This is a genomic window from Thermus hydrothermalis (assembly GCF_022760925.1).
Lineage (GTDB): Bacteria > Deinococcota > Deinococci > Deinococcales > Thermaceae > Thermus > Thermus hydrothermalis.
In genome coordinates this window covers 1-53,747 of the sequence record NZ_JAKTNT010000015.1, presented here as the reverse complement: position 1 = coordinate 53,747, position 53,747 = coordinate 1, and the positions used below count along the sequence as shown (strand labels likewise).

At 67.5% G+C, this 53,747-nt stretch carries 60 protein-coding genes, 1 other RNA gene and 1 riboswitch (1 of these 62 running past the window's edge); of the genes, 29 read left to right on the top strand and 32 right to left on the bottom strand.

What is annotated here, in order from left to right:
• The 4 genes from rbfA to glmM form a co-directional block, all read right to left on the bottom strand.
• A protein-coding gene (gene rbfA, locus L0C60_RS09900; RefSeq protein WP_243092709.1) for a 30S ribosome-binding factor RbfA crosses the window boundary here: on the bottom strand, positions 1-90 show its beginning. Its footprint begins 195 nt before the window's first position; 90 of the gene's 285 nt are visible here — the first part of the coding sequence; its start codon is at positions 88-90; its stop codon lies off the left edge, out of view.
• Positions 91-139: 49 nt separating this feature from the next.
• The gene (locus L0C60_RS12995) at positions 140-502 is read right to left on the bottom strand and encodes a hypothetical protein (protein ID WP_479729388.1); all 363 of its coding nucleotides are present in this window, start codon (positions 500-502) and stop codon (positions 140-142) included.
• Between the two features lie 58 nt (positions 503-560).
• Positions 561-674 (bottom strand): AAA family ATPase, encoded by a 114-nt coding sequence (locus tag L0C60_RS12920; RefSeq protein WP_243092708.1) that lies wholly within the window; start codon positions 672-674, stop codon positions 561-563.
• A 114-nt stretch (positions 675-788) separates the two neighbouring features.
• Entirely contained in the window at positions 789-2,090 is a 1,302-nt protein-coding gene (glmM, locus tag L0C60_RS09890; protein WP_243092707.1) for a phosphoglucosamine mutase, read from the bottom strand.
• A gap of 72 nt (positions 2,091-2,162) precedes the next feature.
• Between glmM and L0C60_RS09885 the strand changes: the two genes are divergently transcribed.
• Both L0C60_RS09885 and L0C60_RS09880 read left to right on the top strand, forming a co-directional pair.
• Positions 2,163-2,795 (top strand): AzlC family ABC transporter permease, encoded by a 633-nt coding sequence (locus L0C60_RS09885; protein WP_341474662.1) that lies wholly within the window; start codon positions 2,163-2,165, stop codon positions 2,793-2,795.
• Positions 2,792-3,052 (top strand): AzlD domain-containing protein, encoded by a 261-nt coding sequence (locus L0C60_RS09880; protein WP_234505542.1) that lies wholly within the window; start codon positions 2,792-2,794, stop codon positions 3,050-3,052. Before L0C60_RS09885 ends, L0C60_RS09880 begins: the two co-directional genes overlap by 4 nt.
• Here the strand turns inward: L0C60_RS09880 and polA are convergent.
• Genes polA through aroE form a run of 3 tightly spaced genes read right to left on the bottom strand, consistent with a single transcriptional unit; the run spans position 3,049 to position 6,905 of the window.
• A complete protein-coding gene (polA, locus tag L0C60_RS09875) occupies positions 3,049-5,541 on the bottom strand; it encodes a DNA polymerase I (RefSeq protein WP_234505539.1) in 2,493 nt (830 codons plus the stop codon). The two genes, L0C60_RS09880 and polA, sit on opposite strands and share 4 nt — an antisense overlap.
• Before the next feature lie 3 nt (positions 5,542-5,544).
• The gene (locus L0C60_RS09870) at positions 5,545-6,114 is read right to left on the bottom strand and encodes an IMPACT family protein (RefSeq protein ID WP_234505536.1); all 570 of its coding nucleotides are present in this window, start codon (positions 6,112-6,114) and stop codon (positions 5,545-5,547) included.
• A complete protein-coding gene (gene aroE / locus L0C60_RS09865; protein WP_234505533.1) occupies positions 6,105-6,905 on the bottom strand; it encodes a shikimate dehydrogenase in 801 nt (266 codons plus the stop codon). The genes L0C60_RS09870 and aroE overlap by 10 nt, the downstream gene beginning before the upstream one ends.
• 43 nt (positions 6,906-6,948) lie before the next feature.
• Between aroE and L0C60_RS09860 the strand changes: the two genes are divergently transcribed.
• From L0C60_RS09860 to L0C60_RS09800, 13 genes are all read left to right on the top strand, one after another.
• Positions 6,949-8,217 carry an NfeD family protein gene (locus L0C60_RS09860; protein WP_234505530.1) on the top strand — a complete coding sequence of 423 codons (1,269 nt, stop codon included), beginning with the start codon at positions 6,949-6,951 and terminating at the stop codon, positions 8,215-8,217.
• A 1-nt stretch (position 8,218) separates the two neighbouring features.
• Positions 8,219-9,196 (top strand): flotillin-like protein FloA, encoded by a 978-nt coding sequence (floA, locus tag L0C60_RS09855; protein ID WP_243092705.1) that lies wholly within the window; start codon positions 8,219-8,221, stop codon positions 9,194-9,196.
• A complete protein-coding gene (locus L0C60_RS09850; protein ID WP_071676323.1) occupies positions 9,193-9,582 on the top strand; it encodes a hypothetical protein in 390 nt (129 codons plus the stop codon). The genes floA and L0C60_RS09850 overlap by 4 nt, the downstream gene beginning before the upstream one ends.
• Positions 9,546-10,541, top strand: a complete 996-nt coding sequence (locus L0C60_RS09845; RefSeq protein ID WP_071676324.1) for a PhoH family protein — start codon at positions 9,546-9,548, stop codon at positions 10,539-10,541. The genes L0C60_RS09850 and L0C60_RS09845 overlap by 37 nt, the downstream gene beginning before the upstream one ends.
• Complete coding sequence (gene ybeY / locus L0C60_RS09840; RefSeq protein ID WP_071676325.1) at positions 10,519-10,938, top strand: rRNA maturation RNase YbeY; 420 nt, start codon at positions 10,519-10,521, stop codon at positions 10,936-10,938. The genes L0C60_RS09845 and ybeY overlap by 23 nt, the downstream gene beginning before the upstream one ends.
• A complete protein-coding gene (locus tag L0C60_RS09835; protein ID WP_243092704.1) occupies positions 10,893-11,291 on the top strand; it encodes a diacylglycerol kinase family protein in 399 nt (132 codons plus the stop codon). Before ybeY ends, L0C60_RS09835 begins: the two co-directional genes overlap by 46 nt.
• 4 nt (positions 11,292-11,295) lie before the next feature.
• Positions 11,296-11,658 (top strand): hypothetical protein, encoded by a 363-nt coding sequence (locus L0C60_RS09830; RefSeq protein ID WP_071676327.1) that lies wholly within the window; start codon positions 11,296-11,298, stop codon positions 11,656-11,658.
• 63 nt (positions 11,659-11,721) lie between these two features.
• A complete protein-coding gene (locus tag L0C60_RS09825) occupies positions 11,722-12,192 on the top strand; it encodes a GreA/GreB family elongation factor (RefSeq protein WP_071676328.1) in 471 nt (156 codons plus the stop codon).
• Entirely contained in the window at positions 12,189-13,664 is a 1,476-nt protein-coding gene (gene lysS, locus L0C60_RS09820; protein ID WP_243092703.1) for a lysine--tRNA ligase, read from the top strand. Before L0C60_RS09825 ends, lysS begins: the two co-directional genes overlap by 4 nt.
• Before the next feature lies 1 nt (position 13,665).
• Positions 13,666-14,532, top strand: a complete 867-nt coding sequence (locus L0C60_RS09815) for a cation diffusion facilitator family transporter (RefSeq protein WP_234505508.1) — start codon at positions 13,666-13,668, stop codon at positions 14,530-14,532.
• Positions 14,533-14,586: 54 nt separating this feature from the next.
• Positions 14,587-16,242, top strand: a complete 1,656-nt coding sequence (locus tag L0C60_RS09810; protein WP_234505505.1) for an acyl-CoA mutase large subunit family protein — start codon at positions 14,587-14,589, stop codon at positions 16,240-16,242.
• A 10-nt stretch (positions 16,243-16,252) separates the two neighbouring features.
• The gene (locus L0C60_RS09805; protein ID WP_234505502.1) at positions 16,253-16,681 is read left to right on the top strand and encodes a cobalamin B12-binding domain-containing protein; all 429 of its coding nucleotides are present in this window, start codon (positions 16,253-16,255) and stop codon (positions 16,679-16,681) included.
• Positions 16,678-17,166, top strand: coding sequence for a PaaI family thioesterase (locus L0C60_RS09800; protein WP_234505499.1), 489 nt, complete (start codon positions 16,678-16,680; stop codon positions 17,164-17,166). The genes L0C60_RS09805 and L0C60_RS09800 overlap by 4 nt, the downstream gene beginning before the upstream one ends.
• Here L0C60_RS09800 and L0C60_RS09795 read toward each other — a convergent pair.
• The 7 genes from L0C60_RS09795 to ssrA all read right to left on the bottom strand — a co-directional run bounded on the left by L0C60_RS09795 (position 17,087) and on the right by ssrA (position 24,074).
• Positions 17,087-17,464: a hypothetical protein gene (locus tag L0C60_RS09795; RefSeq protein ID WP_234505497.1), complete on the bottom strand. Its 378-nt coding sequence runs from the start codon at positions 17,462-17,464 to the stop codon at positions 17,087-17,089. The genes L0C60_RS09800 and L0C60_RS09795 overlap by 80 nt on opposite strands.
• 48 nt (positions 17,465-17,512) lie before the next feature.
• Positions 17,513-18,430, bottom strand: coding sequence for an MBL fold metallo-hydrolase (locus L0C60_RS09790; protein ID WP_234505494.1), 918 nt, complete (start codon positions 18,428-18,430; stop codon positions 17,513-17,515).
• A gap of 22 nt (positions 18,431-18,452) precedes the next feature.
• Positions 18,453-20,594, bottom strand: coding sequence for a VWA domain-containing protein (locus L0C60_RS09785; RefSeq protein ID WP_234505491.1), 2,142 nt, complete (start codon positions 20,592-20,594; stop codon positions 18,453-18,455).
• A gap of 1 nt (position 20,595) precedes the next feature.
• Positions 20,596-21,795 carry a bifunctional 3,4-dihydroxy-2-butanone-4-phosphate synthase/GTP cyclohydrolase II gene (locus tag L0C60_RS09780; protein ID WP_234505488.1) on the bottom strand — a complete coding sequence of 400 codons (1,200 nt, stop codon included), beginning with the start codon at positions 21,793-21,795 and terminating at the stop codon, positions 20,596-20,598.
• Positions 21,779-22,378 carry a riboflavin synthase gene (locus tag L0C60_RS09775; RefSeq protein ID WP_234505486.1) on the bottom strand — a complete coding sequence of 200 codons (600 nt, stop codon included), beginning with the start codon at positions 22,376-22,378 and terminating at the stop codon, positions 21,779-21,781. Before L0C60_RS09775 ends, L0C60_RS09780 begins: the two co-directional genes overlap by 17 nt.
• Positions 22,379-23,512: a bifunctional diaminohydroxyphosphoribosylaminopyrimidine deaminase/5-amino-6-(5-phosphoribosylamino)uracil reductase RibD gene (gene ribD, locus L0C60_RS09770; RefSeq protein WP_243092702.1), complete on the bottom strand. Its 1,134-nt coding sequence runs from the start codon at positions 23,510-23,512 to the stop codon at positions 22,379-22,381. It abuts the gene before it with no gap.
• 3 nt (positions 23,513-23,515) lie between these two features.
• Positions 23,516-23,635: riboswitch (FMN riboswitch) on the bottom strand.
• A 92-nt stretch (positions 23,636-23,727) separates the two neighbouring features.
• Positions 23,728-24,074, bottom strand: a transfer-messenger RNA (tmRNA) gene (gene ssrA / locus L0C60_RS09765).
• A gap of 134 nt (positions 24,075-24,208) precedes the next feature.
• Here ssrA and rimP point away from each other — a divergent pair.
• The 7 genes from rimP (at position 24,209) to L0C60_RS09730 (ending at position 31,286) form a co-directional block, all read left to right on the top strand.
• Complete coding sequence (gene rimP, locus L0C60_RS09760) at positions 24,209-24,658, top strand: ribosome maturation factor RimP (RefSeq protein ID WP_234505481.1); 450 nt, start codon at positions 24,209-24,211, stop codon at positions 24,656-24,658.
• An 8-nt stretch (positions 24,659-24,666) separates the two neighbouring features.
• Positions 24,667-25,830, top strand: a complete 1,164-nt coding sequence (gene nusA / locus L0C60_RS09755) for a transcription termination factor NusA (protein ID WP_234505478.1) — start codon at positions 24,667-24,669, stop codon at positions 25,828-25,830.
• On the top strand, positions 25,830-26,105 hold the full coding sequence (locus L0C60_RS09750) for a YlxR family protein (protein ID WP_234505476.1): 276 nt from the start codon (positions 25,830-25,832) through the stop codon (positions 26,103-26,105). Before nusA ends, L0C60_RS09750 begins: the two co-directional genes overlap by 1 nt.
• Positions 26,074-27,789: a translation initiation factor IF-2 gene (infB, locus tag L0C60_RS09745; RefSeq protein WP_234505473.1), complete on the top strand. Its 1,716-nt coding sequence runs from the start codon at positions 26,074-26,076 to the stop codon at positions 27,787-27,789. Before L0C60_RS09750 ends, infB begins: the two co-directional genes overlap by 32 nt.
• A gap of 5 nt (positions 27,790-27,794) precedes the next feature.
• Positions 27,795-28,082 (top strand): hypothetical protein, encoded by a 288-nt coding sequence (locus L0C60_RS09740; protein ID WP_234505471.1) that lies wholly within the window; start codon positions 27,795-27,797, stop codon positions 28,080-28,082.
• 108 nt (positions 28,083-28,190) lie between these two features.
• Complete coding sequence (secD, locus tag L0C60_RS09735) at positions 28,191-30,398, top strand: protein translocase subunit SecD (RefSeq protein ID WP_234505468.1); 2,208 nt, start codon at positions 28,191-28,193, stop codon at positions 30,396-30,398.
• A 132-nt stretch (positions 30,399-30,530) separates the two neighbouring features.
• On the top strand, positions 30,531-31,286 hold the full coding sequence (locus tag L0C60_RS09730; RefSeq protein ID WP_234505466.1) for a 3-hydroxybutyrate dehydrogenase: 756 nt from the start codon (positions 30,531-30,533) through the stop codon (positions 31,284-31,286).
• Here L0C60_RS09730 and sdaAA read toward each other — a convergent pair.
• Positions 31,283-32,140 carry an L-serine ammonia-lyase, iron-sulfur-dependent, subunit alpha gene (gene sdaAA / locus L0C60_RS09725; RefSeq protein WP_234505463.1) on the bottom strand — a complete coding sequence of 286 codons (858 nt, stop codon included), beginning with the start codon at positions 32,138-32,140 and terminating at the stop codon, positions 31,283-31,285. The two genes, L0C60_RS09730 and sdaAA, sit on opposite strands and share 4 nt — an antisense overlap.
• A gap of 25 nt (positions 32,141-32,165) precedes the next feature.
• On the opposite strand from sdaAA, the gene L0C60_RS09720 reads away from it, so the two are divergent.
• A complete protein-coding gene (locus L0C60_RS09720) occupies positions 32,166-32,744 on the top strand; it encodes a response regulator transcription factor (protein WP_234505460.1) in 579 nt (192 codons plus the stop codon).
• 38 nt (positions 32,745-32,782) lie between these two features.
• On the opposite strand, the gene rplS is transcribed toward L0C60_RS09720, so the two are convergent.
• Genes rplS through L0C60_RS09690 form a run of 6 tightly spaced genes read right to left on the bottom strand, consistent with a single transcriptional unit; the run spans position 32,783 to position 37,757 of the window.
• Positions 32,783-33,211: a 50S ribosomal protein L19 gene (rplS, locus tag L0C60_RS09715; protein WP_234505457.1), complete on the bottom strand. Its 429-nt coding sequence runs from the start codon at positions 33,209-33,211 to the stop codon at positions 32,783-32,785.
• Positions 33,212-33,267: 56 nt separating this feature from the next.
• A complete protein-coding gene (gene trmD / locus L0C60_RS09710) occupies positions 33,268-33,987 on the bottom strand; it encodes a tRNA (guanosine(37)-N1)-methyltransferase TrmD (RefSeq protein WP_234505454.1) in 720 nt (239 codons plus the stop codon).
• A gap of 6 nt (positions 33,988-33,993) precedes the next feature.
• Positions 33,994-34,611, bottom strand: coding sequence for a TetR/AcrR family transcriptional regulator (locus L0C60_RS09705; protein ID WP_234505451.1), 618 nt, complete (start codon positions 34,609-34,611; stop codon positions 33,994-33,996).
• A 25-nt stretch (positions 34,612-34,636) separates the two neighbouring features.
• Positions 34,637-35,131: a type 1 glutamine amidotransferase family protein gene (locus L0C60_RS09700; RefSeq protein WP_234505449.1), complete on the bottom strand. Its 495-nt coding sequence runs from the start codon at positions 35,129-35,131 to the stop codon at positions 34,637-34,639.
• A gap of 9 nt (positions 35,132-35,140) precedes the next feature.
• The gene (locus L0C60_RS09695; RefSeq protein WP_234505446.1) at positions 35,141-36,850 is read right to left on the bottom strand and encodes an FAD-dependent oxidoreductase; all 1,710 of its coding nucleotides are present in this window, start codon (positions 36,848-36,850) and stop codon (positions 35,141-35,143) included.
• Between the two features lie 52 nt (positions 36,851-36,902).
• Complete coding sequence (locus tag L0C60_RS09690; protein ID WP_234505443.1) at positions 36,903-37,757, bottom strand: NAD(P)H-dependent flavin oxidoreductase; 855 nt, start codon at positions 37,755-37,757, stop codon at positions 36,903-36,905.
• Between the two features lie 36 nt (positions 37,758-37,793).
• Here L0C60_RS09690 and L0C60_RS09685 point away from each other — a divergent pair, with 36 nt between their 5' ends.
• Positions 37,794-38,966: an MFS transporter gene (locus L0C60_RS09685; RefSeq protein WP_234505440.1), complete on the top strand. Its 1,173-nt coding sequence runs from the start codon at positions 37,794-37,796 to the stop codon at positions 38,964-38,966.
• On the opposite strand, the gene L0C60_RS09680 is transcribed toward L0C60_RS09685, so the two are convergent.
• The 9 genes from L0C60_RS09680 to sdhC all read right to left on the bottom strand — a co-directional run bounded on the left by L0C60_RS09680 (position 38,928) and on the right by sdhC (position 47,635).
• Entirely contained in the window at positions 38,928-40,358 is a 1,431-nt protein-coding gene (locus tag L0C60_RS09680; protein ID WP_234505437.1) for a glycosyltransferase family 2 protein, read from the bottom strand. The genes L0C60_RS09685 and L0C60_RS09680 overlap by 39 nt on opposite strands.
• Positions 40,358-41,491: a HEAT repeat domain-containing protein gene (locus L0C60_RS09675; RefSeq protein WP_234505433.1), complete on the bottom strand. Its 1,134-nt coding sequence runs from the start codon at positions 41,489-41,491 to the stop codon at positions 40,358-40,360. Before L0C60_RS09675 ends, L0C60_RS09680 begins: the two co-directional genes overlap by 1 nt.
• Positions 41,475-41,837, bottom strand: a complete 363-nt coding sequence (locus L0C60_RS09670) for a response regulator transcription factor (RefSeq protein WP_234505430.1) — start codon at positions 41,835-41,837, stop codon at positions 41,475-41,477. Before L0C60_RS09670 ends, L0C60_RS09675 begins: the two co-directional genes overlap by 17 nt.
• Positions 41,838-41,847: 10 nt before the next feature.
• A complete protein-coding gene (locus L0C60_RS09665; protein WP_234505427.1) occupies positions 41,848-44,019 on the bottom strand; it encodes a sensor histidine kinase in 2,172 nt (723 codons plus the stop codon).
• A gap of 42 nt (positions 44,020-44,061) precedes the next feature.
• The gene (locus tag L0C60_RS09660; protein ID WP_234505424.1) at positions 44,062-44,379 is read right to left on the bottom strand and encodes a cupin domain-containing protein; all 318 of its coding nucleotides are present in this window, start codon (positions 44,377-44,379) and stop codon (positions 44,062-44,064) included.
• A 62-nt stretch (positions 44,380-44,441) separates the two neighbouring features.
• The gene (locus L0C60_RS09655) at positions 44,442-45,140 is read right to left on the bottom strand and encodes a succinate dehydrogenase iron-sulfur subunit (RefSeq protein WP_234505423.1); all 699 of its coding nucleotides are present in this window, start codon (positions 45,138-45,140) and stop codon (positions 44,442-44,444) included.
• 9 nt (positions 45,141-45,149) lie between these two features.
• A complete protein-coding gene (sdhA, locus tag L0C60_RS09650; protein ID WP_234505421.1) occupies positions 45,150-46,883 on the bottom strand; it encodes a succinate dehydrogenase flavoprotein subunit in 1,734 nt (577 codons plus the stop codon).
• Between the two features lies 1 nt (position 46,884).
• On the bottom strand, positions 46,885-47,280 hold the full coding sequence (locus L0C60_RS09645) for a succinate dehydrogenase hydrophobic membrane anchor subunit (RefSeq protein WP_234505418.1): 396 nt from the start codon (positions 47,278-47,280) through the stop codon (positions 46,885-46,887).
• Positions 47,270-47,635, bottom strand: coding sequence for a succinate dehydrogenase, cytochrome b556 subunit (sdhC, locus tag L0C60_RS09640; RefSeq protein WP_234505416.1), 366 nt, complete (start codon positions 47,633-47,635; stop codon positions 47,270-47,272). The genes L0C60_RS09645 and sdhC overlap by 11 nt, the downstream gene beginning before the upstream one ends.
• A gap of 282 nt (positions 47,636-47,917) precedes the next feature.
• Here sdhC and speD point away from each other — a divergent pair, with 282 nt between their 5' ends.
• From speD to L0C60_RS09620, 4 genes are all read left to right on the top strand, one after another.
• Complete coding sequence (gene speD / locus L0C60_RS09635) at positions 47,918-48,352, top strand: adenosylmethionine decarboxylase (protein WP_234505414.1); 435 nt, start codon at positions 47,918-47,920, stop codon at positions 48,350-48,352.
• An 87-nt stretch (positions 48,353-48,439) separates the two neighbouring features.
• Positions 48,440-49,585 carry an NEW3 domain-containing protein gene (locus L0C60_RS09630; RefSeq protein ID WP_234505412.1) on the top strand — a complete coding sequence of 382 codons (1,146 nt, stop codon included), beginning with the start codon at positions 48,440-48,442 and terminating at the stop codon, positions 49,583-49,585.
• A 1-nt stretch (position 49,586) separates the two neighbouring features.
• Positions 49,587-50,510, top strand: a complete 924-nt coding sequence (locus L0C60_RS09625; protein ID WP_234505409.1) for an ABC transporter ATP-binding protein — start codon at positions 49,587-49,589, stop codon at positions 50,508-50,510.
• Positions 50,500-51,456, top strand: coding sequence for an ABC transporter permease (locus tag L0C60_RS09620; RefSeq protein WP_234505406.1), 957 nt, complete (start codon positions 50,500-50,502; stop codon positions 51,454-51,456). The genes L0C60_RS09625 and L0C60_RS09620 overlap by 11 nt, the downstream gene beginning before the upstream one ends.
• A 2-nt stretch (positions 51,457-51,458) precedes the next feature.
• Here the strand turns inward: L0C60_RS09620 and L0C60_RS09615 are convergent, their stop codons facing one another.
• Positions 51,459-51,836 (bottom strand): cupin domain-containing protein, encoded by a 378-nt coding sequence (locus tag L0C60_RS09615; RefSeq protein WP_234505403.1) that lies wholly within the window; start codon positions 51,834-51,836, stop codon positions 51,459-51,461.
• A complete protein-coding gene (locus L0C60_RS09610) occupies positions 51,824-52,450 on the bottom strand; it encodes a phosphoribosyltransferase (protein ID WP_234505400.1) in 627 nt (208 codons plus the stop codon). The genes L0C60_RS09615 and L0C60_RS09610 overlap by 13 nt, the downstream gene beginning before the upstream one ends.
• A gap of 89 nt (positions 52,451-52,539) precedes the next feature.
• Between L0C60_RS09610 and L0C60_RS09605 the strand changes: the two genes are divergently transcribed.
• Positions 52,540-53,747, top strand: a 1,208-nt coding sequence (locus L0C60_RS09605) for an AMP-binding protein (protein ID WP_243092701.1), incomplete at its 3' end; no start/stop codon positions are given.

The window sequence follows — 53,747 nt, the reverse complement described above, 5'->3', positions numbered from 1 at the left end:
GAGGAGGAAGAGCCGGGGGTCCTCGAGGCCCTGGAGGGCCTCGGCCAGGGCCCGCTTCAGGCGCTCCTCCAAATGGGCCCGGCCGTACATGGCCTTAGCTTATCCCAAGCCTTGGGGAAGGGTATCCCCATCCGCACCCCTATCCACCCCGCCAAAGGGTTTCCATCAAGGCCTTGAGGGGCGTGGCCCAAACCCCCTCCCACGGGGGAAGGCCTCTTTCCCGGGGTAGACCACCTAGGCCGCCTGGGGGGGACAGGCTCCGCTTCCCCTCCACCGCCACCCACCTCCCCCTCGGGCAAGACGCGCAGGAGGTTTTCCAGGACAAAGCCCTCGCAACTCGCCCCCACCACGGGGTGGGCCAGCAGGGCCTCGAGGTCGGGGATGTGGAGAAGGGCGCGCACCAGACCGCTATCGGGTAGATCTTGGGCGACCTCACCAGGCGCTTGCCCACGTTGGCCTGCAAAGGCGGAAGGCGCCGGAGCAGGTAAAGGTCTACCAGCACGTCCAAGTAGGGGTTGACCGTGCGCCCATCCAGGCCCAGGTTTAGCCCTCCAGATCGCTTAGCCGGGCCGGTCCGCCTCGGACTCCAATTCCAGATAGAGGGCCTTCCGCTCCTCCCCCACCGCCAAGGCCAAGGTGGTCTTGCCCACCTGCCGGGGTCCTGTGAGGACCACCACCGGGACCTCTTCCAGGCGGGCATGGAGGAGGGGTCGGAGGCGGCAGGGTACCCTATCCTTGCTAATTGGGCATTGCGACGCTAAAAACGCAAGGATAACCCTTGGGGCTCCTCACCCCTGGTCCAAAGCCCTCACCAGGGCGGCGAGCTCCTCGGCCAAGCCCTCCGCCCCCTCCTCCGCCTCCACCATGACCCGCACCAAGGGCTCGGTGCCCGAGGGGCGCACGTTCACCCGGCCCCTCCCTTGGAGCCTGGCCTCGGCCTCGGCCACCGCCTCCTTGAGCCTGGGATGGGCCACCACCTTGGCCTTATCCGCCACCTTCACGTTGAGCAGGACCTGCGGGTAGAGGGGAAGGGCCTCGTACCAGTCGGCCAGGTCCCCGCCCATGCGCTTTAGGGCCCCTAACACCATGAGGGCGGTGAAAAGCCCGTCCCCCGTGGTGTGGTGGCGGCGGAAGATCACGTGCCCCGAGGGCTCCCCCCCAAGGTAAAGGCCCTTTTCCTTGAGCATCTCCAGCACGTACCGGTCCCCCACCTGCGCCCGGTGGAAGGCGATGCCCCTTTCCTTGAGGGCCACCTCGAGGCCCATGTTGCTCATCACAGTCCCCACCACCCCTTTCTCCCCAAAGGCCAAGGCGGCCAGGTAGAGGACGTGGTCCCCGTGGAAGAGGCGGCCCCTCCGGTCCACGAAAAGGGCCCGGTCCCCGTCCCCGTCAAAGGCGATGCCCAGGTCCAGGCCCAGCTCCACCACGAAGCGGCTTAGGGCCTCCGGGTGGGTGGAGCCGCACCCCTTGTTGATGTTGCGCCCATCGGGGGTGTTGAAGAAGGCCATGACCTCAGCCCCCGCCCTCTGGAAGAGCTTCGGCCCCACCCGGTAGGTGGCCCCGTGGGCCAGGTCCAGGCCCACCTTGAGGCCCGAAAGGTCCGGGGCATGTTCCAAGAGGAAGTCCAGGTACATCCTTTCCGCTTCCCGGAAGTCCCCCACCGTGCCGATGCCCCGGGTGGGGTGGGCCTCCTCCAGTAGCGCCTCTATGGCCTCCTCCGCCTCGTCGGGAAGCTTCTCCCCAGCGGGGCCAAAGAACTTGATGCCGTTGTCCTGGTAGGGGTTGTGGCTCGCCGAGATCATGGCCCCGGCGGTGGCCCCAAGCCGCCTCGTGAGGTGGGCCACCCCCGGGGTGGGGAGCACCCCCAGGTGCTCCACCCGCACCCCTTGGGAAAGGAGGCCTGCCGCCAAGGCGGCCTCCAGGAGGTCCGAGGACTCCCGGGTGTCCTTGGCGAGGAGGACCACCGGCCTCGCCGCTTCCTTCCGGAAGTACGCCCCCGCCGCCTGGCCTAGCCTCAGGACGAACTCCGGGGTAAGGGGGTGCTTGCCCGCCTCCCCCCGCACCCCATCCGTACCGAAGTAGCGCCTCATCCGGCCCACTATACCCCACCCCCTTTATAAAATCCCCCCATGGCCGCCCTCCCGCCGTCCACACCAAGCCCTTTGCGCCAGGGGCTTCTCGCCGCCTGGCCCGTGGCCTTGGGGTACTTCCCCGTGGCCGTGGCCTTCGGCATGGCCGGAGCGAGCGCGGGGCTTGCCCCCTGGGCCGTAGCGCTCCTTTCCCTCTTTGTCTTCGCCGGGGCGAGCCAGTTCGCCTTCCTCGGCCTCCTGGCGGAAGGAGCCTCCCCCTGGCTCGCCGTAGGGGTGGCCCTTCTCCTAAACCTGCGCCACGCCTTCTACGGGCCAGCCCTTAGACCTTACCTGGCAGGCCATCCCGTCCTGGCCTTTTTCCTTACCGACGAGGTCTTCGCCGTGGCCCTAAAGTCCCTTCCCGGCCTTCCCGAACCCGCCCGCACGGGGTTTTTCCTAGGCCTCGGCCTCGGGGCCTATTTGGCCTGGAACCTGGGCACCCTCCTGGGCGTCTTCGGCGCCGCCGGGCTAAAAGGGCTCCCGGGGGCGGAGGAAGGCCTTTCCTTTGCCCTCCCCGCCCTTTTCCTGCTCCTCGCCCTGCCCCATTTGCGGAACCCCGTGGCCCTGGGCGCCGGGCTTTTGGCCTTCGCCCTCCACCTCCTGGGCCAGACCGCCTGGGGGCTCGTCTTGGCGGGCGTCTTGGGCTTCTTGTGGAGGCGGCCTTGATCCCCATCCTGGTTCTGGCCTTGGGCACCCTTCTCCTCCGCTATCTCCCCTGGCGGGGGGAAAGGGGCCCTTCCCCGGGCCAGGCGGGGCCCGCCTTGGCGGTGGCCCTCTTCCTGGTATCCGCCTTCGGGCCGCCCCCCTCTTGGCTTTGGGCCAAGACCCTGGCCGCCCTTCTTGTGGTTTCCTTGGCCTTTCGGCTTTCCCGCCGCCTAGGGCTGAGCGTCCTCCTCGGGATGGCGGCCTACGCCCTCTTCTAGCCCTTGGCGGAAAGCCAGTCCTCCCCGATGCCCACCTCCACCTCCAGGGGCACGGCCAGGGGCCAGACCCCCTCCATGACCTCCTTGGCCAGGGCCGCCGCCGCCTCCGCCCGCTCCTTGGGCGCCTCCAGGAGGAGCTCGTCGTGCACCTGGAGGAGCATCCGCGCCCCCACCTCGGGAAGCCTGGGGAAAAGCCTCACCATGGCGAGCTTCATCAGGTCGGCGGCGGTGCCCTGCACGGGCATGTTAAAGGCCATGCGCTCCGCCGCCTCCCGCACGCTCTTTACCCGGGCGTTGAGGTCGGGCACGTAGCGCCTGCGGCCGAAGAGGGTTTCCACATACCCCCTCTGCCGCCCCTCCTCCAGGGTCCTTTCAATCCAGGCCTTCACCTTGGGGTAGCTCTGGAAATAGCGGTCAATGAAGGCCACCGCCTCCTCGTAGGGGATGCTGAGCTCTTGGGAAAGCCGATGGGCGGACATGCCGTAAAGGACGCCGAAGTTGATGGTCTTGGCCGCCCGGCGCATGAGGGGGTCTATGGCCTCCGCCGGCAGGCCGAACATCCAGCTCGCCGTCTGGGTGTGGATGTCCCGGCCCTCCTGGAAGACCTGGATGAGGTTCTCGTCCCCCGAGAGGTGGGCCAGGACCCTGAGCTCAATCTGGCTATAGTCCAGGGCCACGAGCAGGTACCCCTCCTCGGCCACGAAGGCCCGGCGGATCCTTTGGCCCAAGGGGGTGCGCACGGGGATGTTCTGCAGGTTGGGGTCGGAGCTGGAAAGGCGGCCCGTGGCCGTGGCCGTCTGGTTGAAGCGGGTGTGGAGCCGCCCCGTCTTGGGGTGGACCAGGGCGGGAAGGGGGTCAATGTAGGTGCCCTTGAGCTTGGCCAGTTCCCGGTACTGAAGGATCTTTTCCACGATGGGGTGGGCCTCCCGCAGGGCCTCGAGGACGGCGGCGCTCGTGGAGCGCTTCCCAGTCTTCTCCGTCTTGCCGATGGGGGGAAGGCCGAGCTCGTCAAAGAGCACCCTTTCCAGCTGGTCGCGGGAATTGAGGTTGAAGGGGTGGCCCGCCAGGCGGAAGACCTCCTCCTCCAGGCGGCGCATCTCCTCCGCCACCTCCAGGGAAAGGGCCTTGAGGTAGGCCACGTCCAGCCTCACCCCCGTGGCCTCCATGTGGGCGAGGACCCGGGAGAGGGGCTTTTCCACCTCCTCGTAAAGCCAAAGGAGCTTCTCTTCCCCTCTCAAGCGCCCAAGGAGGTTCTCGTAGAGCCTTTCGGAAAGCACCGCCCGCTCCCCCGCCTCCTCCGTCCACTCCCCCCCATACCGCCGGGCCACGCCCTCGGGGGTGGTGTTGGAGGGGTCCAGGAGGTAAGCGAGGAGCATGGGGTCGTCCGTGGGGGGAAGGTCCAGGCCCTCCCTTAGGGCCAAGACGGCGAGGTCCTTGGCAAGAAGCCCCCGCACCTCCTTCAGGCCCCTTAGGGCCCCATAGGGCTCCTCCGCCCGGTAAACCCGGCCCTTGGCGCTCGCCGCCAAGGCAAGAAGCTCCGCCCACATGGGCTCGGGCCGGGAAAGGCGGTAGCCCAAAAAGGCCCCTTCCGGCGGCGGCCATGGGGCCTCCTCCGCCGGAAGGGGGCTTTCCAGGAGGCCGAACTCGTGGAGGAGGCTTCCAAACTCAAGCCGCTCCAAGAAGGCCTTAAGCCCTTCCCTATCGGGCTCCCGCCGCTTTTTAAAGTCCACCTTCAAGGGGAGGTCCGTGCGCACCCGGGAAAGCTCCTGGGAGAGCCTGAGGTCGTCCAGGTGGGCGAGGATCTTCTCCCTTACGGAAGGAGGCTTCACATGGTCCAGGTTCTTGAGGAGGTTTTCCAGGCTCCCCCACTCCTTGAGGAGCTTCAGGGCGGTCTTCTCCCCGATTCCCTTCACCCCGGGGATGTTGTCGGAGGGGTCGCCGGCCAGGGCGCGGAAGTCCACCCACTGCTCCGGCTTCAGACCGTACCGCTCCCAAAGCCACCCCGGGGTGATGAGGTGCCCTTCCGGGTGGAGGACGGCGATGCGGTCCGAAAGGAGCTGGAAGAGGTCCCGGTCGGCGGTGAGGATGCGCACCTCGTACCCTTCCCGCTCCGCTTGCTTGGCCAAGGTGGCGAGGACATCGTCCGCTTCAAAGCCCGGGACCTCGAGGCGCTCCAGCCCCAAGAGGTCCACCAGCTCCTTTATGAGGGCGAGCTGCCGGGGAAAGTCCTCCGGGGTGGGGGCCCGGCCCGCCTTGTAGGCCTCGTAGGCCTCGTGGCGGAAAGAGGGGGCCTTGGCGTCAAAGACCACGATGACCACGTCCCCGTCCTCCTTCAGGGCCTTGAGGAGGCTTTTGGCGAAGCCGTAGACCCCTTGCACCGGCTCGCCCCGGCTCGTGGTGAGCCCTTTGAGGGCGAAAAAGTTGCGGTAGGCCAGGTGGTGGCCGTCCACCAGGAGCACCCGGCCCTTGGGCTCAAAGAGGGGAAGCATCCCTCACATTCTACGGGCCTTCCCCCGGGTGGCCTCCCGTAGCGCCGCCTCCAGGGAAGGGAGGGCCTCCTGGGGAAGCCGGAGGCGCAGGAGAACCCCCTCCTGGCCGTGGCTTTCCCCCACCACCTGGTCCCGCACCAAGGGGTAGACCCGGCCTAGCTCGGCGAAGGGGACGAGGAAGGTGGCCTCCGCCCACTCCACCCAGGGCACCTTTTTCCCCCACCTGAGCGCCTCCGCCGCCACCCCCCCGTACGCCCGCACGAGCCCCCCGGCCCCAAGCTTGACGCCGCCAAAGTAGCGCACCACCAAGACCGCCACCCCGTCCAGGCCCTGGGCCTCAATGGCGTGGAGGATGGGCTTGCCCGCCGTTCCCGTAGGCTCCCCATCGTCCGAGAAGCGGTAAAGGTGGCCGATCTTGTAGGCGAAGCAGTTGTGGGTGGCCGCCTCCTCCCGGTTTCGTTCCAAAAAAGCCCGGGCCTCCCCTTCCGAGGCCACGGGCGCCGCCTTGGCGATGAAGCGGCTTTTCTGGATGGTTTCCTCGTGGAAGACGGGCTCGGCCAGGGTCAGGCGCATGGCTCCCCTAAGGCCTTTAAGGCCGCCTCCTCCATGCCCTTGGGGTCGGGGAGGAGGCCCGTCCAGATGCGGAAGGCCAAGGCCCCCTGCCAGGCCAGCATGGGAAGCCCGGTCTGCACCCTTAACCCCTGGGCCTTCGCCTCCTTGAGGAAGCGGGTCCAAAGGGGCCTGTAGACCAGGTCCACCGCCGCCCCCTCCTCGGGGAGGAGCGCTTCGGGAAGGGGGGTGGCCTCGGGATCCTCCAGGCCCACCCGGGTGGCGTTCACGAGAAGCCGGGCCCTCCTGGCCCACGAGAGGGGCACGGCCTTCAGGCCGAACTCCGCCGCCAAGGCCTCCGCCCGCTCGGGGGTGCGGTTCCAAACCCAGACCTCGAGGCCCGCCTCCCTAAGCGCCCAAGCCACGGCCCGCCCCGCCCCCCCCGCCCCCAGGACCAGGGCGGGGCCCTCGAGGGGTATCCCCCCCGCCTCCAAAGCGGCCAAGAACCCGGGGGCGTCCGTGTTGAAGCCAAGAAGCCTCCCCTCCACCTGGAGCACGGTGTTCACCGCCCCAATGGCCTTGGCCTCCGGGGAAACCCAGTCCAAGTGGGCCAAGGCCGCCTCCTTCAGGGGAATGGTGAGGTTCACCCCCCGAAAACCCCGCCGCACCGCGGAAAGCCTATCGGGCAAGGCCTCCGAAGGGGTCTCCCAGGCCTCGTAGCTCCCCCTAAGGCCCAGGCTTTCCAGGGCGTAGCGGTGCATGGCCGGGGAGAGGGAGTGGGCCACGGGGTGGCCCAGGACGGCAAGGCGCAACATCCCCTTCAGCATAGCCCACACTCCTTCCCGGGGGCCGTATAGAATGAGGGCGGTGAAAAGGCTCCTAGCCCTAGCCTTCCTCCTCTCCCTGGCATGGGGGAAGACCTACCTCATCCCCATCCAAGGGGAGATTGACCCGGCCCTGGCGGTCTTCGTGGAAGAGGCCCTCTCCCGGGCGGAACGGGAAGGGGCAAGCGGCGTGGCCTTCCTCATAGACACGCCGGGGGGCCGGGTGGACGCCGCCATCCGCATCACCGACCGCATCCTGCAAACCCCCCTCCCCACCCTGGCCGTGGTGCAAAACGCCTTCTCCGCCGGGGCCCTCATCGCCCTCGCCTGCCGCCAGGTGGCCATGCTCCCAGGCTCGGAGATCGGGGCCGCCCTGCCCCTGGTGGCCCCGCCCCTCGGCCAGCCCCAGGCGGCGGACCAGAAGGTCATCTCCGCCCTCAAGGGCAAGTTCCGCGCCGTGGCCGAGGCCCGGGGGCGGCCCACGGAGCTCGCCGAGGCCATGGTGGACCCCAACGTGGAGGTCCCCGGGCTTTCCGCCAAGGGAGAACCCCTAACCCTCTCCGCCGACAAGGCGGTGGAGCTCAAGGTGGCGGACTTCAAGGCGGCAAGCCTCCCAGAAGCCCTCAGGCAGGCGGGCCTCAGCCCGGAAACGGAGCGCCTGGAGCCGGGGCCTAGGGTCCAGGTGGCCCGCTTCCTCACGAGCTCCGCCGTGGCCGGCCTCCTCCTCGCCCTTGGGCTTCTCCTTCTCCTCATAGAGCTCTTCACCCCGGGCTTTGGCGTCATGGGGGCCTTGGGCCTCGCCTTCTTGGCCCTTTACTTCGCCGGGGGGTGGCTTGCGGGGCTTTCCGGGGCCTTTGAGCTCCTCCTCTTCTTCCTGGGGGTGGTGCTCCTTTTGGCGGAAGCCTTCCTCTTCCCCGGCTTTGGCCTGGCCGGGGCCTTGGGCGTGGGGTCCATTCTGGCCTCCGTCTACTTCACCTTCGGGGAGAACGCCCTTTTGGTCCTGGCCATCGCCGTGATCGCCTTGGGGCTTGGCCTCCTGGTGGTCTTCCGCTACCTGCCCAGGACGCGGCCCGCCCGGGCCTTGGTGTTGGAAAGCGCCATCGCCGCCCACGCCACGGAGGAAGCGGTGGAGGTGGGCTCGGTGGGGGTAGCCCTCACCGACCTCCGCCCCGGGGGCGTGGGGCGGTTTGGCGCCAAGCGCGTGGACGTGGTGGCCCACCGGGGCTTCATCCCCAAGGGCACGGCCATACGGGTGGTGGAGGTGCGGGGTCCCACGGTGCTGGTGGAACCTTTGGAGGAATAGTATGGAAGGACTCGGCGTACTCTTTCTGGCCTTTTTGGTCCTCGTCCTCGTCTTCCTCTTCTTTAGCTTCATCCCGGTAGGCCTTTGGATCTCCGCCTGGGCGGCGGGGGTACGGGTGCCCCTCCTGACCCTGGTGGCCATGCGCCTTAGGCGCGTGCCCCCGGCCAAGATCATCTACCCCCTCATCAAGGCCACCAAGGCGGGGCTGGACGTGCGGCTGGACCGCCTCGAGGCCCACTACCTGGCGGGAGGCAACGTGGACCGGGTGGTGGACGCCCTCATCGCCGCCGACAAGGCGGGCATCAAGCTCACCTTTGATCGGGCGGCGGCCATAGACCTGGCGGGGCGGGACGTCCTGGAGGCGGTCCGGGTTTCCGTGAACCCTAAGGTGATCCAGACCCCCATGGTGGCCGCCGTGGCCAAGGACGGGATCCAGCTTCTGGCCACCGCCCGGGTCACGGTGCGGGCCAACATTGACCGCCTGGTGGGCGGGGCCGGGGAGGAAACCATCATCGCCCGGGTGGGGGAAGGCATCGTGACCACCATCGGCAGCGCCAACTCCCACAAGGAGGTCCTGGAAAACCCCGACCGCATCTCCAAGACCGTCCTGGAAAAGGGCCTGGACGCCGGCACCGCCTTTGAGATCCTCTCCGTGGACATCGCCGACGTGGACGTGGGCAAGAACATCGGGGCGCAGCTTCAGATTGACCAGGCGGAGGCGGACAAGAAGATCGCCCAGGCCAAGGCAGAGGAGCGCCGGGCCATGGCCGTGGCGGCGGAGCAGGAGAACCGGGCCCTGGTGGAGGCCATGCGGGCCAAGCTGGTGGAGGCCCAGGCCCAGGTGCCCCTAGCCCTGGCGGAAGCCTTGCGCCAAGGGAACCTAGGGGTCATGGACTACTACCGCCTCAAGAACATTGAGGCGGACACGGACATGCGGGAATCCATCAGCCGCGCCGCCAAACCCGAGGGTGAGGAATGAGCCTGGACGACCTTTTGGGCCTCCTCTTTCTCCTCTTCTTCATCGTCCTCCCCGCCCTGCAGGGGTTGCGGAGAAGCCCCCAGGCCCCGCCGGTCTTCCCCGAGGACCTGCCCCTGCCCGAGCCCCCTAGGCCCAAGGCCAGGCCCAAACCCAGGCCGAAGCCCAAGCCCGCCCTGCCCCCAAGCCCCCCACCCTCCCGGGAAGGGGAAAGCCTGGAAAGGACCATAACACCGGGACGGGAGCGCTTGGAGGTTCGCTTCCGGGAGGATATAGCGGAGGAAGTGCGGGAAAAGCCCGCCAAGAAACGCCTTCTCGCCACGGACCGGGAAAGCTTGCTCAAAGGGGTGATATGGCACGAAATCCTGAAGAAGCCCAAAGGCTTGTGATCCCCCTAAAACCCGAGGAAACCCTGGCCTTCCTGGGCCATGCGGACAAGAACCTAAAGAAGCTTAGGGCCCTTTTCCGCGAGGCCTTCGGGGAGCGGCTTCGGCTTGTGGTGCGCGGGGAGCAGGTGGAGCTTTCCGGCGACCCCGAGGCGGTGGCGGTGGCCGAGCGGTCCATTAGGGACCTCCTCGCCCTCCTTAGGCAAGGGGCCGAGCTGGACGAGCCCACCCTGGAGCAGGCGGTGGCCCTGGCGCAAGGGGGGGAGGGGCTTTACCAGGCCACCACCCCGGAAACGGAGCTCGGCCTTCCCGGGCGGCTTCGCCCCAAGACCCCGGGCCAGAAGCGGTACGTGGAAGCCATCGCCCAGCACGACATCACCTTCGGCATCGGCCCCGCCGGCACGGGGAAGACCTACTTGGCCGTGGCCATGGCGGTAAGCCACCTCCGCGCCCGCAAGGTGAAGCGCATCGTCCTCACCCGGCCGGCGGTGGAGGCGGGGGAGAAGCTGGGCTTTTTGCCCGGGGACATCCAAGCCAAGGTGGACCCCTACCTCCGGCCCCTTTACGACGCCCTCTTTGACATGATTGACGCCGAGCGCTTTGAACAGTACCTGCAGTCGGGCATCATTGAGGTGGCCCCCCTGGCCTTCATGCGGGGACGGACCTTAAACGACGCCTTCATCATCCTGGACGAGGCGCAAAACACCACCCCCGAGCAGATGAAGATGTTCCTCACCCGCATGGGCTTCTCCTCCAAGATGGTCATCACGGGGGACGTGACCCAGATTGACCTGCCCAAGCACCAGAAGTCGGGCCTCATTGAGGCCACCCGCATCCTCAAGGGGATTGAGGGCATCGCCTTTATCTACTTCAAAGAGTCCGACGTGGTGCGCCACCCCCTGGTGGCCCGCATCATCAAGGCCTACGAGGAAGCCGAGCGTGGTGGCGATCGTAGCCAATAAGCGCCCTCCCAAAGGCCTTAGGCCCCGGCTTCGCCGGGCGCTGGCGGCCCTCATGACCGAGCTCGGCGTGGGGGACAAGGGGGTGACGGTGATCCTCAGCGGGGACCGCCGCCTTAGGGCCCTGAAGCGGGCCTGGTGGGGGGAGGACGAGGCCACGGACGTCCTCTCCTTCCCCCACTACGAGCCCGGGGACCCCTTTGTCCCCCCCCACCTGGGGGACATCTGGATCAGCCTGGACACCGCCAGGCGCCAGGCGGAAGCCCGGGGCGCTTCCCTGGAGGAGGAGGTCTTGGTCTTGGCGGCCCACGGGCTATGGCACCTTTTGGGCCACGACCACCAGAAGGAGGAGGATTGGGAAGGGTTCCGCCGCGTCCAAGAGAGGATCCTCGCCCTCTAAAGGGGGTGGCGCGCTCCTTCGGCTACGCCTGGGAGGGCGTGGTCTACGCCTGGCGGGTGCAGCGGAACTTTCGCATAGAGGTCCTTTTGGGCCTTCTGGCGGTGGGCCTCTCCCTTTGGCTTGGGGTGAACCTGGTGCCCGTCCTCCTCCTAACCGCCCTGGTCCTCTCCTTGGAGCTCGTGAACACGGCCCTCGAGGCCCTCACCGACCTGGCAAGCCCCGTCTACCACCCCCTGGCCAAGCGGGCGAAGGACACGGCGGCGGCGGCGGTCCTCCTGGCGAGCCTCTTTGCCTTCCTCGCGGGGCTATGGCTTTTCCTACCCCCCCTTCTCGCCCGCCTTGGGCTAAGCTAAGGCCATGGACCACGAAGAGCGGGAGATGATCCTGGAGCTCTTTCCAGGAACCTCCCCTGAACTCCTCCCCTTGGGGGAGATCCTCTACTACCGGGATGCGGAAGGCCGGGTGGTGATCCTGGAGAAGGGCCCCCCGGAGCTCCGGCTGGAACTGGAACCCCTCCCCGGCACCGCCCATGGCCCCCAGGTGTGCGAAGCCTGCCGCCGCCACCTCTCGGGAAGCGCCCTCGGCTTTTTCCGCCACCCGGTGGGGGGCAAGGACACCCACCTCCGCTACCTGGTCCTTTGCCTGGACACCGCCTCCTGCGCCAGCCACGCCGAGCCGGAACGTTTGAGGGAAATCCTCCTTCGGGGTATACTCACCTGAGAAGGGGGCCCTTGGGCCAAGGAGGTCGGCTTTGGCCGGCCTCCATGACTTACGAGGTGAGCTATGGCGCGCGAGGTAAAGCTAACCAAAGCCGGCTACGAGCGGCTCATGCAGCAGCTAGAGCAGGAGCGGGAGCGCCTCCAGGAGGCCACCAAGATCCTGCAGGAGCTCATGGAGTCCTCCGACGATTACGATGACTCCGGCTTGGAAGCGGCCAAGCAGGAAAAGGCCCGCATTGAAGCCCGCATTGACTCCTTGGAGGACATCCTCTCCCGGGCGGTCATCCTCGAGGAGGCCACCACCGAGGTCATCGGGCTGGGCTCGGTGGTGGAGCTGGAAGACCCCGTGACCGGGGAACGCCTGGAGGTGCAGGTGGTTTCCCCCGCCGAGGCCAGCGTCCTGGAAACCCCCATGAAGATCTCCGACGCCTCCCCCATGGGCAAGGCCCTCCTGGGCCACCGGGTGGGGGACGTGCTGACGCTGGAAACCCCCAAGGGCAAGAAGGAGTTCCGCGTGGTGGCGGTACACGCATGAACGAGCAGACGCGCCAGCGCCTTCTCAACCTGGAAGCCCTGGTGGAGGCGGGCTTTGCCCCCTACCCCTACCGCTACCCCAAGACCGATCGCGCCCAGGACCTCCTAAAGGCCAAAGCCGGGGCTCCCCCGGAAACCGAGTGGCCGGAGGAGGTCTCCCTGGCGGGGCGCATCGTGGCCGTAAGGCGGATGGGCAAGGTTACCTTTGCCCACCTACTGGACGAAAGCGGAAAGATCCAGCTCTACTTCCAAAGAGACCTCACCCCCCAGTACGAGCTCCTCAAGAAGCTGGACGTGGGGGACATCCTGGGGGTCCGGGGCACCCTCTTCACCACCAAAACCGGGGAGGTCACGGTTAAGGTCCTCTCCTGGACTCCCTTGGTGAAATGCCTCCATCCCTTGCCGGACAAGTGGCACGGCATCCGGGACAAGGAGGTCCGCTACCGCCAGCGCTACCTGGACCTCATCGTCAACCCCGAGGTGCGGGAGGTCTTCCGGCGGCGCACGGCCATGGTGCGCTACATCCGCCGCTTCTTTGAGGACAAGGGCTTCCTGGAGGTGGAAACCCCCATCCTCCAACCCACCACGGGCGGCGCCGAGGCGAGGCCCTTCAAGACCTACCACAACGCCCTAGACCACGAGTTCTACCTGCGCATCTCCTTGGAGCTCTACCTCAAAAGGCTCCTGGTGGGCGGCTTTGAAAAGGTCTTTGAAATCGGGCGCAACTTCCGCAACGAGGGCATTGACCACAACCACAACCCCGAGTTCACCATGCTGGAGGCCTACTGGGCCTACGCCGATTACCAGGACATGGCCAGCCTGGTGGAGGAGCTCCTTTCGGGCCTCGTCCTCCACCTTTTCGGAAGCTACCAGGTGCCCTACCAGGGCCGCATCCTGGACTTCACCCCGCCCTTTAAGCGCATCTCCTTCGTGGAAAGCCTGAAGGAAAAGGCGGGCCTTCCCTTTGACCCCCTGGACCTGGATCGGCTTCGCCTCTGGGCCGACGCCCACCACCCCGAGCTTGCCCAGGTGCCGAGCTACAAGCTTTTGGACAAACTCTTCGGCATCTACGTGGAGCCCCACCTGCAGGACCCCACCTTCGTCCTTGACTTCCCCCTGGCCATTAGCCCCTTGGCCAAGCGCCACCGGGAAAAGCCCGGGCTCACCGAGCGGTGGGACCTTTACGCCGCCGGCATGGAGCTCGCCCCCGCCTATTCCGAGCTCAACGACCCCCTGGACCAAAGGGAGCGCTTCTTGGAACAGGCGAGAAGGCGGAAGGAAGGGGACGAGGAAGCCCCCGAGCCCGACGAGGACTTCCTCTTGGCCCTGGAGTACGGCATGCCCCCGGCGGCGGGGCTTGGCCTCGGCCTGGACCGCCTGGCCATGATCCTCACCGACCAGCCCTCCTTAAGGGACGTGCTCCTCTTCCCCCTCCTCAAGCCCAAACGGGAGCTGGCGGAAGAAGGGGTCTGAGGTGGCGGAACGGGCCGCCTGGGTGAGCTTTGCGGTGGCCCTCCTGGTCCTGGGGCTCAAGGCCCTGGCCTACCTCCTCACGGGCTCCGTGGCCCTCCTCTCCGACGCCCTGGAGTCCACGGTGAACGTGGCCGCCGCCCTGGCCGCCCTCCTGGCCATCCGCCTGGCGCAGAAGCCCCCGGACGAAACCCACCCCTTCGGCCACACCAAGGCGGAGTACTTCTCCGCCGTGCTGGAGGGGGTCTTGGTGGTGGGGGCGGCGCTTCTCATCGCCAAGGAGGCGCTCCCCCGCCTCCTTAGGCCCGTGCCCCTCGAGGGCCTGGGCCCAGGGCTTGGCGTGAGCCTCTTGGCCGCAGGCTTGAACGGCCTTCTCGCCTACTTCCTCCTCCGGGAGGGACGCCGCCACCGCTCCCCCGCCCTCACCGCCGACGGGTACCACGTGTTTTCCGACGTCCTCACCTCCTTGGGGGTCCTGGCGGGGGTGGGGCTCGCCTGGGCCACGGGGTTTTGGGTTCTGGACCCCCTCTTGGCCCTCCTGGTGGCGGGGAACATCCTCCTCATGGGCTTCCGCCTGGTGCGGCAGTCCGTGGGGGGGCTCATGGACGAGGGGCTTTCCCCCGAGGAGGTGGAGCGGATCCAGGGGGTGATCCAGGCCCACCTGAGGGGGCGGGCCCTGGAAGTGCACGACATAAAGACCCGACGGGCCGGGCCCAAGAGCTTTTTGGAGTTCCACCTGGTGGTGCCGGGCAGGATGAGCGTGGAGGAGGCCCACCGCCTTTGCGACGAGCTGGAGCGGGCCCTGGAGAAGGAGATGCCGGGCCTGGTGGTCACCATCCACGTGGAGCCGGAAAGCGAACGCCAGGCATAACGCCCTTTTCCCCTAGCGCAAAAAAGCGTAAACTTTAGGGTAAAGGGAGGGCCCATGCGCAAGAAGCACGACTGGCTCAGGGAGACCTACCAAAAGAGCCTGGAGAAGATGCCCGAGAGGCCCGTGGCCCACCGCACCCTCTCGGACATCGCCCCAGAGCCCCTCTACACCCCGGAGGACATCGGCGTCCTGGACCCGGAGTACGAGGAGAAGCGGGGCTACCCGGGGGAGTACCCCTACACCCGGGGGGTCTACGGCTCCATGTACCGCTCCAAGCTCTGGACCATGCGCATGTTCGCCGGCTTCGGCACCGCCGAGCAGACCAACGAGCGCTTTAAGAAACTCCTCAAGGCGGGCCAGACCGGGCTTTCCGTGGCCTTTGACCTCCCCACCCTCATGGGCTACGACTCCGACCACCCCCTTTCCAAGGGGGAGGTGGGGAAGTGCGGGGTGGCGGTCTCCAGCCTGGCGGACATGGAGATCCTCTTTGACGGGATCAACCTCGAGGAGGTCACCACCTCCATGACCATCAACAGCCCCGCCAACGCCATCTGGGCCATGTACCTGGCGGTGGCCAAGAAGAGGGGCTACGACTGGAAAAAGCTCGGGGGCACCATCCAAAACGACATCCTCAAGGAGTTCATCGCCCAGAAGGAGTTCATCTTCCCCCCCGAGCCCAGCGTGAAGCTGGTCATTGACACCTTTGAATGGGGGCCCAAAAACGTCCCCAAGTGGAACTTCATCTCCGTGTCCGGCTACCACATCCGCGAGGCGGGGAGCACCGCCGTGCAGGAGCTCGCCTGGACCCTGGCGGACGGCTTTGAATACGTGGAGGCCGCCCTCAAGCGGGGTCTGGACATAGACGAGTTCGCCCCGAGGATCAGCTTCTTCTTTGACGTGCACAACGATTTCTTTGAGGAAATCGCCAAGTTCCGCGCGGCGAGGCGCATCTGGGCCAAGGAGATGCGGAACCGCTACGGGGCCAAGAACCCGGCGAGCTGGATGCTCCGCACCCACGCCCAGACCGCCGGGGTTTCCCTCACCGCCCAGCAACCCCTGAACAACATCGCCCGGGTGGCCATCCAAGCCCTGGCGGCGGTGCTTGGCGGCACCAACAGCCTCCACACCGACGCCTACGATGAAGCCCTAGCCCTACCCACGGAAGAGAGCGCCACCATCGCCCTAAGGACGCAACAGATCATCGCCTACGAGACCGGGGTCACCCACACCATAGACCCCTTGGCGGGGAGCTACTACGTGGAGTGGCTCACGGACGAGATGGAACGCCAGGCCATGGCCATCATTGAGGAGATCCGCCGCATGGGCGGGGTGGTGCGGGCCATTGAGGAGGGGTACTTCCTGAGGGAGCTCGCCGAGGCCAGCTACCGCTACCAGCAGGAGGTGGAGCGGAAAGAGCGCATCATCGTGGGGGTGAACGCCTTCACCGACGAAATCCCCCTGAAGGTGCCCATCCAGCTGGTGGACCCCGAGGTGGAACGGGTGCAGGCGGAGCGCCTGGCCCGGGTACGCCGGGAGCGGGACCCCAAGCGCGTGGAAGAGGCCCTGGCGGGCCTGCGCCGGGCAGCGGTGGAGGGGCAGAACACCATGCCCCACTTCGTGGAGTGCGCCCTGGCCTACTGCACCCTGGGAGAGATGATGGACGTCCTGCGGGAGGTCTACGGCACCTATCAGGAACCCGCCTACGTCTAGGAGGTTTAGGATGCAAGGCGTGGACCGGCGCATACGGGTACTCATCGCCAAACCGGGCTTGGACGGGCACGACCGGGGGGCCAAGGTGGTGGCCCGGGCCCTGCGGGATGCGGGGATGGAGGTGATCTACACGGGGCTCCGCCAGACCCCTGAGATGATCGTCTCCGCCGCCATCCAGGAGGACGTGGACGCCATTGGACTTTCCATCCTCTCCGGGGCCCACATGCACTACTTCCGCGAGGTGAAGCGGCTTTTGGAGGAGCAAGGGGCCTCGGACATCCTGCTTTTCGGGGGCGGCATCATCCCCGACGAGGACGTGCCCAAGCTCAAGGAGCTCGGGGTGGCGGCGGTTTTCGGCCCCGGCACCAGCACCCAGGACATCGTGGACTTTCTCCGGCAAGCGGTGCCCGAACGCTGGCGGGCCCAGGGGCTCGGATGAAGGCCATCCAGCTCTACTACCCCCCGGAGTGGGCCCACTGCTACGGGTGCGGCTACCTCAACGCCCACGGCCTCCACATCAAGACCTATTGGCGCGGGGAAAAGGGGGAAAGCGAAACCCGCTTCACCCCAAACCCCCACCACACCGCCATCCCTGGCTTCGTCTACGGGGGGCTTCTCGCTTCCCTGGTGGACTGCCACTCCACCGCCACCGCCGCCGCAGCCAAGGCGGCGGCGGAAGGGCTTAGCCTCGAGGCCCACCCCTTGCGCTTCGTCACCGCAAGCCTCAAGGTGGACTACCTGAAGCCCACCCCCCTGGGCCCCGAGCTCCTCCTGGTGGGCAGGCCCAAGGAGGTCAAGGGCAAGAAGGTGGTGGTGGAAACGGAGCTTTACGCCGAGGGGACCCTCACGGTTCGGGGGGAGGCGGTTTTGATACAGATCGGCGAGGATTTCGGGCGTTCCAAATCCGCTCCAGATGGTGGATGAGCTGGCTCACCTCGGAGGCCCGCTCCGAGCCCATGAGGCTAAGCTCCAGCCAGGCTTCCTCCAGGACCCTCTTGGCCCAAAGGAGCTCCTCCTCGGGGAAAGCGCGCCCCAGGAAGATCTCCCGCACCTGCCACCGGAGGGCTTCCCTGTCCCCTTGCAGGTGCCGGACCAGCTCTTTGAGCCGCAACACCTCCAGGCGTAACCTGTCAATCTCCTCCCTCAGGGGCTTCTCCCACATTTCGCGCCGCGCCAACTCCGCCCGCATGCGGCGCTCCAGGTCATCGTCCCAGTGGAACATGGCCTTAGCCTAGGCCCCCTTCCCTGTTGCCCATGTGATTTTTGCACATTAGAACTCAAAGAAGGCGGGGACGAAGGCATACCCCTCCCCTTCCCGGCGGATGTACCCCAGGGCGGGCCAGGGGAAGTGGTAGGCGGTGATGAGGCTTTTCTCCTCGCTCACCTTCCTAAAAAGCCGGGCCCGGGTGCGCACCACCTCCGCCTTGTCCATGTCAAAGCCGAGGTAGGCCTGGGGAAAGCGCAAGGAGAGGAGGTAGTGCCCGGCGGCGTCCCCGAAGAGGAAGAGGGTTTTCCCCTCGGAGGTGGCCTCGAGGCTCATGTGCCCCGGGGTGTGGCCGAAGGAGGCCACGGCCCTTACCCCAGGGAGGATCTCCTCCCCGTCCTCCACGGGCCGGATGCGGTCCCGCAAGGGAAAGAGGGCCCGCTCCACCGCCTGGGAGGGGTTCTTGAGCCAGTAGTCCAGGTCCACCCGGCCCATGAGGTGGACCGCCTGGGGGAAGGCCGGCCGCCCCCTTTCGTCCACCAGCCCCCCGATGTGGTCGGGGTGGCCGTGGGTGAGGAAGACGTGGGTGATGTCCTCGGGGGCGTAGCCGGCGAGCTCCAGGTGCGCAAGAAGCCTCCCCCCAGCCCCCACCCCCCGGCCCGTGTCCACCAAGAGCCTCGCCTCCCCCAGGTCCAGGAGGACGGGGTTGAAGTTGTTGCGGGTGGCGTCCGGGTTGAGGAAGTGCTCCTGGAGCACGCGCCGGAACTCCCCCTGGAGCTCGGGGTTCGCCCCCCAGTTGGGGAGAAGGGGCCCCGGGGCCGACTGGCCATCGGAGAGAATGGTGACGGCCATCCGCCCTAGGGCGAAGCGGTAAAACCCGCCCCCGTTCACCCCCTTGGGAGGCCGCCCCTGGCCCCAGGCGGGGGCAAACCCCGCCGCCAAGAGAAACCCACCAGAAAGGCCGATAAACCGCCTGCGGTCCATACTGACCCCCTTCGCCGCCAGGCTAACCGAGGGCGCCTTGGGAAAGTGTGCCCCGGCTCACCCGGGCCTCCCAAACCCGCTCCAGGAGGAAGAGGAGAAGAGCCGCCCACAGGAGGTAGGGCCTTAGGGGAAGGGGCCTAGGAGGGGGCCTGCCCACCTCCTCCAGGGCCAGAAGCCGCCCGCCGCTCGCCTCCGCCATGGCCCTGAGGGTGGCCGCCCCGTCCCTGGGCGTCCACTCCCCGGGAAGGGGAACGGCCAAGGGGATGCGGCGCTTCCCGTCCAGGAGAACCCCGGGACCCGCCACGCGGGCCTCAAAGCGCAAAGGCCCCGTGGGCACCATGGGGGTTTCCGCGCCGCCCGTCAGAAGCCTCGGGGCCTCGAGCCGCCCCAGGGCCACCACCCGCACCCCTTCCCCCTCGGGGTAGGCGTAGAGGGCGAGGGCCCGCCCCGTGCCCGCCAGGTACCGGGCGAGCCCCCCAAGGAAGGCGGAAGCCCCCTCAAAGTCCCGCCAGGAGCGGGAAAGGTCCGTGGCCAGGGCCGCCACCCGCCCCTCGCCCCGCTCCCCCACGGCGAGCACCGCCCGCTCCCCGCTTTTTAGGAGCACCTCGGCCCAGGGCTCGGCCCTTGCCGGGAGGAGGACGGAAAGGGGCGGGAAAAGGAAGCCCTCCGTGAGGGGGTGGGGAAGCGCCTCCACGGGAAACCGCCCCTCCACCGCCTCCTTCCCGAAGACCTCCTGCCCCTCCTTGAGGAAAAGCCGGGGAAGCTCCCGGGCCGTGGCCGCCCGGTAGAAGCGGCCCCCGCCCCGCCGGGAAAGCGCCTCCAAAAAGTCGTGGTCCGCATCCTCCCCCAAGGCGATGGCGGAAACCTCCGCCCCCGCCCCCTCCGCCAGGGCCAGGAGGGGCTCTTTGGGGTCAGAAACGAGGCCATCCGTGAGGACCAAGATCCCCTTGCGGGCCACGGGGACCCCCCGCAAGAGCCCCACCGCCTCCCGCAGGGCCCCGCCCAGCACCGTGCCCCCGCCCGCCCTTAGGGAGAGGAGGAGGCGTTCCGCCTCCTTTTTGGCCCGGTCCGTCATGGGCCTCGGGGGGAAGAGGACCCGATGCCCCGAGGCGAAGGCCACCACCCCCAGGTAATCCTCGGGGGCGGCGCTTTGCACGAGCTCCAGGGCCGCCGCCACCGCCAGGGCGAGCTTCTCCCCCTCCATGCTCCCGGAAACGTCCAGGAGCAGGACCAAGGCCGCCCCTTGCCGCCCCAGGGGCTTCAGGGGAAGCTCCTCGGGCATCGCCCGGTCCCAGCCCCCGAAGAAAAGCCCCTTGGGGGTGGCGGTGAAGAGGAGGCCCCCGCCCCGGCGGAGGTAGTCCCTAAGGGCCTCCGGCGCCCCCTCGGGCAGGTCCAAGACCCCAAGGCCCACCGCCACCAGGTCCGCCTCCAGGGGAAGCCGGAAAGGGCCTTCCTCCACCTGGAAGCCCTGGGCCTCGAGGTAGCGGGCCAACGCGGGGTCGCCCAGGACCAAGGCCCTCGCCCGGTCCTGGGGGGCCACCTCCACCCTGGCCGCGCTCCGCCCCCAGGGCCCCACCGCCTCCGCCCGCACCTCCCCTTCCTCCAAAAGGGGAAAGGTGTAGGTGAAGGCCACCCGCCCCTCCACCCTGAGCGCCCGCTCCCACGTGCCCCCCGGCCCCTCCACCCTAAGCCGCACCTCGGCGGGCAAGGGGGCCTCGAGGACCACCCGCACCCCCACCGTCTCCCCCAGGAGGGGAAAGGGCGGGGGGAGGAGGCGAAGGGCCACGAAGGGCCTTGGGAGCACGTACACCGCATCCAGGGGAAGGGGGGAGGGCACGGGGGGGAAAAGCCCATCGGAAACCAGGACCACCCGGTCCGCCCCCAGGCGCAAGGCCTCCGCCAAAGCCCCCTGCACCTCCGTCCCCTCCCCTAGGTCCAGCCGCCTCGCCGTGGGGCCCGGAAGCCGCGCCACCCTTTCGGCAAAGGCCAAATAGACCCCGTCCCTAGGAAGCCTTTCCGCCGCGGCGAAGACGCTTTCCCGGGCGGAAGGGGAGAAATCCAATAGGTAAACCACCCGCCCCTTTAGGGGCAGGCGGAGGTCTAGGAAGGCGAGGAGGAGCAGGAGGATAACGGAGGCCCTTAAGAGGCGCACCCCAAGGGGCATCCTAGTCCATCCAGTGGCCCAGCTTCTCCTTTTTGGCCTGGAGGTAGCGCTCGTTGAAGGGGTTGTCCCCGGCCCTTAAGGGAATGCGCTCCACGATCTCTATGCCGAAGCCGGAAAGGGCCTTCACCTTGCGGGGGTTGTTGGTCAAAAGGCGCATCTTCCGCACCCCCAGGTCGTAGAGGATCTGCGCCCCCACCCCGTAGTCCCTGAGGTCCGGGGGGAAGCCCAGGGCCAGGTTGGCCTCCACCGTGTCCAGGCCCTGGTCCTGGAGGTGGTAGGCGCGGATCTTGTTGATGAGGCCAATCCCCCGCCCCTCCTGCCTGAGGTAGACCAAGACCCCCTTCCCCTCCTGGGCGATGCGCTCCAGGGCCAGGTCTCTTTGGAAGCCGCAGTCGCACCTTAGGGAGTGGAGGGCATCCCCCGTGAGGCACTCCGAGTGCATGCGCACCAAGACGGGCTCCTCCGGCTCCCAGCTCCCCATGACCAAGGCGGCGTGCTCCTCCCCCGTGAGGGTGTCCCGGTACCCCAGGATGCGGAACTCCCCGAAGCGGGTGGGAAGGGTGGCCTCCGCCTCTCGGCGCACGTACAGGTCCCCCTTCTCCAGGCGGTAGCGGATGAGGTCGGCGATGGTCCCCACCTTTAGGCCGTGCCGCCGGGCGAACTCCAAGAGGTCCGGCAGGCGGGCCATGGTGCCGTCCTCCTTGAGGATCTCAATGAGGCTACCCACCGGGGTAAGCCCGGCGAGGCGCAGGAGGTCCACCGTGGCCTCGGTGTGCCCGGCGCGGCGCAACACCCCCCCAGGCCGGGCCACCAAGGGGAAGATGTGCCCCGGGCGGCGGAAGTCCTGGGCCGTGGCCTCGGGGTCCGCCAAAAGCCTGATGGTGGCCGCCCGCTCGTAGGCGGAGATCCCCGTGGTGGTCCCCCGGGCGTCCACGCTCACGGTGAAGCGGGTGCCCTGGGGGTCTTGGTTCTTCTCCACCATGAGGGGGAGGTCCAAGGCCTTAGCCCTCTCCTCCGTGAGGGCCACGCAGAGGAGGCCGCGGCACTCCCGTAGCATGAAGTTCACCCACTCGGGGGTGACGTGCTCCGCCGCCATGATGAGGTCGCCCTCGTTCTCCCGGTCCTCGTCGTCCACCAGGACCACCGGGCGGCCCTGGCGGAGTTCTTCCAGAAGCTCCCTGACGCTAGCCAAGCCTTCCATCCCTCTCCCCCAAAAGCCGCTCCACGTACCGGGCGATGAGGTCCACCTCCAGGTTCACCCCGTCCCCCACCCGGAGGCCCCCCAGGTTGGTGACCTTTAGGGTGTGGGGGATCAAGGTGACCCAGAAAGCCTCCCCTTCAAGCCCCGCCACCGTGAGGGAAACCCCGTTTAGGACCACGCTCCCCTTCTCGGCGATGTAGCGGGCGAGGGGCCTTGGGGGCCTAAAGTAGAAGTCCTTGGCCCCCGGGGCCTCCCGCACCCCCACGAGCTCCGCCACCCCGTCCACGTGCCCGGTGACGAAGTGCCCCCCAAGCCGGTCCCCCACTTTAAGGGCCCGCTCCAGGTTGGGCCGGTGCCCCACCCGCCAGGTGGGGGCGGTGCGGCGCAGGGTTTCCTGGGCCAACTCCACCCAAAACCCCTCCCCGTCCACCGCCACCGCCGTGAGGCAGACCCCGTCCACCGCTACGGAATCCCCCACCTTCAGGTCGGAAAGCACCTCCTTGGCGGCGACCCGCACCCGCAGGAAGGGGCCTTCCTCCACCTTAAGGATCTCCCCGGTTTCCTCCACCAGTCCCGTGAACACCTATACCTCCAGGTACCCTTCCAGCCAAAGGTCTTCCCCAAGCCACTCCCGCCGCACCAGGCGAAGCCGGAAGGCCTCCGCCATGCGGGAAAGGGCCAGGCCCTCCAAAAGCCCCTTCCCCTCCCCCACCACCTTGGGGGCGAGGAAAAGGGCCACCTTGTCCACCAGCCCCCGGGCCCAAAAGGCCCCCGCCACCCGAGGCCCCCCCTCCAGCAAGACCCCGTCCACCCCTTCTTCCCAGAGGAAGGCCAAGGCGGCCTCCGGGCTCACCCTTCCCCCCTCCCGGGGAAGCTCCACCACCCTCGCCCCCGCCCGCTCCAGGGCCAAAAGCCTGTCCTTGGGGGCCCCTCGCCCCACCAGGAGGAGGACCCGGGCGGGCTCCCCTCGAGGCCCCGGGGCGAAAAGCCGGGCGGTGGGGGGGGTGCGGGCCTCGGTGTCCAGGACCACCTTCAGGGGGTCCCGCAAGGGGGGCGGCTCCACCATGTGGGGAAAGGGGCGGAAGTCGGGGTGGCGCACGGTGAGGGCGGGGTCGTCCCTTAGCACCGTGCCCACCCCCACCACCACCGCCGGGAGCCACTGGCGGTAGGCGTGGGCCACCCGGCGGCTCGCCTCCGAGGACACGTGGCGGGCATCCCCCGAGGCGGCCGCCACCTTCCCGTCCAGGGTGAGGGCGGCCTTTAGGAGGACGAAGGGCCTCCCCTTCCTCAAGGCGGTGAAGAAGGCCTCGTTCTGAAGCCTCGCCTCCTCGGCCAAAAGGCCCTCCTCCACCTGGACCCCTGCCCGCCTCAGGCGCTCCAAGCCGCCCCGGGCCACGGGGTTCTCGTCCCGGGCCGCCACCACCACCCGCGCCACCCCCGCCTCGAGGAGGGCCAAGGAGCAAGGGGGCGTGCGGCCAAAGTGGTCGCAGGGCTCCAGGGTCAGGTAGGCCGTGGCCCCCCGGGCTTTCTCCCCCGCCTCCTCCAGGGCAAAGACCTCCGCATGGAGCTCCCCCGCCCGGGGATGGTACCCCTCCCCCACGATGCGCCCTTCCCGAACCAGCACCGCCCCTACCAGGGGGTTGGGGCTCGTGTGGCCACGGGCCCTTTCCGCCAGTTGCAAGGCTCTTTTGAGAAACCGCTCGTCCAGTTCGCGCAAACGGCCCTCCTTCTCCCATCCGGACTTTCACCGTCGGCCCCGGAATTCCACCGGGTCGGGCCCCAAAGGGCTTCGCGGGCTGTCACCGCCGGTGGGGACTTCCACCCCGCCCCGAAGGAGGTGCCCAAGGCACCTACCTCACTTTACCAAGAGGCCAAAGGAGATGTGTCCCAAAGCGCCCAAAAAGGTTAGGGCGCCCCTTGGGGCGCCCTGTCTGGTGGAGGTGGGGGGAGTTGAACCCCCGTCCGAAGGTCCCTACGGCGGGCGTCTACGCGCGTAGTCCGCGTTTTGGGTGTCCTCCTGGCTTAGCCCGCGGACGGGCGGCCAGGAGCGAGCTCCGTTAAGCTTCGCCTTGGGCTACGGAGCCTGGCCCTCGGCTAGCCGGGTTTCGTGTCCCCGCGCTGGCGAGCCCCCGGCGGGGCTTCCAGGCGAGGCCGCGGTCATTAAGCCGCGAGAGCAAGAGGCTTGTTGGCCTTTATTCTTTTGCGGGTTTTTACGAGGCCACCCGCACCTCGGCGCGCAGCCACACCCTCGGCGACCCCCGTCGAGACCGTTCACCCCCGTGTCCTAAGCCGGGCTCGGACCGGCAACCTTGAGTGTACCAGGCTAAAGGGGTTGTAGTCAAGCGCCCCTTGGGTGTAAACTGAGCCCAGTGCTCCCAAGGGAGGGGGGTGGGTGTAAGCCCACCCTTCCTTTGTGAAGGGAGGTGGGGAGGTGCCTGTAGACCTTTGGCGGTTGGTGGAAGAGGCGGTGGAGGCCTTGGGCCTTCAGGTCCTGGAGGTGAAGGAAGCCCCAGGCGAAGTCCTGGTGCGCCTGGAGCGCCTAGACGAGAAGCCCATCACCGTGGCCGACCTGGAACGGGCGAGCCGCCACATAGAGGCCGCCTTGGACCGGGAAGACCCCATCCCGGGAAGCTACCGGCTTCTGGTGGAGTCCCCCGGGCCCAAGCGCCCCCTCTTCACCCGCCGCCACTTTGAGCGCTTCCAGGGCCTAAAGGCCAAGGTAGCAGGGCCCGAGGGCTTCGTGGGGCGGATCCTCAGGGTGGAGGGGGACGAGGTGGTCTTCCAGGTGGGCCTCGAGGAGAAGCGCTTAAAGCTCGGCACCTTCCGCGCCAACCTGGCCGAGTGGCCCGAGGAGCCTAGGTAGGAGGAAGCATGAACCGGGAATTCGTTGACGCCATGCAACAGCTGGCCCTGGAGCGGGGCGTAAGCACCGAAGAGATCCTAGAAGCCTTCAAGGAGGCCCTGCGCAAGGCCTACATCAAACGGCAGAAGGGCTACCGCAAGGAAGAGGTGGACGCCGGCAAGGGCCCCGAGGTGGACGTGTACATTGACCCCCAGACGGGCCGCATTGAGATGGTGGAGGTCCGCAAGGTGGTGGAGAAGGTGGAGGACCCGGACAAGGAGATCGCCCTTTCCGAGGCCCTCCAGTACGACCCCGAGGTGCAGGTGGGGGACGAGATGGAGTTCCCCATTGACCCCGAGGGGCTTTCCCGCATGGCCATCCAGGACCTGCGCCAGATCCTCACCCAACGCCTCAAGGAGTCCGAGCGCAACCGCATCTACAACGAGTACAAGGACAAGGAGGGCCAGGTGCTCACGGGGGTGGTGACCCGGGTGGACAACCGGGGGAACGTCTTCGTGGAGCTGGGCCGGGGCGAGGCCTACCTGCCCAAGAGCGAGCAGATCCCCACGGAGAAGTACTACCCCGGGCAGCGCCTTAAGGTCTACCTGAAGAAGGTGGACCGCTCCGCCAAGGGGCCTTCCCTCATCGTGAGCCGGGCCCACGAGAAGCTCTTGGAACACATCCTCAAGCAGGAGGTCCCGGAGATCGCCGAGGGCATCGTGGAGATCAAGGCCATCGCCCGGGAGCCTGGCCGCCGCAGCAAGGTGGCGGTGATGAGCCACAACCCCAACGTGGACCCCATCGGGGCCTGCATCGGCCACAAGGGGCAGCGCATCCAGGCGGTTTCGGCGGAGCTGGGCCGGGAGAAGGTGGACATCATCCTCTGGTCCAAGGACCCCAAGGAGTTCATCCGCAACGCCCTCTCCCCCGCCCAGGTGGGCTCCATTGAGCTGGACCCGGAAACGAAGAAGGCCCGGGTAAAGGTGACCAAGGACCAGCACTCCCTGGCCATCGGCACCGGGGGGCAGAACGTGCGCCTGGCCTCCAAGCTCACGGGGTACGACATCCACTTTGAGGAGGCGGAGATCTCCGACCTGGACGAGGCCATCCGCCGGGCCGCCGAGGAGGAAGCGGGTGCGCCCACCCGGGCCCGGGAAGAGTTTGAAAAGCTCTTCAAGGACCTTTCCGAGTGATGCGGCACATCCCCTTACGCATGTGCGTGGCCTGCCGTAGGAGGCGGCCTAAAGGGGAGCTTTTGCGCATCCTCATGACCCCCGAGGGGTTCCGGCTGGACCCCACGGGCAAGCTTCCGGGCCGGGGGGCTTACGTCTGCCCCGACAACCCGGACTGCTGGACGGAAAAGAAACTAAGGCGCTTCGCCGGGGCCCGGGCCAAGGCGCTTTCCGAGGCCCTTTGGGCCCATTTAGGAGGTAACGATGGCCAAGGTACGCATCTACCAGCTGGCTAAAGAGCTGGGCATGGAAAACGAGGAGCTTTTGGAGCTCCTGGACCAGATGGGGGTTCCCTACAAGTCCCACGCCTCCACCCTTTCCGAAGAGGACGCCGAGGCGGTGCGGGAGCTCGTGCGGGAGCAACGGGGGCTCCAAGAGAAGCTGGCGGAGGAAGAGCGCAGGAAGAGCCTCCCCAAACGCCCCCCCGTGGTGGTCATCATGGGCCACGTGGACCACGGGAAGACCACCCTCTTGGACTACCTGCGCAAAAGCCGCATCGCCGAGAAGGAGGCGGGGGGGATTACCCAGCACGTGGGGGCCTTTGAGGTCAAGACCCCTCAGGGTACCGTGGTCTTCATTGACACCCCGGGCCACGAGGCCTTCACCACCATCCGCCAGCGGGGGGCTAAGGTGGCGGACATCGCCGTCATCGTCATCGCCGCCGACGACGGGGTCATGCCCCAGACCGAGGAGGCCATCGCCCACGCCAAGGCCGCCGGGGCGAAGATCATCTTCGCCCTGAATAAGATGGACCTGCCCCAGGCCGACCCCGAGAAGGTGAAGCGGCAACTCATGGAGCGGGGCTTCGTCCCGGAGGAGTACGGCGGGGACGCCATCATCGTCCCCATCAGCGCCAAGACGGGGCAGGGGGTGCAGGACCTTTTGGAGATGATCCTCCTCATCGCCGAGCTGGAGGACTACCGGGCCGACCCCAACGCCGAGCCCCGGGGGGTGATCCTGGAGTCCAAGCTGGACAAGCAGGCGGGGATCATCGCCAACATGCTGGTGCAGGAAGGCACCTTCCGCGTGGGGGACTACGTGGTGGCCGGGGAGGTCTACGGGCGCATCCGGGCCATGCTGGACGCCGACGGGAACCAGCGCAAGGAAGCGGGGCCGGGGAGCGCCGTCCAGGTCCTGGGCTTCCAAGAACTCCCCCACGCCGGGGATGTGGTGGAGTGGGTGCCGGACCTCGAGGCTGCCAAGGAGATCGCCGAGGAGCGGAAGGAGGAGCGCCGCGCCCGGGAAGAGGCGGAAAAGGAGCGCCGCCCCAAGACCATGGCCGACCTCCTGCGGGCCTTGCAGGAGGAGGGCAAGAAGGAGGTGAACCTCATCCTGCGGGCGGACACCCAAGGCTCCTTGGAAGCTATCCAGCACATCCTGGCCAAGGAGAGCACCGAGGAGGTGGGCATCAACGTCCTCCTGGCCCAGGTGGGCGCCCCCACGGAGTCGGACGTCCTCCTGGCCCAGACGGCGGGGGCCGCCATCCTGGCCTTCGGCGTGAACCCCCCAGGCTCGGTGAAGAAGGCGGCGGAGCAGAAGGGCGTGCTCCTCAAGACCTTCCGCATCATCTACGACCTTATTGACGAGGTGCGGGCCATGGTCAAGGGGCAGAAGGAGCCCCAGTACAAGGAGGAGATCCTGGGCCGGGCCGAGGTGCGCGCCGTCTTCCGCCTGCCCACGGGCAAGCAGGTGGCGGGGTGCATGGTGACCCAGGGCAAGATCCCCCGGAACGCCGAGGTGAGGGTCCTGCGCAAGGGGCAGGAGATCTGGAAAGGCCGCATCGCCAGCCTCAAGCGCTTCAAGGAGGACGTGCGGGAGGTGGCCCAGGGGTACGAGTGCGGGATTGGCCTCGAGGGCTTTGACGACTTCCAGGAAGGGGACATCATAGAAGCCTTCCAGATGGTGGAGGTGCCCGCCTAAAGGCCATGCGGGGCCTGAGGCTTCTGGCCGCCCTAGGCCTCCTCTTGCCGGGGTTCGCCCTCTCCCCTTCCCCGGGCAAGGGGGAGGCGGGGCTTCTGGCTAAAGGCCCCACCCTCGTGTTAAAGGAAGACCGGGGCGGGAGCTTTGCGCCGCCCCTTTGGGGGAGCGTAAGCCGGCCCACCCTGCCCCGGCCGCCCCGGCCTAGGAATAGCCCGCTTCCCGCCCTACGGGAGACCCTACCCCAACCCGGGCTTTACCTCCTCTATCGGAAACTCCAGCTAGAAGGCGGCTAAGGCCCTCCCCCCGCCCTTGGCGCCTTACGGGAAGGGGGCGCCAAGCCTAGGGGGTCTTCCGGCCTTCCCCCGGCTATAGGAGCCTTGACGTATGCCAAAGGAGTGGGCATGAACCGCAAGCTACTTAACGGACTTTTCCTCCTATCCCTCTTTCTCCTTTCCTTGCTCTTCGTCTGGAAGCCTTGGGCCCCAAGCGAACCCAAGATCAAGCTAGGTCTGGACCTCAAAGGGGGCTTGCGCATCGTCCTGGAAGCGGATGTGGAGAACCCCACCCCCGATGACCTGGAAAAGGCCCGCACCGTTCTGGAAAACCGCATCAACGCCCTGGGGGTGGCGGAACCCCTCATCCAGATCCAGGGCCAGAAGCGCATCGTGGTGGAGCTGCCCGGGCTCTCCCAGGCGGACCAGGACCGGGCGCTCAAGCTCATCGGCCAGCGAGCGGTGCTGGAGTTCCGCATCCTCAAGGAAGGGGCCACCGGCACCACCGTGGCCCAGATCAACCAGGCCCTTAGGGAAAACCCGCGGCTCAAGCGGGAAGATTTGGAAAAGGACCTCATCAAGCCCGAGGACCTAGGCCCACCCCTTTTGACGGGAGCGGACCTGGCGGACGCCCGGGCGGTCTTTGACCAGTTTGGCCGCCCCCAGGTGGCCCTCACCTTCACCCCGGAAGGGGCGAAGAAGTTTGAGGAGGTGACCCGGGCCAACGTGGGCAAGCAGCTCGCCATCGTCCTGGACGGCAAGGTCTACACCGCCCCCGTAATCCGCCAGGCCATCACCGGAGGGCAGGCGGTGATTGAGGGCCTTTCCGGCCTCGAGGAGGCCAGCGAGATCGCCCTGGTCCTGCGCTCAGGGGCCCTGCCCGTGCCCCTCAAGGTGGCGGAGATCCGGGCCATCGGCCCCACCCTGGGCCAAGACGCCATCCAGGCGGGCATCCGCTCGGCCCTTATCGGAACGCTCGCCATCTTCCTCCTCATCTTCGCCTACTACGGGACAAGCCTCGGCCTGGTGGCCTCCTTGGGCCTCCTCTACACCTCCGCCCTTATCCTCGGCCTCCTCTCGGGACTCGGGGCCACCCTGACCCTCCCCGGCATCGCCGGCCTGGTCCTCACCCTGGGGGCGGCGGTGGACGGGAACGTCCTCTCCTTTGAGCGCATCAAGGAGGAGCTACGGGCCGGGAAACGGTTCCGCCAGGCCATCCCCGAGGGCTTCAAACACTCCACCCTCACCATCCTGGACGTGAACGCCGCCCACCTCCTGGCGGCGGCGGCCCTTTACCAGTACGCCACGGGGCCCGTGCGGGGCTTCGCCGTGGTCCTGGCCATCGGGGTGGTGGCGAGCGTCTTCTCCAACCTGGTCTTTAGCCGCTACCTCCTGGAACGCCTGGCGGAACGCCGGGAAATCCGCCCCCCCATGTGGCTCGTGGACCCCCGCTTCAACTTCATGGGCCCTGCCCGGTACATCACCGTGGCCACCCTGCTCCTGGCCGTCTTTGCGGCGGGGGTGGTCTTCACCAAGGGCTTCAACTACTCCATTGACTTCACGGGGGGCACCGCCTACACCCTGCGCACCGCTCCCGGGACGAGCGTGGACGCCCTAAGGCGCTTCCTGGAAGAAAGGGGCTTCCCCGCTAAAGAAGCGGTGATCACCGAGGTCCAGGCCCCCGTGGCGGACCACAAGGAGTTTTCCGTCAAGCTCCCCCCTCTCCCCGACGAGAAGCGCCTGGAACTGGAAAGGCTCCTGGAAACGGAGCTCAAGGCCACGGTCCTCACCTCGGAGACCGTGGGCCCAGCCATCGGCTCGGAGCTCCGCCGGGATGCGGTCATGGCGGTGCTGGTGGGCCTGGGGCTCATCCTCCTCTACGTGGCCTTCCGCTTTGACTGGACCTTCGGGGTGGCGAGCGTCTTGGCCGTGGCCCACGACGTGGCCATCGTGGCGGGGATGTATAGCCTTCTCAACCTGGAGTTCTCCATCCCCACCATCGCCGCCCTCCTCACCGTGGTGGGCTACTCCATCAACGACTCCATCGTGGTTTCCGACCGGATACGGGAAAACCAGAAGCTCCTTAGGGGCTTGCCGTACGCCGAACTGGTGAACCGCTCCATCAACCAGACCCTCTCCCGCACCCTCATGACGAGCCTCACCACCCTCCTCCCCATCCTGGCCCTCCTCTTCCTGGGAGGAAGCGTCCTCCGGGACTTCGCCCTGGCCATCTTCGTGGGCATCTTCGTGGGCACCTATAGCTCCATCTACGTGGTGAGCGCCCTGGTGGTGTTCTGGAAGAACCTTAGGCGGAAGGAGGCGAAGAAGGCGGCCTAAACCCCAAGCGCTTTCGCCCGGGCCCCGTGTGGGCCCGGGTTCCCTTTGCCAAGGGGGAAACCCCTTGCACGAGGCGCTTCCGGATACGCGCGGTCTACCCGATGTAGGATAGCCCAAGGAGGCAACGAGGAGATGGATAGCTTCGCAGGCAAGACGGTCCTCGTCACGGGCGCCGCCAGCGGCATCGGGCGCGCCATCGCCGAGGCCTTCGCCCGGGAAGGGGCCAAGGTCCTGGTCCACGACGTAAGGGATGCAAGCGCCCTCGCAGAGGAGCTAGGCGGGGTCTACCTCCAGGCCGACCTGGCGGATCCCCAACAGGTGGCCGCCCTGGGGCGGGAGGCGGCCCGCTTCGGCGCCGACATCCTGGTGAACAACGCCGGCTTCCAACACATAGACCCCGTGGAGGCCTTCCCCCTGGAAACCTGGCAGAGGATGCTCCAGGTGATGCTCACCGCCCCCTTCCAGCTCATCCAGGCCCTTCTGCCGGGCATGAAGGAGCGAGGGTATGGCCGCATCCTCAACATCGCCAGCGTCCACGGCCTGGTGGCAAGCCCCTACAAATCCGCCTACATCGCCGCCAAGCACGGGCTTATCGGCCTCACCAAGACGGTGGCCTTGGAGGCCGGGCCCTATGGGGTCACGGCAAACGCCATCGCCCCGGCCTACGTGCGCACCCCCTTGGTGGAAAACCAGGTGGCCGACCAGGCGCGGACCTTGGGCATACCGGAGGCGGAGGTGGTGGAGCGGGTCTTCCTGGCCCAGGCCGCCATCAAGCGCCTCATTGAGCCCGAGGAGGTGGCGGCCTTGGCCCTCTACCTGGCCTCGGAGAAAGCGGGGGCCATCACAGGGGCGGTCTTCCCCATTGACCTGGGCTGGACCGCCCGCTAGGGGGCTTTCTTGAGGGCCTCTTCGGCCAGTTTGCGCCCCGTGGGGGTATCGGCCAGGCCGCCAAGGCCCGTTTCCTTGAGCTCCAGAGGGAGGAGGCGGCCAATCCCTGCCATGGCCAAGACCACCTCGTCCGGGGGGATGACGCTCCTTATCCCCGCCAGGGCCATGGAGGCAGCGCTCACGGCGTGCACGGCGTAGAAGCCGTTCCGCATCACGCAGGGCACCTCCACGAACCCCCCCACGGGGTCACAGACGAGGCCCAGGGTGTTCTGAAGGGCCAGGGCGGCGGCGTGGGCCGAGGCCTCGGGGCTTCCCCCAAGGAGTTCCGTCACGGCGGCGGCGGCCATGGCGGCGGAAGCACCGATCTCCGCCTGGCACCCCCCGCTCGCCCCGGCGATGTGGATGACCCGGCTGATCATCTTGGCCACCCCGGCCGCCAGGACCAGGGGCATGAGGAGCTTCTCGTCGGGAATGCCCAGGTGGTCCGCCACCCCCAAAAGGGCCCCGGGCAGGGTGCCGGCGCTCCCCGCCGTGGGGGCGGCCACGATGCGCCCCATGCGGGCGTTCTCCTCGTTCACCGCCATGGCGTAGGCCTGGACCCGCTTCAAGAGAGGGTCCTTTAGGGGGTCTTCCGCTTCCCAAAGCGTCTTGGCGTTTTTCCCCACCATCCCTGCCACGCTGGGGGCGTCCGAGGCCAGGCCCCGGCGAATGGAGTCCCGCATGACGCTAAGGCGCTCCGCCAGTTTGGCCAAAATGGCCTCGGGGGCTAGGCCCGTTTCCTCCACTTCCTCCTTAAGGACGTGTTCCGAAGCCCGGCCGGAAAGCTCCGCCAGGCGGTTAAGCGTGAGGGCCATGCGTCCAGTATAGTCTTTAAGGAACGTGCGCCTCCTCATCGCCGACGACCACCCCCTCTTCCGCCTGGGCCTGAGGGCAGGCCTCGAGGCGCAGGGCCTCGAGGTGGTGGGCGAGGCTCAGGACGGCCTGGAGGCCCTGGAAAAGACCCTGGCCCTAAACCCGGACGCGGCGCTCCTGGACCTGAGGCTTCCCGGCCTGGACGGCCTGGAGGTGGTGAGACAGCTTCGGGCGAAGGGCTACCGGGGCCTTCTCGCCCTCCTCACCACCTACCAGGAGCCCGCCTTGGTCCAGGAGGCCTGGCGGGCGGGGGCCGACGCCTACTTCTCCAAGGAGCTTTCCGCCCCCGAACTGAAACACCGCCTCCTCAAGGTGGCGCGGGGCGAGGAAAAGCTAACCCCCCCGGACCTCCCCCCCCTCACGCCCCGGGAACGGGAGGTGCTCCACCTCCTGGCCCAAGGGCTATCCGTGAAGGAGATGGCCCGCCTCCTCGGACTCTCCCCCGACACGGTCAAGGACCACCTAGAAAGCCTTTACGGCAAGCTCTTGGCCAAAAACCGGGTAGAGGCGCTGGAGCGGGCAAGGGCCCTGGGCTTTTTGAAGTGAAAGGGGGCGGCATAGCCGCCCCCCGGCGGAAGACCCCCTTACTCCTCTGCCCCGCCCTGGGCCTCGGCCTGGGCCGCCGCCTTGGCCCGCTCCTGGTCCTGGCCGATGCGCTTGCGGTCGGCCCGGAGCTTGCGGCGGATCTCCCTTTCGGAGAGCTCCCGGATGAAGTAGAGCTTGGCCCGCCGGGCCCGGCCCCGCTGCACGATCTCCACCTTGTCAATCAGGGGGGAGTTCATGGGGAAGATGCGCTCCACCCCCACCCCATAGCTCACCTTGCGCACGGTGAAGCTGGAGTTGTACCCGTTCCGCTTAACCTTGATGACGATGCCCTCAAAGTTCTGGATGCGGGTGCGGTTGCCTTCCTTCACCCGGTAGGCCACCCGCACGGTGTCGCCCGGCCGGAACTCGGGCAGGTCGGTGCGGGTGTAACGGGATTCCACCACCTTAAGAAGCGCTCCTCGGTTCATGCTCGGCCTCCGTCCCAGAGGAACCCTTCAAGGGTTCGTGGGCAACAGCCTCTAGTCTATTCCTCCCGGTCCAGTTCCGCAAGCCAGGTGGCCTCGAGGGCCCCAAGCCTCGCCCGCCGCAAGAGCTCCGGCCTAAGGAGCAGGGTGCGCTTTAGGGCCTCCCGCCGGCGCCACCTTTCCACCTCCTGGTGGTGGCCCGTGAGGAGGACCTCCGGCACCCTTAACCCCCGGAACTCGGGGGGGCGCGTGTAATGAGGGTAGTCCAGAAGCCCCCGCACGAAGGAGTCCTCCCGGTGGCTCTCCGGGTCGCCGATGACCCCCGGAAGGAGGCGGGCCGTGGCCTCCAGCACCGCCAAGGCCGCCACCTCCCCCCCCATGAGGACGTAGTCCCCGATGGAGAGCGTCCGGGTGACGAAGGCCTCCACCCGGGCGTCAAACCCCTCGTAGCGGCCCGAGAGGAGGACCAGGTGGGACTTATGGGCCAGCTCCTCCGCCACCTCCTGGGTAAAGGGCTCCCCCGCCGGCGTGAGGAGGATGACCTCGTCCGCGGGCAGGACGGACTCAATGGCGGCCACAGCCACGTCGGGCCGGATCACCATCCCGGCCCCGCCCCCATAGGGGGTGTCGTCCACGCTCCGGTGACGCCCCAGGCCGAAGGCCCGCAGGTCCACCACCTCCACCTGCAAAAGTCCTCGCCCTAACGCCTTGCCGATAAGAGACTCCCGAAACCATGGCCGCAACAAATCGGGGAAAAGGGTCAGGAAGGTGTAGCGCATCGCGCCCTAGGCCTCCGCAGCCGGGACACCCTGACGGGTAAGGATTCCCTCTAAAGCCAAGCGCAGCGACCGCTCCAACTCCACGGTCAAATCGCGATGCGGCGTATAGGCAGCCCACCGCAAGGCGGCAAGGAAGTACAGGTCAGCCAGGGTCCGCCCCATTCGCTCCAGAGAAAGGTCCCGCCGCACAACCCCCTTTTCCTGCAAAGGGCGCAACACCTCGGCGATAAGATCCCCTAAAGGAAGCGCCTCAAAAGCCGCCCTGGCCCGTACGGGGTCCGGATTGAGAAGCTCGTAAAGAAGGGGCAACAGGAGCCCCTTTTCCTCCTTGGTGTACCGGGCAAGCTCGTTGAAGAGCTGATAAAGCACCTCCAGAGGATCCATGCCCTGGGAAAGGTAGCGGCGCACCTCTGCTTTGGCGTATTCCAAAAGCTGCGCGCCGTACTCCAGCAACACCGCCTCCTTGTAGGGGAAGTAGTTGAAGAAGGTGCCCCGGGAAACGTGGGCCGCCTTGGCGATGTCCGTGGCGGTGGTTTCCTGGAAGCCCCGCTCGCGGAAAAGCTTCATGGCCGCCTGGAAGATGCGGTCCCGGCGGCGCTTCTTTTGGTATTCCCGGACGGACATGGGTTTAGTGTACTCCAGTTCAAACTTAAAGCACAACCGCTTTCTGAGCCCAGTCTTCTATGGCCGGAAGGAGGGCGAGCCCCCCCTGGGAGGAATAGACCCTGTCCACCTTCCAGAAAACCCCCTCCCGCACCCGATAGCCCATCCGCGCCAGGTCCTGGGCCACCTCTCCCCCCGCCGCCACCTCCAGGGGAAGCCTTCCCGCCTCCGCCAAAAAGAGGTGGGCGTTGAAGCCCACGAAGACAGCTTCCAAATCCCCCCACACCTCTTCCAAGAAGGCCAGCCAAGCGGGGTCCCCGGCTACCCGCTTAGGCCTCCTAGCCCCGGGGATGAGGAGGGCCTTGGGCTTTGGGGCCGCCGGGAAAGCGTAGGTAGGGGTCCAAACGGACCCCGCAAGCCCAGGCGTCCCCTTCCTGCCCTTGGCCACGGTGTAGGCGGGGATCTCTAGACGGCGGGCCGCCTCGAGGCCAAGGGCGGCCTCCAGCTCGGAGAACTCGGGAAGGAGCAGGACCGCAAGCACCCTAGGCCATTATGGCAGAAGGCGGAAGAGGAGCCGGGCCGCCTCGCCCCGGCTCACCCGTTCCTTCCCGGGGACCGGGGCTTCTCCCAGGGCCTGGAGGAGGGCGTTCAAAAGGGGGCGTCGCATAGGTTTTTGCAACTCTTCCCGGTAAAGCTCCCTGGCCTTGAGGACCACCCTCAGGCGCTCCTCGGGCCCCTTGGCCCGGTAGTAGTGCTCCAGGTTGGCCAGGAAGTCGCCCAGCAACATGGGCTCCCCAAGGCCCAGGCTCCCTTTGAGGTAGTAAGGCCCGGCGAAAAGCCCCCGCCGCAAAAGGCGCACCGCCTCCCGGTAAGCCCCTCCCTCCGCCTCCACCCGGCCCTTCTCCTTGGAGGAAAGCCGGGCCCCCCGCTCCAAAAGCCGCTTGCGCAGGGCCTCGAGGGCGCTTGGGCTTGCGGCGAACTCCTGGAAGCTCCCCAGGGGCACCCGCATAAGCCCCGCCTGGGGGGCAAGCCGTAGAAGGGCCACCGCCACCCCCGCCGCCTCCCCCAAGGCCATCTGCAAAGGAACCACCCGGGCGGAGAAGGCCGCCACGCTGTCAAACCCCGCCGCCTGGGAAACCACCAGCACGTTGGCGAGCTCCCTGGGGACGAGGGTGCGGAAGGGGACGCCATAGGGCGCCGGGGTCCCTAGGAGGTAGGGGGTCTCCCCGGGAAAGTAGGCCTGGCCGTCCAGGGGGTAGCCGCCCAGGGCCACGGCGTCGGGAAAGTCCTTGCCCAGGAGGACCTCCTCCGCCCGCAGGCGGTAAAGGGCCTTGAGGTGGCGGCTTTCCCGCAGGTAAAGGGCCGGGGCTACCCCCGCAAGCCGGGCGGTGCCGAAGAGCAAGGGGTCCTTTTCCCGCAGAAAGGCCACCACCCGCTCCGCTTCCAAAGCCGCCTCCTGCCGTCTGCGTTCCAGATCCGCGGGGTCTAGCCCTTCCAGGCCGAAAAGGAGAAGGGCGTTCACCAGGAGGCTCCCGTCATCCTGCCGGGCCAGGTTCAGGCCCCTTAAGGCGTAACGGCCAGGGTCGGAGGGCGTATACCCCCGCACCAGCTCGCCAAAGCCCCAGCCGCTCCGCCCCCAGGCCCCAGCCCCCGTGCGCCGCACCTGCCCCTCGTAGTTGAGGGCCAGGAAGACCGCCCCCCAAGGCACCCCTTCCAGGCGGAAAACCAAGGTGGCGGCCATGGTGCGCCGGTCTAGCCCCGTGTCCTCCCGGCCCAAGGTGAAGGAGGCCCCGGCGCGGAAGGCCAGCTCCGCCGTGTCGCTGGCGTCCAGGAAGTAGGGGGCCTGGTAGGCGGCTTTGGGCGTCTTCAGGGCGAGAAGGCGCGCTTCCTCCACCTCCACGCCGTCCAAGGGCTCCTCGAGGCGCACCTCCACCCCCGCCTCCCGAAGCATCGCAAGGAAGGCTTCCTCCGCCCGTCTCACGTCAAAGGAAGCCTCGCCCCCCACAAGGCGGTAAAACCTCCGGAAAAGCCCCCCTTGGAGAAGGCCTTCCCCATCCTTGGCCAGGTCCAAGGTGGCGAGCCAGCCCTGGGTAAGGACGCCCCCCACGCCCCGGCCGGGCTCCACCAAGGCCACCTTGAGCCCCTCCTGGGCTGCGGCCACCGCCGCCGTTACCCCTTGCGGGGTGGCCCCGTAAACCACCAGGTCGTACTGGGCCAAGGCTAGCCCCAAGAGGGCAAGGAGCCCCATCCACGCCCGCATAACCCCCTCCCCCACTGCCCCCATGCGGGGCCTTATCCAGGAACCAAGCCTTTTAGGGCAGTTGGCGCTTCGCCTCCTCGTACTCCTTTACCAGACGGGCCACCACCTCCTTGGCCGAGGGGATATCCCGGATGAAGGCCACCCCGTGCCCGGCGGAGTAGACCTCCTTCCAGGCCTTCCCCCCGCCTTGGCGGAAGCGCTCCAGGGACTCCTTGAGGAAGTTGGCGGGCACCCCGGTCACCTCGGGGGTGTACTGGATGTCCTCAGGGGTGGCGCGGAGAAGGGACTCCTTGTAGTCCAAGGGGGCCTCGGACTCCAGGGTGGCGATGAAGCGGGTGCCGATGTAGGCCCCGTCCCCCAGGGCCAAGGCGGCGAGGAGCTGCCTCCCCGTGGCGATCCCCCCGGCGATGAGGACGGGGACCCCCAGCTCCTCCCTCAGCCAGGGACCGAGGACGAAGGGGCTAACGCCCCCGGCATGCCCCCCGGCCCCCGCCGCCACGGCCACCAGGGCGTCGGCCCCCGCCTCCACCGCCTTCCTGCCGTGCCTTAAGCCCACCACGTCGCACCAGACCACGCCCCCATAGGCCTTGACCTTCTCCACCACCCGCGTGGGGTCCCCCAAGGAGGTGACCACCAAGGGGACCTTGCGCTCGGCCACGGCCTCCAGGTCCTCCTCGAGGCGGGGGTTATTCTTAAGGATGAGGTTCACGCCGAAGGGAACCCCCTGGGGGAAGGTTTCCAGGAACTCCCGAAAGGCGGCGTGGGTGCGGAAGTTGAGGCTAGGGATGACCCCGATGGCCCCCGCCTCGGCCACGGCCAAAAGGAGCCTGGCCCCGGAAACCAAAAACATGGGGGCGGCCACGATGGGGTAGCGGATGCCCAACATCCTCGTGATGGCGGTCTCCATGGGGGAGATTTTACCCGGTTCAAGGATAATGGGCGGGTGGAACCCGACCGCTCCCTCCGCCTCTCCCTCTGGGAAGGCACCTTGGCCGTCCTTTTCCTCAACTGGAGCACCGGGGTCCTCGTCACGGGGTACGCCCTGGCCCTAGGGGCCCCGCCCTTGGCCCTGGCCCTCCTGGGGGCCCTGCCCTTTTTGGCCCAACTCACGGCCCCCCTGGCCCCCTTCCTCCGGGGAAGCCGGAAGGCTTGGGCGGTGCGGCTTAACCTGGCCTCCCGCCTCCTCTTCGTGCCCGCCATCCTCTCCCCCTTCTTGCCCGAAGGGCTAAGGGTGCCGGGCCTCCTCCTTTTCGCCGCCTTTTCCCAGCTCCTCGCCGCCCCGGTGGGGGTGCTTTGGCTTTCCTGGATGGCGGACCTCGTGCCCCCAGAAAGGCGGGGCCGTTACTTCGGCTTCCGCAACGCCCTCTTGGGCCTGGTGGGCACCTTGGGGAACGCCTTGGGCGGCCTGGTGGCGGATACCCTTCCCCCGCCCACCGGTTACCAGGCGGTGCTCCTTCTGGGGGTAGGGGCAGGGCTCCTCTCCGTTTGGGTTTTGCGCCTGCAAACCGAACCCCCAAAGCCCTCCCCTCCCCCGCCCCGCGCCGCCTTGCGGGCCGCCTTCCAAGACCGGGCCTACCGCCGTTACCTAAGCCGCGTCCTCCTCTGGTACGGGGCGGTGATGGTGGGCGGACCCTTCGTGGTGCCTTATTTCGTGCAGGTGGGCGGGCTCTCCATGGCCGCGGTGGGGCTTTGGACCCTCCTCTCCGCCACCTCGGGGCTCGTCTTTGGCCCCCTCTGGGGCCGGCTTGCGGACCGGGAGGGGCATGGGGTGGTCCTCTTCCGGGCGGGAATGGTGGGGGCCCTAATGCCCGCTTTGTGGCTCCTAGGCTCCCCCACCTTCCCCTGGCCCATCTGGCTTTCCGCCGTGGCCGACGCCCTGGCCTGGAGCGGCCTAAGCACCGCCATGGCCAACGCCGCCCTGGCCCGGGCCCCCGAGGAGGTACGGGGCGGCTACCTGGCCCTCTTTTGGCTGGCCCTGGGGCTTGGGGGGCTTGGGGGAAGCCTTCTCGCCGGGGGGATCGCCCACCTCGGCCTGGGTCCGAGCCCCTACCACCTCCCCATCCTGGTTTCCTTGGGTCTACGGCTTCTCGTGGCCCTCTCCCTCCGGCGCCTCTAGGCCCTTCCTTTGCATCTCCCCCCAGACCCCCCGCTTGCGCCACACCTGGAAGGTGGCGAGAAAGCGCTCCCAGGCGAGGAGCTGGCGGTAGCCCAGGGCCTCGAGGACCCCCAAGAAGAGAAGCCAAAGCCTGTCCCTTAGCCGGGGGTAGCGCTTGAGGAGCAGGGTTTCCATCCCCACGGCGAGGTGGGAAAGGAGCACCCCGTACCCCACCGCCAGGGCCAGGAAGAGCACCGCCACCTCGGGGTTCAGGAGGCCCAAAAGCCAGAAGACGGGAAGAATGGCGTAGCCCAGCACCTCCACCACCGGGCCCAAGGCCTCAAAGAGGAAAAAGTAGGGCATGGCCACGAGGCCCAGCCGCCCGTACCGGGGGTTGAAGAGCATGGCCCGGTGGGCCCAGAGCACCTCCCAAAGCCCCCGGTGCCAGCGGTTCCGTTGCCTCCGCAAGGTGGCCAGGTCCGCCGGCACCTCGGTGTAGCAGATGGGGTCCGGGGTGTAGAGGATGCGGTACTCCCGCCCCTCCTCCCGGGCCCGGCGGTGGAGGCGCACCACGAGCTCCATGTCCTCCCCCACGGTGTCCGTGCGGTAACCCCCAATGCGGAGGGCCTCCTCCCTGCGGAACACCCCAAAGGCCCCGGAGATGATGAGGAGGGCGTTCATGGCGCTCCAGCCGGCGCGCCCCATGAAGAAGGCCCGGGCGTACTCAATGACCTGCATTTTCTCCAAGAAGCCCCGGGGTAGCCGCATCTCCCGCACCACCCCGCCCCGCACCACCGCCCCGTTCAGGGGCCTTATGGTGCCCCCCACGGCCAAAACCCGGTCGTCCTCCAGGAAAAGCCGGCTCGCCCGCAGGAGGGCCTGGGCGTCCAGGAGGCTATCGGCGTCCACGGCGCAGAAGAGGGGATAGCGGGCGAAGTTGAGCCCGGCGTTTAGGGCATCCGCCTTGCCCCCGTTCTCCTTGTCCACCACCAGAAGGTTGGGGTATAGGAGCGAGCGGTACACCGCCCGCACCGGCTTGCTCGGGAGCACCCGGCGGTACACCCAGTCCACCGCCACCAGGTGGAAGGTCTCCTTCAGGACCTCGAGGGTCTTGTCCTTCGGCCCGTCCGCCACCACCACCACCTCAAACTCCGGGTAGTGCAGGGCGAGGAAGGAGCGCACCGAGGCGGCGATGGTCTTCTCCTCGTTGTAGGTGGGCACCAGGATGGAAACGGGCAGGTAAGCCTCCCGCTCCAAAAGGTCCTTGAGGGCGAGCTCGGAGAGCTCCCGGGCGTAGCGGGCCACCATGGCGAGGCCGCTTACGGCGAAGTAGGCGTAAAGGAGGTTCAAGAGGGCGAAGTAGTAGAGGACGAAGACCTGGTAAGCGAAAAGGAACCAAAGAAGCGCCTCCATCACGCCCCCGCCACCTGCCTGGCCATGGCCCGGCCGTAGGGGTCCGGGTGGGCCTCGGCCGCCTGTTTCAGGAGCGCCGGGTCCAAGGCCCTAAGGGCCTCCGCCGCCCCCCGGCGCACATAGAAGGAAGGGTCGGAAAGGGCCTTCCACAAAGCCCTTCGGGCCAGGGCTCCCCCAAGGAGGGGAAGGAGGCGCACCGCCTGTAGCCGCAAGAACTCCTCCTCCGCCCCCAAGGCGGCGAGCACCGCCTCCTCGTGCCCCAAGGGGGGGTACTCCAGGCGCCAAAGGGCCCGCATGGCCGCCGCCCGCACCTCGGGGTCGGGGTGGCGGAGGAACCCCAGGACCGCCTCCGCCAGGCCGTGGAGCTTGAGCCGGCCCAAGGCCTCCAAGGCCGCCCACGCCTCTTCCTCTCCCCCCGCCTGCAAAAAGCGCCGCGCCACCGGCTCCGCCCGGTCCTCCAAAAGGAGGAGAACCTCCAAAAGCGCCCCTCTGGGTAGCGCCGCCCGCAACAAGGCCTCGGCGAAGGCCTCCAGGTCCTCTTCCCCCACCAGGCGGGCCCCCGCCCGGGCCGCCGCCAGACGCAACACAGGGTCCGGGTGGGCCAGGTAGGGGAGGACGAGGGGGAAGGCCTCGGGCAGGCGGGCCTGGGCCAGGGCGTCCAGGGCCTCGAGGCGGCGGGCCCGGGAAGCGAAGGGGCTCGTAAGGGCCCTCCGCCACCGGGGTAGGCCCAGGCGGAGCCAAGGGAGGAGGGCCTGGGCCAACTCCCCCTCCAGGCTTTCCCTTAAGGCCAAAAGGGCGGCGAAGGCCTCCTTGGGCCAGGGAGGAGGAGGCAGGTTTTCCCCCGCCAGGAGGGCCTGGGCGAACCCCTCCAGGTATCTTTCCCGGAGCCTTTCCTCCTCCCCTTCCCGCCAGGCGGTGTAGGCATGGTAAAGGAGGACATAGGCCCCCAGGAGGACAAGGGCGAGCCCGGTGGGGGCGAGGCCTAAGAGGAGGGCGCCCACCGTCTCCCCGTAGCCCAGGAGGCCGAAGAGGCGGGCCGTGAAGGCGAAGACCAAATACCCGAGGGCCAGGGCCTCGAGGAGGACCACCAGGAAGACTACCAGGGCGTAAAGCCCTTCACCGGACCGCCACATGCCGCCCCAAGCGGAGGATCAGCTCTTTCGGGCTAAAGGGTTTGGTGAGGTAGTCCTGCGCCCCCGCCCGCAGGGCCTCCAGCACGTGGTGCTCTTGCTTTAGGCCCGAAAGGACCAAAACCGGGGTCGCCTTCCCCAAGGTCTGGCGCAGGTGGCGCAGGAGGTCCAGGCCAAACCCCCCAGGGAGGTTGAGGTCCAGGAGGATGGCGTCCCAATCCTCCCCCAAGGCCGCCAGGGCCAAGGCATAGTCCCGGGCCAAGTGGGGCCAAAAGCCCTCCCGCTTAAGGGCGAGCTCCAGGACCTTGGCCACGGCGGGGTCGTCCTCCACCACCAGAACCCGGGCCACGGAAGCCATTCTATTCCCCGGCTAGACGCTCCAAAAGGGCCCGCACCTCGGGGTCGGGGTTGCGGCGAAGCTCCTCCTCGAGGAGGCGCCGGGCCTCCTCCCGCTTGCCCGCCTCCAGAAGGGCCTTGGCCAGGGTGAAGCGGGCCAAGGGGTAGTCGGGCTTTAGGGAAAGCACCTGCCGGGCCAAAAGCTCCGCCTCCCGAGGCCGCCCCAGGGCCAAGACCACCTCAGCGAGGCCCCAGCGGGCGTCCAGGTTGCCCGGGTCCAAGGCCAGCACCTTGCGGTAGCTCTCCTCCGCCTCGGCGTAGCGGCCCATGTGGTAAAGGAGCCGCCCGTACCGCACGCGGATGTCGGGGCTATCCAAGAGGGCCAAAGCCCTCTCGTAAAGGGGCTTGGCCTCAGCGTGGCGGCCCTGGAGGTAGAGGGCGAAGGCGAGCTCCCCAAGGGCCTCGGCGTCGTCGGGGAAAGCGGCCACCGCCCTGCGCAAAAAGGCCTCGGCCCCCGTGGGGTCGCGGGGCAGGCGGCTTTTCCCTTGGTAGAAGCTATACCGCTCGCGGAAAGGCACAGGGTCCGAGGGGTAGCCCAAAAGCCCCACCTCGTCCAGGGCGAAGGCCCGCACCTGGCTTAAGCGGTCCGCCTGGGGCAGGTAGCGGAAAAGCCCCCCTTCCGCCCGGGCGGAGAGGACCACCCTTTCCCCGCTTCGCACCTCCACGAGAAAGCCCTTCGCCCCTTCCGGGCCCAGGAGGCGGAAGACCACCTCGCCCCCCTCCCCCGGCACCGGCCGCACCAAGGGGGCGGGAAGGAGCTTCCTGCGCACCCCCGTGCCCAAGAGGGCCCCCTCCCCGGCGGGCAGGGCCTCCTGGCCCAGGGCAAGCCGGCCCCGGTAGAGGGAAACCCTACCCCGCTCCTCCCGGGAAAGGCGCAGGTGGGTGCCCGTGGGCCTTACCTCCCCCTCGGGGGTGGAAAAGGCGAGGCCTATGTTCCCCTCCCGCACCGCCTCCACCCCACCCCTTTCCAAGGCCACCCTTAGCCTCTCCCCCCCGCCCCAAAGGCTCCGCCAACGCCGGGCTTCCCCCTGGGCATCGGGGCTAAAGGCGAGTTCTAACCCCCTTAGCCGCACCACCTCCCCTGCCGGCACCTCTCCGAAGGCCCGGGAGCCCAGGGGGGCAGGGTAGATGGGAAGCCGGGCCAAGGCGATGAGGGCCAGCATGAGGAGAAGGAGCCTCCCCACGGGGGCCCGCTGCCCGGGCCGGGGCCGGGGAAGGAGGAGCAGGAAGGTGCTTCCCTTCCCCAAGCGGCTTTTCAGGCGCACCTCCCCCCCGTGGGCCTCGAGGACCCGCTTCACCAAGGCCAGGCCCAGCCCCGTCCCCTCCGCCTCCCCCCGGGTGGAAGCCCGGTAGAAAGGCTCAAAAACCTTCTCCGCCTCCTCCTTGGGTATGCCGGGCCCGGTGTCGCCGATGGCGATCCCGTAGCGGTCCGGGCCAGCGAGGAGCCGCACGGAAACCCGCCCCCCTTCCGGGGTGTACTTCACGGCGTTGTTAAGGACGTTGAGAACCGCCTGGTAAAGCCAGTCCCGGTCCCCATAGACCCAAGCCTCCCGCCGGGGAAGGGAAAGGCGGATGGCTAGCCCCTTTCTGCGGGCCAGGGGCCGCACCTCCTCCACCGCCTGCAGGAGGAGGGCCTTCAGGTCCACCCGCTCGGACTTAAGCCGCACCCCCTGGCCTAGGCTCAGGTACTCCTGGGCCCGTTGCAAAAGCTCCCGGATGCGCCTTGCTGAGCGCTCAGCGATCTCCAAAAGCTCCAGGGCCTCTTCCGGCAAACCCTCGGTTTCCCGGAGAAGCTCCAGGGCCCCCAGGACGCTCATCAAGGGGTTCTTGATCTCGTGGAGGAGAAGGCCAAGAAGCCTCCCCGTTTCCCCTTGGGCTTTTAGGAGGGCAAGCTCCCTTTCCCGGAGCTCAAGGAGCTCCCGAAAGGCCCGAAGGAGGAGGCGCAAGGCCTCCTGGACCTCGCGGGAAGGCGGCTTTCCTTCCCAGTAAAGGGCGAGGTCCCCTTCCTCCCAAAGCTTCTCCCCCCGCACCGGGGGCTCAGGCAACACCTCCCCTCGGAAGACCACCCGCACCGGGTAGCGGCGCAGGACCTCGGCCAAGAAGGCCAGGTCCGCGGGGGGGCGCTCCTGTAGCATTTCCCTTAGCCTAGCCCAAGGGTTTGAAAGGGGCGTGAAGGCCTAGGGCTTAGGGGCCATGACCACCAGGAGGAGGGCTGGGCTTGCCGAGGCGTTCCGCACCCCGTGGGGCTTCCCCGCCTCGGCCAAGGCGGCCATCCCGGGGGCCAGAAGGGCCTCCTCCTCCCCCACCTGCACCACCACCTCCCCCTCCAACACGTAGTAGACCTTGTCCGCCCCCTCGTGGGCGTGCACCTTCTGGGCTTGGCCGGGGAGGAGGGCGTAGAGGTCGTAGAACATGTAGGGCGAGTCAAACACCGGGATCTTCGCCATCTTCTCCTGGCTGTAGCGGGCCAGGCGTTTGAGGTCGCGAATCTCCATGGGAGCAGTTTAATGGTAAGCCCGAGGGGTTTTCTTCCCCTCGGGCTTACCGAGCCACTTTCCTAGAAACGGTCAAAGAGGATCTCCCGCTTCACCTCCTCAATGAGCTGGGTCACGGGGATCTCCCGGGGGCAGGCCTCGGTGCAGTTGTAGGCGGTGCGGCAACGCCACACCCCGCTCCCCGAGCCCAGGGCCTTGAAGCGCTCCCTCTTCCCCCGGTCACGGGAGTCAAAGATGAAGCGGTGGGCCTGGACGATGGCCGCCGGGCCCAAGTAGGTGCCGTTCACCCAGAAGACGGGACAGCTGGTGGTGCAGCTGGCGCAGAGGATGCACTTGGTACCGTGGTCAAAGCGCTCCCTTTCCTCGGGGGACTGGAGGCGCTCCCGCTGGGGCGGGGGCTCCTCGTTGATGAGGAAGGGCTTCACCGCCCGGTAGGCGGCGAAGAAGGGCTCCATGTCCACGATGAGGTCCTTCTCCACCGGCAGGCCCCGGATGGGCTCCACGGTGATGACCTTGCCCAGGTCCTTCACCAGGGTCTTGCAGGCCAGGCGGTTTCTGCCGTTGATGAGCATGGCGTCGGAGCCGCAGATGCCGTGGCCGCAACTCCGGCGGAAGGCCAGGGTGCCGTCCTGCTCCCACTTGACCTTGTGCAGGAGGTCCAAGACCCGGTCCGTGGGCTCGGCCTCCACCTGGTAGGTCTGCCAGTGGGGCCTTTGGTCCTTGGCGGGGTCAAAGCGGAGGATCTTCAGGGTGACCTGCATGGGCGCCTCCTAGTAGGTGCGGGCCTTGGGCTCAAAGCGGCCCAGGACCACGGGTTTGTAGCGGAAGGCCACCTTGCCATCCGCCACCTTGTAGGCCAGGGTGTGCTTGAGCCAGTTCTGGTCGTCCCGCTCGGGGTAGTCCTCCCGGGCGTGGGCCCCGCGGGACTCCGTGCGGTTCAGGGCGGAGTGAACCAGGGCCTCGGAGACCTCGAGGAGGTACCCGAGCTCCAACGCCTCCACCAGCTCCGTGTTGTAGGCGTCCCCCTTGTCGTCAATGGAGATTCGCTTGTAGCGGTCCATGAGCTCCTTGAGGATCTCCACCTGCTTTTGCAAAAGCTCCCCGGTGCGGAAGACGGAGGCGTGGTCCATCATGGACTGTTGGAGCTCGGCCCGCAACACCGCCACCTTCTCCTTGCCCGTGGAGTTCTTGATCCTTTCAATGCGCTCCCGGCTTGGACCCAGGTGCTCCTCGGTGAGCTCGTGGTAATCGGCGTCCTTGGCGAAGCGGGCGGCGTGGATCCCGGCCCGGCGCCCAAAGACCACCAGGTCCCCCAAGGAGTTGGTGCCCAGGCGGTTCGCCCCGTGGAGGCTCACACAGGCCGCCTCCCCGGCGGCGTAGAGGCCTGGGACCACGGTGTTCTTCTCGTCTTGGATCACCTGGCCCCACAGGGTGGTGGGAATCCCCCCCATGGCGTAGTGGGCCGTGGGCATCACCGGCACCGGCTCCTTCAAGGGGTCCACCCCCAGGTAGATGCGGCTGAACTCGGTGATGTCGGGGAGCTTCTTCTCAATGACCTCCGGGGGCAGGTGGGTGAGGTCCAGGAGGACGTGGTCCTTCTTGGGGCCTGCCCCGCGCCCCTCCCGCACCTCCAGGTACATGGCCCGGGCCACCACGTCCCGGGGGGCCAGGTCCTTGATGGTGGGAGCGTAACGCTCCATAAAGCGCTCGCCTAGGCCGTTGCGCAAAATGCCCCCCTCGCCCCGGGCCCCCTCCGTGAGGAGGATGCCCAAGGGGTAAAGCCCCGTGGGGTGGAACTGGTAAAACTCCATGTCCTCCAGGGGCAAGCCCTTGCGGTAGAGGATGGCCTGCAGGTCCCCCGTGAGGGTGTAGGCGTTGGAGGTCACCTTGTAGATGCGGCCAAACCCCCCGGAGGCGATGACGATGGCCTTGGCCTGGAAAAGGTGAAGCTCCCCCGTGGCCAGTTCCAAGGCCACCAGGCCCTTGGCTACCCCGTCCTCGAGGATCACGTCGGTGACGTGGAACTCGTTGTAGAAGGTGATGTTGTGCTTGACGCACTGCTGGTAGAGGGTCTGGAGGATCATGTGCCCCGTGCGGTCGGCGGCGTGGGCCGCCCGGTGCACGGGGGCCTTGCCCCAGTCCTTGGTGTGCCCGCCGAAACGGCGCTGGGCGATCTTGCCGTTGGGGAGGCGGTCAAAGGGAAGGCCCATGTGCTCTAGCTCAATCACCGCCTCAATGACCTCCTTGGCGAAGACCTCGGCGGCGTCCTGGTCGGTGAGGTAGTCCCCCCCCTTGACCGTGTCAAACATGTGCCATTCCCAGTGGTCCTCCTCCACGTTGCCCAGGGCCGCCCCTATCCCCCCTTGGGCCGCCCCGGTGTGGCTCCGGGTGGGGTAGAGCTTGCTGACCACCGCCACGTCGGCGCCTTCCCTAGCCGCATAAAGGGCGGTGGCGAGGCCCGCCCCGCCCGCACCCACCACGATGACCTCGTGCCTGTGCGCCATACTAGTTCACCCCAAAGTCGTGGTTAAAAAGGCTCAGGCTCCCCAGGAAGAAGAGGAAGGCGATGAGGCCGTAGAGCACCACCTTGGTCCAGAAGCGTTTGGCGGGATGGCGGATCCAGTCGTCCAGAACGTAGCGAAGCCCATTGCCCCCGTGCAGGAGGGCCAGGGCCAGGATGAGCCAGTCGTAGATCTTCCAGGTGGTCTGGGAAAGTCTCTTGGCCACGTAGGTGTAGTCAATCTTGTTGAGGTCGGTGAGGATGGCGTTCATCCACATGTGGCCGATGAGGAGGAAGACGAGGACCACCCCGGAGATGCGCATGAAAACCCACCAGTAAAGCTCCAGGTTGGTGCTGGCCTCGAGCCGCGCCTCTTGGTAGCGCTTGGACTTAATCGCCATGGCCCCCTCCCAGGATGCCCCCGCCAATCTTCACCAAGAAGGGCAGGTAGAAGAGGACAAAAAGCACCCAGACGGCGTACCAAAGCTGCCTCTGGTACCGCACCCCCCAGGCGGTGAAGTCCATAAGGATGATCCTAAGCCCGTTAAACCCGTGGTAGAGCACCCCGGCGATGAGGAGCAATAGCCCCACCTGGAACACGGGCTGGTGGTAGAACTTCATGAGGGCGTTGGACACCTCCGGCCCCCACATGGCGCTGGCAATGTTGGCCACGTGGAGCATGAGGAAGACCAGGATGCCCAGGCCCGAGATCCGGTGCAGGTAAAACGCCCACTGCCCTTCTCTTCCCCTGTACATGGCACCTCCTTGCCGGAGTTATCATACACCTTTCCCCCAAGGGCCTTGCGTCGGGCAGGCCACCTTCCCGCCGCCAGATACCCCATTCCCGTATAAGAGGCTTGGCCCAAACGAAGCTTCCTTCCTTGGCTACCCCCACCGCCCCAGGAAGGGGGCTTTCCCGGGGGCAAGGCGGGCTTTTCCCGCCCGGGAACGAGGTATTGACAGGGGGGGGAGGGGGGGGCATAATGGGGGGCGTGCCGCGGGGGATACCCCGGGGGGCACGGGAAGGAGGTGGTCAGGGTGGAACTCTTCGGATTCGGTCCGCATCTCATGGTGGACGGGTACGACGCCAACCCCGCAAAGCTCCAGGACGCTGAGCTGGTGCGCCGTGTCCTGGACGAGCTCCCCCAGGAGATGGAGATGACCAAGGTCCTCCCCCCCTTCGTCTACAGCTACGGCCCGAACGGGGAGGACGGGGTGACGGGGGTGGTGATCATCGCCGAAAGCCACATCGCCATCCATACCTTCCCCAAGAAGCGCTTCCTCTCCATTGACATCTTCTCCTGCAAGGCCTTTGACATGGCCAAGGCCCTGAAGAAGTTGGCCGAGGTCTTTGAAATCGGGCGCTACGAAACCTACATGATCCACCGGGGCAAGGAGTTCCCTAAAGACCCCGAGCTGGCCCGGAAGATCGTCCTGGGCGAACGGGAGTACCTGGAGGCCCGGGTCAGCTGACGGACCCACCCCCCTTCCCCGGGCACGCCCGGGGTTTTCATTTTGCACTCATGTTTTCTGCCTAGCCTTGATAGAGGAGGCTTAGGTATGGTGCGTAAGCTCCTTCCCCTGGTGGTGCTCCTCTTGGGCTTCACCCTGGCGCAGGGCTTCCGGGGCCTCTCCTTGGGCACCCCCTACCCCGAGATGGGGGTGCAGCCGGGAGAAAGCGTCAACCTGACCCTGACCCTGAAGAACTACGGGCTTCCGCCTGGGGTGGTGCGCCTCGCCCTGGCGGAGGTCCCCCAGGGCTGGCAGGCGAGCCTGATCGGGGGCGGGCGGCTAGTGCGGGCGGTGTACCTGCCCACGGACGGGGAAACCACCCTTACCCTCAGGCTCCAGCCTCCCAGGGAGGTAAGGCCGGGCACCTACCGCTTCCTGGTGAGGGCGGAAGGCCTAGGGCAGGCGGCGAGCCTCCCCATCGCCTTGGTGGTGGGCCAGGGCCTGCCGCAACGGCTTAGCCTCGAGGCCGAACTTCCCGTGCTCAAGGGCCCCCCCACCAGCTCTTTCCGCTACCGGGTCACCCTCAAGAACGAGTCCGACCGGGACCTTTTGGTCTCCTTAGAGTACGAGGCCCCCAAGGGCTTCCAGGTCACCTTCACCCCTGCCTTCTCCAGCCAGCAGGTGACGAGCCTGCCCCTCAAGGCCGGGGAGAGCAAGGACCTGGACGTGGAGGTCTCCCTGCCTAGGGACACCAAGGCGGACACCTACGGCCTCACCCTACGGGCGGTGGCGGGGGAGGCCAAGGCGGAGCTCGCCCTTACCCTGGAGGTCACGGGGCGGCCCGAGGTGCGCTTCACCACCAAGGAAGGGCGGCTTTCCGGGCAGGTGGTGGCGGGCCGGGAAAACGCCGTGAAGCTCTTGGTGAAGAACGAGGGAAGCGCCCCCGCCAAGAACCTCTCCTTCAGCGCCATGGAACCCTCGGGCTGGGAGGTGAAGTTTGAGCCCGAGAAGCTGGAAGCCCTGGACCCCGGCCAGGAACAGGAGGTGACCGCCCGCATCAAGCCTTCTCCCAAGGCGGTCACGGGGGACTACATGGTGACCCTTTCCCTCTCGGGGGACGAGGGGGTGTCCGAAAGCCTGGACTACCGGGCCACCGTGGTCCGCTCCAGCCTCTGGGGCCTGGTGGGGGTGGGCATCATGGCCGTGGCCCTTCTGGTCCTGGGCTTCGCCGTGAACCGCTTCGGCCGGAGGTAGCATGGCGATCATCCAAACCCGCGGCCTCACCAAGCGCTACGGCCGGGTGGTGGCCGTGGAGGACCTGAACCTGGAGGTGGCGGAGGGGGAGGTCTTCGGCCTCTTAGGCCCCAACGGCTCGGGCAAGACCACCACCATCCTCATGCTCCTGGGCCTCACCGAGCCCACCGCAGGCGAAGCCCGGGTCCTGGGCCTTGACCCCATGCGGGAACCCCTGAAGGTGAAGGCCAAAGTGGGCTACCTCCCGGACCAGGTGGGCTTCTACGGAGAACTCACCGCCTGGGAGAACCTGCGCTACACCACAAGGCTCCTCGGCCTTTCCGAGGCCGAGGCCAAGGCCCGGATTGAGGAGGTCCTAAAGCGCATGGGGCTTTGGGAGGTAAGGGACCGGCGGGTCGCCGCCTTCAGCCGGGGGATGCGCCAGCGCCTCGGCCTGGCGGAGGTTCTCCTCAAAAAGCCCAAGGTGGCCATCCTGGACGAGCCCACCCTGGGACTGGACCCCGAGGCCGCCCGGGAGTTCTTGGCGCTCATCAAGGGCCTCAAGCAGGAGGGCATCACCGTCCTCCTTTCCAGCCACCTCCTGCACCAGGTGCAGGAGATCTGCGACCGGGTGGGGCTTTTCCACAAGGGGCGGCTCGCCCTCTTGGGCACGGTGGAGGAGCTCGCCCAACGGGTCCTCGGGGGCGGGTACGAGATCCTGGTGGAGGCGGGCCCGGGCCTCGCCGAGGCCTTCGCCGCCTTGGACGGGGTGGCCAAGGTGGAGGCGGGGGAAGGGCGCTACCGCATCCTCGCCACCCGGGACCTCAGGCCCGAACTCGCCCGCATCGCCGTGGAGCGGGGTAGCCTCTACGGCCTCGCCTTGCGCAAGCCGAGCCTGGACGAGGTCTACGCCCACTACTTTAAGGAGGTGGCCCATGCGGCGTGAAGGTTCCCCTTGGACCGGGCTTTGGGCCGTCTTCTTCAAGGAGATGGCCGACCACCTCTCGGGGCTCAGGATGCGGATCCTCGAGGCCCTCATCCTCCTCTCCGCCCTGGCCGCCCTGTACACGGGCACCCAGACCCTGCGCCAGACCGTGGGGGAAGACCCCTACCTCTACCTCAAGCTCCTCACCACGGCCCAGGACCCCTTGCCCTCCTTCGTGGGCTTCCTTTCCTTCTTCGTCCCGTTGGCCGCCATCGCCTTGGCCTTTGACGCCGTGAACGGGGAGTACGCCCGGGGCACCCTCTCCCGCATCCTCTCCCAGCCCATCTACCGGGACGCCCTCCTCTTCGGCAAGTTCTTGGCGGGGCTCGGCACCCTGGCGGTCCTCCTCCTGGCCCTCTTCCTCCTGGTGGTGGGCCTTGGGCTCTTCACCCTGGGCGTGCCCCCGGAGGCCGAGGAGATGGCCCGGGCCTTCTTCTTCCTCCTGGCTACCCTGGCCTACGCTGGGGTCTGGCTCGCCCTAGGCCTTCTCTTCTCGGTGCTTTTCCGCCAGCCCGCCACCGCCGCCTTGGCCGCCATCGGGGTCTGGCTCTTCTTCGCCGTCTTCTTCCCCATCCTCACCGACCTGGCAGCCAACGCCCTCCTCCTCCAAGCCGACCCCTTTGACCCGGAAAGCCAGCTAAGGCAGGCCAACCTGGCCCTCTGGATCTCCCGGCTTTCCCCCAACACCCTCTACGCCGAAACCCTCACCGCCGTCCTGAACCCGGCGGTGCGCTCCCTGGGGCCCATCCTCATCACCCAGCTGGAGGGGGCGGTGCTCGGCACCCCCCTGCCCTTAGGGCAAAGCCTCCTCCTCGTCTGGCCCCAGCTCACCGGGCTTTTCGCCCTGGTGATCCTCCTCTTCACCCTGGCCTACGTGGCCTTCCAGCGGCAGGAGGTGCGGGCCTAAAGCTACTCCAGCCACTCCGTGGCGTAGGCGCTCGTCTTGGGGATGACGCAGAGGAACTCCACGGGCTCATCCCCCTCGTTCACGTAGGCGTGGGGGGTGTCCGGGGGAATGTAGACCGCCTGGCCGGCGGAAACCTCCCGCACCTCCTCCCCCAAAAAGACCTTCATCCGCCCGGAAAGCACGTACTGCTCGTGCTCAATGGTGGGGTGCTTGTGCTTGGGGATACGTCCCCCGGGGAGGAGGGTGAACTTGCGGGTGATGAAGTGAGGGGCCCCGTCCTCGGGGCCTATGAGCACCTGGATGAAGGCCTTCTCCCCCCGCTCCACGGGGCGGGCCTCCACGCTCGCCGCCTGCTTGACCACGGGCTTCATGCCGCCCATTGTAGCAGAAGGGCCTCCACGTCCTCGTCCGTGACCTCGCTGAAGTCCAGGTAGTAGGCCCCCACGGCAGCGAAGTCGGGAGGCGTGGAAAGGGCCACCACCTCCGCCCGCTCCTTTAGCTTTTCCACCGCTTCCGGGCTCGCCACGGGCACCGCCACCACCACGCGCCTGGGGCTTTCCGCCAAAACCACGGAAAGGGCCGCTTCCATGCTGGAACCGGTGGCGATGCCATCGTCCACCAGGACCACGTCCCGCCCCGTCAAGGGGACCTTGGGACGCACCTTGCGGTAGCGCTCCATCCGCTTGCGGATCACGTCCTTCTGCCGGGCCGCTTCCCTTTCCAGGTAGCTCGGGTCCGCATACTGGAGGGCGTAGGGGCGCAGGATGAGCTCCCCCTTCTCCCCCACCGCTCCCAGGGCGAACTCGGGGTTGCCGGGCGCCCCCACCTTGCGCACCAAGACCACGTCCAGCTCACCCCCCAGACGCCGGGCCACCTCTTCCGCCACCACCACCCCGCCCCGGGGTATCCCCAAGACCACGGGACGCTCCAGGCCTAGGGGTTGTAAGGCCTCGGCCAAAAGGGCTCCGGCGTGCCGGCGGTCACGGAAGCGCATAGGAAACCTCCGCCATCCATGCTACACCAGCCCATGGTCTTGAACGCGGTATAAAGTGCTTGGTAACCTGGGGGGCAAAGGAGGGTAGCATGTCCGAAGTCCGCACCAAGCCTTGGCTGGCCCATTACGACCCAGGCGTCCCCGCGGAGGTAGAGGTCCCCCCCATCCCCCTTTGGCGCCTTTTGGAGGAAAGCGCCCAGCGCTTTCCCAAGAACGTGGCCCTGGAGTTCTTGGGGAAAACCCTGACCTACGGGGAAACCTGGGACCTGGCCCGCCGCTTTGCCCGGGGGCTACAGGACCTAGGGGTGAAGCCAGGGGAGCGGGTCGCCATCATGCTCCCCAACACGCCCCAGTTCGTCCTGGCCTTCTTCGGCACCCTCTTGGCGGGGGGCGTGGGGGTGAACGTGAACCCCCTCTACACCCCCAGGGAGCTTAGGCACCAGCTCGCCGACGCCGGGGCGGAAACCCTGGTCATCCTGGACCACCTCCTGCCCCGCTTCCTGGAAGTGGAGAAGGAAACGCCCGTAAAGCGGGTGGTGGTCACGGGGATTAAGGACTTCCTCCCCTTCCCCAAGAACCTCCTCTACCCCCTGAAGGCCAAAAGGGACAAGCTTCCCCTAGGCTTCCCCAAGCGGGAAGGCTTCTTCGCCTTCAACGAGCTCCTGAAGCGCCCCCCCGCCACGCCCCACCCGGCCGATCCCGAGGACCTGGCCCTCCTCCAGTACACGGGGGGCACCACGGGGATCTCCAAGGGAGCCATGCTCACCCACCGCAACCTGGTGGCCAACGTCCTGCAGATTGACGCCTGGGACCCCACCTCCAGGGAGCTTTTGGGCAAGGGGGTGATGCTTGGGGCCCTGCCCTTCTTCCACGTGTACGGCATGACCGTGGCCATGAACTACGGCCTCTTCTCCGGCTACAAGATCGTCCTCCTCCCCCGCCCGGAGATCCACGCCGTGGTGGAGGCCATTGAGAAGCACGGGGTCACCCACTTCCCCGGGGTGCCCACCCTGTACGTGGCCTTCAACAACTTCCCCGGGATTGAGAAGCGCAACGTCAAGAGCATCCGCATCTGCCTCTCGGGGGCGGCCCCCTTGCCCGTGGAGGTGGCCAAGCGCTTTGAGGAGATCACGGGGGCCAGGCTCATTGAGGGCTACGGCCTCTCCGAGGCGAGCCCCGTGACCCACTCCAACCCCGTGGAAGGGGTGGTGAAAAAGGGCTCCATCGGCATGCCCCTCCCCAGCGTGGAGGCCAAGGTGGTGGACGAGGAGGGGAAGGAAGTGCCCTTGGGCGAGGT

Excerpts from the sequence above, each read along its gene's own strand:
- glmM (WP_243092707.1), bottom strand. The coding sequence starts at position 2,090 with ATGAGGCGCTACTTCGGTACGGATGGGGTGCGGGGGGAGGCGGGCAAG.
- polA (WP_234505539.1), bottom strand. The coding sequence starts at position 5,541 with ATGCTTCCCCTCTTTGAGCCCAAGGGCCGGGTGCTCCTGGTGGACGGC.
- L0C60_RS09870 (WP_234505536.1), bottom strand. The coding sequence starts at position 6,114 with ATGCGCCTGACCCTGGCCGAGCCCGTCTTCCACGAGGAAACCATCCAG.
- aroE (WP_234505533.1), bottom strand. The coding sequence starts at position 6,905 with ATGTTGCGCCTTGCCGTCCTGGGCCACCCCGTGGCCCACTCCCTCTCC.
- L0C60_RS09860 (WP_234505530.1), top strand. The coding sequence starts at position 6,949 with ATGAGGGCGGTGAAAAGGCTCCTAGCCCTAGCCTTCCTCCTCTCCCTG.
- floA (WP_243092705.1), top strand. The coding sequence starts at position 8,219 with ATGGAAGGACTCGGCGTACTCTTTCTGGCCTTTTTGGTCCTCGTCCTC.
- L0C60_RS09850 (WP_071676323.1), top strand. The coding sequence starts at position 9,193 with ATGAGCCTGGACGACCTTTTGGGCCTCCTCTTTCTCCTCTTCTTCATC.
- L0C60_RS09845 (WP_071676324.1), top strand. The coding sequence starts at position 9,546 with ATGGCACGAAATCCTGAAGAAGCCCAAAGGCTTGTGATCCCCCTAAAA.
- L0C60_RS09830 (WP_071676327.1), top strand. The coding sequence starts at position 11,296 with ATGGACCACGAAGAGCGGGAGATGATCCTGGAGCTCTTTCCAGGAACC.
- L0C60_RS09825 (WP_071676328.1), top strand. The coding sequence starts at position 11,722 with ATGGCGCGCGAGGTAAAGCTAACCAAAGCCGGCTACGAGCGGCTCATG.
- lysS (WP_243092703.1), top strand. The coding sequence starts at position 12,189 with ATGAACGAGCAGACGCGCCAGCGCCTTCTCAACCTGGAAGCCCTGGTG.
- L0C60_RS09810 (WP_234505505.1), top strand. The coding sequence starts at position 14,587 with ATGCGCAAGAAGCACGACTGGCTCAGGGAGACCTACCAAAAGAGCCTG.
- L0C60_RS09805 (WP_234505502.1), top strand. The coding sequence starts at position 16,253 with ATGCAAGGCGTGGACCGGCGCATACGGGTACTCATCGCCAAACCGGGC.
- L0C60_RS09800 (WP_234505499.1), top strand. The coding sequence starts at position 16,678 with ATGAAGGCCATCCAGCTCTACTACCCCCCGGAGTGGGCCCACTGCTAC.
- L0C60_RS09795 (WP_234505497.1), bottom strand. The coding sequence starts at position 17,464 with ATGTTCCACTGGGACGATGACCTGGAGCGCCGCATGCGGGCGGAGTTG.
- L0C60_RS09790 (WP_234505494.1), bottom strand. The coding sequence starts at position 18,430 with ATGGACCGCAGGCGGTTTATCGGCCTTTCTGGTGGGTTTCTCTTGGCG.
- L0C60_RS09785 (WP_234505491.1), bottom strand. The coding sequence starts at position 20,594 with ATGCCCCTTGGGGTGCGCCTCTTAAGGGCCTCCGTTATCCTCCTGCTC.
- L0C60_RS09780 (WP_234505488.1), bottom strand. The coding sequence starts at position 21,795 with ATGGAAGGCTTGGCTAGCGTCAGGGAGCTTCTGGAAGAACTCCGCCAG.
- nusA (WP_234505478.1), top strand. The coding sequence starts at position 24,667 with ATGAACCGGGAATTCGTTGACGCCATGCAACAGCTGGCCCTGGAGCGG.
- L0C60_RS09750 (WP_234505476.1), top strand. The coding sequence starts at position 25,830 with ATGCGGCACATCCCCTTACGCATGTGCGTGGCCTGCCGTAGGAGGCGG.
- infB (WP_234505473.1), top strand. The coding sequence starts at position 26,074 with ATGGCCAAGGTACGCATCTACCAGCTGGCTAAAGAGCTGGGCATGGAA.
- L0C60_RS09740 (WP_234505471.1), top strand. The coding sequence starts at position 27,795 with ATGCGGGGCCTGAGGCTTCTGGCCGCCCTAGGCCTCCTCTTGCCGGGG.
- secD (WP_234505468.1), top strand. The coding sequence starts at position 28,191 with ATGAACCGCAAGCTACTTAACGGACTTTTCCTCCTATCCCTCTTTCTC.
- L0C60_RS09730 (WP_234505466.1), top strand. The coding sequence starts at position 30,531 with ATGGATAGCTTCGCAGGCAAGACGGTCCTCGTCACGGGCGCCGCCAGC.
- sdaAA (WP_234505463.1), bottom strand. The coding sequence starts at position 32,140 with ATGGCCCTCACGCTTAACCGCCTGGCGGAGCTTTCCGGCCGGGCTTCG.
- rplS (WP_234505457.1), bottom strand. The coding sequence starts at position 33,211 with ATGAACCGAGGAGCGCTTCTTAAGGTGGTGGAATCCCGTTACACCCGC.
- trmD (WP_234505454.1), bottom strand. The coding sequence starts at position 33,987 with ATGCGCTACACCTTCCTGACCCTTTTCCCCGATTTGTTGCGGCCATGG.
- L0C60_RS09705 (WP_234505451.1), bottom strand. The coding sequence starts at position 34,611 with ATGTCCGTCCGGGAATACCAAAAGAAGCGCCGCCGGGACCGCATCTTC.
- L0C60_RS09695 (WP_234505446.1), bottom strand. The coding sequence starts at position 36,850 with ATGCGGGCGTGGATGGGGCTCCTTGCCCTCTTGGGGCTAGCCTTGGCC.
- L0C60_RS09690 (WP_234505443.1), bottom strand. The coding sequence starts at position 37,757 with ATGGAGACCGCCATCACGAGGATGTTGGGCATCCGCTACCCCATCGTG.
- L0C60_RS09680 (WP_234505437.1), bottom strand. The coding sequence starts at position 40,358 with ATGGAGGCGCTTCTTTGGTTCCTTTTCGCTTACCAGGTCTTCGTCCTC.
- L0C60_RS09675 (WP_234505433.1), bottom strand. The coding sequence starts at position 41,491 with ATGTGGCGGTCCGGTGAAGGGCTTTACGCCCTGGTAGTCTTCCTGGTG.
- L0C60_RS09665 (WP_234505427.1), bottom strand. The coding sequence starts at position 44,019 with ATGCTACAGGAGCGCCCCCCCGCGGACCTGGCCTTCTTGGCCGAGGTC.
- L0C60_RS09660 (WP_234505424.1), bottom strand. The coding sequence starts at position 44,379 with ATGGAGATTCGCGACCTCAAACGCCTGGCCCGCTACAGCCAGGAGAAG.
- L0C60_RS09655 (WP_234505423.1), bottom strand. The coding sequence starts at position 45,140 with ATGCAGGTCACCCTGAAGATCCTCCGCTTTGACCCCGCCAAGGACCAA.
- sdhA (WP_234505421.1), bottom strand. The coding sequence starts at position 46,883 with ATGGCGCACAGGCACGAGGTCATCGTGGTGGGTGCGGGCGGGGCGGGC.
- L0C60_RS09645 (WP_234505418.1), bottom strand. The coding sequence starts at position 47,280 with ATGGCGATTAAGTCCAAGCGCTACCAAGAGGCGCGGCTCGAGGCCAGC.
- sdhC (WP_234505416.1), bottom strand. The coding sequence starts at position 47,635 with ATGTACAGGGGAAGAGAAGGGCAGTGGGCGTTTTACCTGCACCGGATC.
- L0C60_RS09630 (WP_234505412.1), top strand. The coding sequence starts at position 48,440 with ATGGTGCGTAAGCTCCTTCCCCTGGTGGTGCTCCTCTTGGGCTTCACC.
- L0C60_RS09625 (WP_234505409.1), top strand. The coding sequence starts at position 49,587 with ATGGCGATCATCCAAACCCGCGGCCTCACCAAGCGCTACGGCCGGGTG.
- L0C60_RS09620 (WP_234505406.1), top strand. The coding sequence starts at position 50,500 with ATGCGGCGTGAAGGTTCCCCTTGGACCGGGCTTTGGGCCGTCTTCTTC.
- L0C60_RS09615 (WP_234505403.1), bottom strand. The coding sequence starts at position 51,836 with ATGGGCGGCATGAAGCCCGTGGTCAAGCAGGCGGCGAGCGTGGAGGCC.
- L0C60_RS09610 (WP_234505400.1), bottom strand. The coding sequence starts at position 52,450 with ATGCGCTTCCGTGACCGCCGGCACGCCGGAGCCCTTTTGGCCGAGGCC.